Genomic DNA, 56358 nt, shown 5'->3' on the forward strand with positions numbered 1-56358 from the left:
GAACTTATATTAACCAAGCTTGAATATATCGATCGCTCCTGTGATTGGTTTGCGATCGATTATTCAGCAAACCCTAATTAAATTTTCGTTCCCAAACAGTTCACAAAAAAAGCGCCCCAGAAAAAAACTGTTGGCGCTTTTTTTGACTACTAGCTTTTGCCAGACAAAAATAGCAGCAATTGCTATTCTTTTCCACCTTGACGGCTAGCCGTTTGAATGTACAGAATGATGAGAAAAACGCTGGGAACCAATACAAACAGAATGGTTGCCACAAAACCTAAATCATTAACTTCCATGAAGACCCCCGCCTCTATCAAAAAATAGGAAAACACACACTACTAGGATACCACTCAAAGGCCAAAGGAAAACTCGAAGACAGAAGGAGCCTCGGAGCCTCGGAGCCTCGGAGAACCCGAGAACCCGAGAACCCCAGAAGTCTACAGCTTCTTCCCTCTTCCGCCTTCCCTCTTCCGTCTTCCTCCTTCCTTCTTCCTCTTCCCTAGAACTTGGCAAACCCTAGCTACGGCTTAGTCTTCACGCTCACCGGGCCGTTGACCGTAGTTTGACAAGCCAACCGATAGTTTTCGGGCTTTTTCTTGAGCTTGCGGTTCTCAAAATCAGTACGGGGCGAGAGGTTTTCACTTCCCTCGACAATTTCCACAATGCAGGTGCCGCATTGACCGTAGCCCCCGCAATTCATCATCTTTCCCGAAAACGTGTACAAGTCGATGCGGTTTTCTAGAGCTTTGAGCCTCAAATTGGCTCCATCTGCTGCGATGACTTCCTGATTTTCCTTCACAAACTTGATATTGGCCATTACCGATTCCTTAACGCAGTTGACATGGAGCTCTCTAACCAAATATTAACTAATGTGTCGAACGTTTCATACCCGATGTCTCATCCTTTGCGATTAAAGGTCGATCGCCCCAACCCAACCCAAGCCAACCCAACCCAATCTCATAGCATTTGAGATTTGAGATTTGAAAATTGGGAATGACCGATCGGATATGGGTTTGGAGTTGACCTACAGTGGCATTTTTTGGGGCAAACTCCTATCAAGGAGCATCCGAGAGGTTATTACTGGGAAGATTGCTCACAGCCCGCTGGAGAGACGAAAGCCCCAGGTTGTAGGTGACAATTGCCGACAATCGGTTTCTCTCAGCCCTAGTCAAATCAGTTTCCGCCTGAATCACATCCGTCTGAGTACCCACGCCAGCTTGAAACCGCAGTCTCGCCAGACGCAGAGCTTCCCTCGACTGCAAAACCCCCGCCTCAGAAGTTTCGATGTTCTCAAAACTCGACTCCAAGCCAAAATACGCTTGTTCCACTTCCCGGCGCACTTGGTTGCGGAGTTGGTCAAATCGACTTTCGGCGATCGCAATATCAGCATCCCGCTGTTTGATCCTCGACCTCACCGCACCCCCATCAAAGATATTCCAAGTCAGATTCGCTTGCAGCGCATAGCCGCTTCCCCAGCCGCGAGTAGAAAACGGGTCTGGATTGTCAGAAGTTACCCCCTGGAAGTTGTAGGAACCGCTGACACTGACTTGAGGCAGTCCCCCCGCCCGAATCGATCGCCTTTGCTGCTTGCTGATATCCCTCTGTACCAACTGCTGTTCCAACTCAGGGCGATTCTTAATAGCCTGCACGATACTCTCTTCCAAAGACAGCCGCCAAGAGCCAGCTTGCTCCACCGGGTCAGCCGCCGTCAAGTTTGCCGACTGGCTGATATTCAAAAGCTCAGCCAGCCGGCGCTGGGCCACTCGCTGGTCGCGGCGGGCCACCGAGAGTTGCTGCTGTTCGTTAGCCAAATTTGCCTGAGCTTGCAACACCGCAAACCTGGTTCCTACCCCGGCCCGTTCCAAAGCTTCAGCATCCCGCAAACTTTGCTGGGCATTTCTCACAGAAGCTTGGCGGATAGCAACTTGTCCGTCGGAGTTTTGCAAATTGTAGTAAGCCTCAGCAGTGTCGAAGCGGAGTTGCTCGGCTTGGCGCTCCAAATCGAGTTCCCGAAAGCGCAACTGTTCCCTAGCCGCGCGGATGTTAGCATTGCGGCGGCCGAAAATGTCGAGGTCGTAGCTCAACTGCAAACTGTTGTTGAGACTGGTGCTGCCGAAATTGTCGAACTCGGGAGAATTCGCCGGCAGTTGTTGGTTGGCCGGCAAAGTCTCATTGCGGCGTAGCCGGGACTGCACCCCAATCTGTCCGCTGGCGCTGACTTGGCGGCTCGCGTTCATTTGAAAAGTCAAGTCTGGAAATAAAGCAGCTTGTTGTTCGCGCACGGCCGATCGACTTTGTTCGAGTTGTTTCTCGGCGATTTGCAAAGTTTGACTGTTGCGGCGGGCGAGGTCTATAGCCTGCTGCAAGGTAATTGACTCTGTTTGCTCGATCCTGACATCCTCGGGCTTTGTCGGAAACAGCAGCGGATTCGGGTTGGGTTCTAGGGAAGCCGGAGGGTTGGTTTCTAAAATGCCCTTCGGGGTGACTGGGGGGAAACTTTCGATGGGAGTGCCGCGGGGAGTTAGTGCTGGCAAATTGGGTGCCGGAACACTGTTTGGGCCGCTCGGAATTGGCTGCTGAGAGACTGTATTTGCGGGCGTTCCAGACTGCGCCTTCTGTGCAGACTGAGTTGCAGGGGAAGCCGGAGCAGCCTGTTGGGGCTTTGATGCTTGCTCGGGCTTGGTTGGCTCAGTTGCTGCGATATTTGCTTCCCCTTGCCGATCCGCCTCGGAGGTTGGGGGGTTAAGGGCGATCGATTCTTCGGGCTCTGATGCTGGTTCTGACGCTGTGTTTGAGGTCGATCGAATATTCGGGCCTAATTCGAGCTGATTTAAGCTGGCAGAGCTGTCGAGAGATTGAGCCGGGGGCTGGGCCGAAGCAGTTTGTGCGGCGTTGCTGAAAGTAATTGCAGCGCCCACTCCGACCACGACGATTTGACGAAAAACACGCATAATTTTTTAATTACTGCAATTCTAGAGACAATTTTAGAGCAAGATTGAGTTCTCAATTTTCGAGTCTGTAGCCGGGACTAAACATTTACAAGTCACAATTACCTACTCATCTTAAACTTTTGAATGCTTGATTCAAAATTTAGAATTGAACTTCAGCAGTTGCCAGACCGATCGCCCCTGAGATTAGTTCCTCTACTCCGCTCACCGGCAAAATCCGGGTTTTCAGCGAGCTAGCTAGCTGTTCTACGGTCATGTCATCGAGAAAACGAGGTTCACCCTGTTTTAGCATAACCGAAGGCAGCAAGATGCCATCTCCCAAGTCTCGCCCCTGCAAAGCTTCCAGCAAATCTTGCCCGGTGAGCAAACCCGTGACGGTGATAGTTTGTCCCCAGTAGCGGCTGGAGAGTGCGGCCATGTTGACCGACAAGCCGGGAATTTGGTTTAGTTGTTGTACGATCGGCCCAAAAGCCTTTTCAACAGCATTCCCCACCACCCAAACCAACTGGCGCGGCCCAATAACCGGCAGCGGTTGCAGCTTAGCAAAAGCCGCTTCAAACTGCCCAATAAACTGGCGGATAGAACCCACACCATTACCAATTTGGGGATAATCTTCATAATCAGCCGCCGACGGCAAATCCAAACCCGCGATTAAAAACCATTCATCAGCCAGCCAAATACAGCCAGATTTTGAATTCTTTTTCTTGGCTTTTACGCGGCCTTTCCCCTGACTCAAAACCCCTTGAATTTGATGCACTTGCGCGATAACTTCCCGCGCTTTTTCGGCAGTTACAGCAATCAATTCATCTTCTGCAGGGCGAAACCGAGTTAAACCCACCGGCACTACAGCCACCGATGCCACAGCCGGGATATTTCCGGTATGAAACTTTGCCAAATCTAACAAAGTGCGTTCCAAATGTTCGCCATCATTAATCCCCGGACAAACCACAACTTGAGCGTGAATTTGCAAGCGGCGCTCTTGAAACCATTTAATTTGCTCTAAAATTTTCCCCGCCCTGAAATTTTTCAGCAACCGAATTCGCACGTCCGGTTCAGTAGCGTGCACAGAGACGTAGAGAGGAGAAAGCCGCATTTGTTCGATTCGTTTCCACTCTTTTTCAGTCAGATTGGTGAGAGTGAGATAGCTGCCGTAAAGAAAACTAAGTCGGTAGTCATCATCTTTGAGATAGAGAGTTTCCCGCTTTCCCGGAGGTTGCTGGTCGATAAAGCAAAAAGGGCAGCGATTGTTGCACTGAATTAGTCCGTCGAAGAGGGCAGTTTCAAATTCAACGCCCAAGTCTTCGTCATACTCTTTTTCTATTTCTAATTTGTGAGTTTTGCCCTTAGCATCTAAAACTTCTAGTTCCAGAAATTCGTCGGCGCACAGAAATTGATAGTCGATTAAATCGCGGGGTTTTTGGCCGTTGACAGCGACGATGGAATCTCCAGCATCAAATCCCATTTCTGCTGCGATGCTGTCGGGAATAACTTTGGTAATTCTGGCGGGTTTGGTTGAGGATTCGCTCATAAGTTCGCGCTTGCATTTTCAAGTTTGATAAATTGCTATTCAAAAATTAATTTTCTATTTTAATCAAGTCTCAACTCATATCATAATTTATACCATTTGTCAAGCAGGATGCCTAGTAAAAAATATGTGTTTGTGAAGTGCGATCGACCCACAATCCACAAGCTTTCAAATGATTTATTGTATTTATTAAGTCACATTAAATCTGTATCATTAATTGAATTATGACAATTTTATGGCAGTTAGCGTAAAGGTAAAAATCGCACTTGTCCTTCCCATTCTCCTTCCAGACTGCACTCAGAAATCAGCAAAATTTCCTCAATCGCCAAACCCACTGCAACACGGCGGCTGACTTCAAATAACCCTGGCATCGCCAAACCAGCTTCGATTCTATCGTAGGCAAAGTTTGTCATGGTTGCTACATCATGAGTTAGTACAACCCGCCCTTGCAGCGCAGCCCATTCTAAGACTGTTGGATCGTCTGCTTCTCTGAGTCCTATATCTTGAACGCGGACAATCTCAACATCGGGATTCCGCCGCAAAACACCCCGAACAATTTGATTGTTAAAGTTTTCATCAGCCAATAATCGCAGCATATAAAACTACCCTTTTTGGTTGCGTCTTGCTAATAAGCGATCGCGTATTCCAACTGGGTTAAAACGCTTTTCTGCTTCCTGCTGAACTTCTGCGGCAAGACGTTGACGTTCCATCAGATAAGCATCAACTTCGGATTGGTGTCGCAAGTAGTAGCCGATCGCAAAATAAATATCCGAAAGTTCAAGAGACGGGTACTGTTCCCGGATTTCTTCTGCTGTGGCTCCTTCTAGAAAAGCTGTAAGGACTGTATCTAAGGTGACTCTGGTTGTGCTAATGCGGATGACACCGTTTGCATCAGCCACAAGCGGAATTGGTTCAGCCGTAGGAACGAGTAGCATTTTGAGATTGAGGGCGGTGTGAATTTTCTATCTTCAGCATAGCCGATCGACACTCCCGGCTCTAATATATTTTTTCTGCACATCCTCCTGCAATCTGCACCTGAAAAGTTATTCCCGATCGCATTGGCTGCCATCCGAGTTGCACCGCTTGCCGTATCCATTGTGCTACATCAGAGGGTCTTACTGGCATAAATGTACAGTTAGTTGTTGGATTCCAACCTTGAGAATGAGCTCTATCGGTGATAATAACTAACACCGATCCCGATCTATCAGCGTGTTCGACAGCAACATGAAGATTTCCCGATTCTGCTTGCATATTAGCAGCTTGTCTTCGGATTAGCCAGACGAAAGGTTCCCCATCTACAATAATTTTTCTTGTTCCTTTTTTCGGTATTGACATAGTTTGCTTCCAGCCAGTTTACTCATGGGATTATAACGAAAAGACTAAAGCATCTGATTCTTCAGAAGTTGTGCTAAACCCTCCTAAAGTTGAGAAAGGGGTAATGTTTGTCCAGTCATGGCTTGCTGCCAAGATTGGCGAAAGCTGAGGCGTGAAAAATCTGTATCTTCCTCTGTTATTGCAGCTTGAGTTTCCAGAGAATGGGTGCGTTGGATAATACCGGATAGTGTTTTAAGTAGTTCAAGTTGTTCTGTCAATGACAGTGACTGAGCAAGATCGATCGCTTGTTGAAGTTGTGAATTCATAGTAAATCCTCCTGGTTTTATTTTACATTAGTTACCCACGATCGCATACCACAAACTCACCATCAGGCACAAACTCGCTAAATGCTGAGGAATCAAAGATTTAATCGATCGCTTAGCAATTTTTTGAGTCACAAATATCGTCACCAACAATGAGACAATCAAAGTAAAACCTTGCAAAAAGCTAATCACCGCTGGATCTCCTACAAAACTAGGCAAATCATCTCTAATTTGTCCGAAAGTGGCAAAAGTTACCGGAATCAATCGCCCGCCTTCCTGCAAACCCAATCGCCAATAGTGAGCTAAACTACCGCCCCAGACTAGGGGTAGATATCCATAGGCAAGAAAGACAAATGAGAGAGGTTTATAGGTTGTAAATGGGATAGTTTTTGCTTGTCCCAATCGGTAAATTGCCTGCATGACGGCATAAGCTACTAACGGAATCAGCGGCGGGATAATTAACACCGCAAGCGACATTCCTAAGTGAGGTAAAAATTGCTCTAAATTGATGCCCAACCCCAACAAACTATCGATTTCCGGTAAGCGATGGAGATAGATACCGCCTAATAATAGAAATAACAAGGCAACTTCATAACTGTGAGGAACATGGGTTGTCCATAATTCGATTCCCGGAGGGCGCACATTTAATTCTACCGATCGATGGGGACAAGCTTTTAAGCAAGTCATGCACAAGACGCAATCTTTATTATCAGTTAATTGGGCCGGATGGGAATAAATTGGACATCCATTAGTGGTTAATCCTTCCCCCAAGCCCGGGCCGCCTTTATAGCATTGGTAGGTGGTGCATTCCGCCGCGCAGGTTCCTTGTTGGGCGCGCAATTCGATGATTGAAAGTTTAGCAAATAATCCATTCATCCCTCCGATGGGGCATAAATATCGACACCAAAGCCGCCTTTCAAAAATCAGCGAAAAAATTACCGCGCCCGCCGTAATTAGCAATAACAAACAACTGGATAAATAGGCAGTGTTTTCTAAATTCCACAACTCTTCCCAGAGAAAGATTAGGGTAAATAGTCCGAATAGAAACCAACCACCCCATTTTTCAGCTAATTGGCGCGGCCATTTTTTGAGAGTTCGCGGGAAAAATTTTAGCGATAGTTTTTGGACGATTTCTCCATAAATCATAAATGGGCAAAAGGCACACCACAATCGCCCGACTAGGGGGAATAATAATAACATCAACGGCCACCACCAGGCCCAGAAAATGTTCAGAGCAAAATTATGCTCCCTATCTTGGGGGGCAACAAATAGAATAATTACTACTAATGCAAATACCCAACTTGTAAACCAATAATTTACGCGATCGGGATACCAATCACTCCGCAAAAATTGCCTAAATTTAGGATAGATATTTAATAAATTCAGGCGAAATCTTTGTTTTTTTGCCGCTTGGGCCCAAAATACTTCTTCGGTTAGTACCTGACTTCCCTGGGCTTGAACTAAAGCGCGATCGACCATTCCCTGCAATTCCTGCAAATTACCGGGGAAATCGTAGGCTTGCAAGCGGCGAATTGCTTCTGGTGTGACTTGGGGCTTGACTAATTTCTTTTTGCGACCAATGATATTGAGATAATAGTTGACTTGTGCTTCTAAATCTGTTTTTCGCACCCGCAAGGATGGGACTTTAATCTTGTGTTGTGTCAGCTTATCTAGCTTGGGCTGCACAATTTCTGAGATTAAAATAATGCGGGCATTAGTAGAACGCGGTGGCGGTGGTATTTGTCCTTCTTTGACTACTAATGTATAGGTTCCTTCGGTTAATAGTTGCTGAATTTGGGGGCATAATTGAGCTGGTAATTCTTGCACGTCATTGAAAATTAACGTCCCTTCGCCCAACCATTCCAACAATCCTGGTTTGCCGCCCAAACGCCCGAATAATTCTGCTCCATTAGCCTGCAGCAAGGCACTTTTGATCTGAATAACTGGCTCGTTGCGGCGGTGGGAACCGAAATGAATTAAAGCTGCTAAATTATCTTTTTCTAAACCCGGTTCGCCAGAGATTAATACCGATCGATTGTCACTCGATGCTGTGCGAATTTGTTGGCGCAATTTCACTGCATAACGGCTATTTCCAATTACTCCGCGTTTCGCCCTTGGTACTAGATAGCTGCGGAGGGCGTTTTGACGCTCTCTTTCGTAGGCGATTTCTGATTCTAGCTGCTCTAATTTCGCGGCCAAGCGTTGAGCGTAGGCTTCGGTGATGCGTGGATATCTTTCTAGCAAACTGCGCCAGCGCGAGGCACTAATTACCCAAAATTGACATTCTGTACGGGCAATAATTCGACTATCTGCCGGTTGCGATCGTTGGAGGGCGGATAAATTGACGATCGCCCCCGGTAACAAACTACTCCCCCACATTAAACCGGGTTGTTTGCGCCGGTAGCGATCGGCTTGTCCTCTTTCTAGGATGTAGAGATTGGTGACGGGCGTATCTTCGATTACCACTCGAAATCCCGGGGGAAAAGTTGCCATTTCCATTTCCAGCGCGATCGCCTGTAAAATCTCGCGGGATAATATGCCTAATTCGGTGTTGGATTCGAGCCAGTTAACTAATTTTTCGGTAGACATCGCTTAGCCTCGGCGAAAATAGAATCGTAGTATGGATAATAAATTTGATTCTGGTCAGAAACCTGGAAATAATTATATTGTTTTTTGATATTGTTTGTTAAATTCCTTGAATGTATCGGTGAGAGGGGAGGAGGACACTCTTCGCTTTTCGCTTTTAGACCTCGATCTAATGATTAGACTTGTTGGAATTTAACAGAGAAAATCGCTGAAAAGTTTGTCACCATTAAGTTTCAGGCACTTCGAGACAATAACCGCTAAAAGGCTTGCTAGGCTTTTGACTTCAGAGTTTTTTGAATTTATAACCCAACCAGTCTATTTGTTCTGGTAGACTGAAGGCATTGATTGGGCTAAGTTGACTTATGACCATTGCGATCGACCAACCAATACAACAGAAGCCACTCAGCTTTGACGAGTTTCTCGATCGTTATGGTGGCGATAACCGCTATGAACTGATCGATGGAGAGGTGTTTGATTTGGAACCCACAGGCCCGCATGAAGAAGTTGCAGCCTTCATTACCACAAAAATCTGTGTTCAGATCGACGGAATAGGTTTGCCTTGGTTTGTCCTTCAGCGGGGACTATTGCGCCCTTCTAATAGTAGTATGACAGCATTTCGACCTGACATTGCAGTTGTCAATCGAGAGGAACTTCCCAAAGAACTGCTTTGGTCTGAACAGTCGATCCTGACTTTAGGTAGTTCGATTAAATTTGTGGCTGAAGTTGTGAGTAGCAACTGGCAAAACGATTATGCCCGTAAGGTTGAAGACTATGCGGCTTTAGGCATCCCCGAATATTGGATTGCAGACTACGCAGGATTGGGGGGTACTCGACACATAGGGAAACCCAAACAGCCTACCCTCTCGATCTGTACTCTAGTGGATGGAGAGTATGAAATTCAGAAGCTTCGAGGCAATCAGGCGATCGTTTCTCCAACTTTTCCAGGGTTGAAACTGACGGCGGAAAAAGTATTGAGGGCTGGTGGGTGATCGCCTGTAAAATCTCGCGGGATAATATGCCTAATTCGGTGTTTGATTCGAGCCAGTTAACTAATTTTTCGGTAGACATCGCTTAGCCTCGGCGAAAATAGAATTGTGCAGCTTGGTGTAGGAGAAATTATTTAATTTTAATTGATTTTTGCCACCAGTAGGAGCATCTCAGTTTTGCATTTATAGTGCGATCGTCCCCGCTCGCATATTGTACCACTCGCGAGCGGGGACGCTCTCACTACAAAAAAAATCTTTTTGCCAAACTGAGATGCTCCCTTTACTTGTTAACTATCACTTTGCTTTTTCCCCCACAATCACAGCGATGGGAACCGCATAATGAATTGCATCGCCTCGCAAATGTGCGCCAATTCCCAGACTGTCAACACCAATATCATCTCTAAAAATTTGTCGCAGCTTATCGTCATCGCCGGGGTTTGGGAAAGAAGCAGCTAACTGCTGTTCTAGCTCTAATTCTACCTTATAAAATGCCAACTTAACATTTTGAATATTGGCATCCGCGACTAATTTAGGCAACTCTTCCAGAGTCAAGGCGCGAGTATGAGATGGATCGCGCAGCTTTTCAATATAGTTGTAAGCATCAACTTTTTCCGGTGGCATTGCCACGTCAGCAATCAAAATGCGATCGCCCGCCCGACACACCCGAACCATCTCCGACAGCACAACATCCGGCCGTAAAAAATGATGAAAAGCGTAACGACTCAGCACAATGGAAAAACTATCATCGGGAAACGGTAACGTCTCGATATCGCCTTGCAACCACGAGAGATTAGTCAAATTTTTTTGCTCGGTCAAAATCTGGGCTTGTTCTAGCATTGCTGGTGTTAAATCGATGCCAGTAACGTGATGGGAAACTGCCGCAAAAGCACAAGCAACAATACCGGGGCCGCAAGCAACATCTAGAACTGTATCCTTGTCAGATACGTTGGCCATTTTTATCAATAAATCCAGAGATTCTTGATTTGTATGGCCGTATAAGTTGGAGAATGGCACAGCCTGACGGGTGAATTGGTCGATGATGGATTTTTGATGTGCGCTCATAGTTTAATTCTGTCCTTGTTTGCTGCTATTTTGTAGGGCAGGAGCGGCTAAAATCGCTCCTGCTAAGCTTATTTCACCTATTAACTATTTCTCAATGCTCCACCTGCAAGCGCGGTCAAGATAGCCACGCCAAAGGCCAGCCGATACCACACAAATACCCACGTATTCTGAGTTTGCAGGAACTTCATCAGCCACGCGATAGACAAATAGGAAAACACAAAGGCCGAAATCGTTCCCACTATCAAAGCCACAAGTCCAGCACTGTCGATTCCTGAACTCAAAGCACCCTTCAATTCCACTAATCCAGCCAGAGTAATTGCCGGAATTCCTAATAGAAAAGAAAACCGCGCGGCGGCGGCCCTTTCCAGTCCCATAAACAATCCTGCTGTTAGGGTAGAACCCGATCGCGAACACCCCGGAATCAATGCCATTGCTTGACCTAACCCCATCAAAATCCCATCTTGGACGGTTAATTTTTCATAAGTGCGATCGCGCGTGCCAATTTTTTCGGCTATTGCTAACAGCAGCGACATGAAAATCGAAGCAATGGCGATGCTTGCCAAACTCCTCAGCGGCGATTTGTCAAAATTTGGAACAAATATCTTGATTAGCAGCCCAAAAAAGACTATAGGTATTGTTCCCAAAGCAATCCCCAATGCCATTTTAAACTCTTGCGATTTGTAGTCGCGCTGCACCACAGCGTTGACTGCACCCAGAGTTATATTTGTCAAGTCTTTCCAGAAATACCAAAGCACGGCGACAATGCTGCCTAACTGAATCACAGCAGTATAAACAACCCCCGGATCGCCCCATCCCAGGGCGATCGGCACTACCTTCAAATGAGCGCTGCTACTAATTGGTAAAAACTCCGTTAATCCCTGTACAATTCCTAAAACAATCGTCTGCACCAAATTGAGTGGAGCGGGCCCGCCAACATCAGCAGCGGGCGTTTGGGCGAGGAATGCGTCAAGCAAAGCTATCATTAGTTGTCTGTTTCTAGTTATCAGTTGAATTGGACATTTTGCACTATTTTCAGAAGCTAGAAGTCAAGCCCACAACAAATAATTTTTCTTGTGGTGCGGAAACTTCCAGCCCTCCGCTGAAAAGCCCAAATAGCGATATTTTGTCAGTTGAATCGCCTTGTCTGTAGGGTAGCATCTCAGTTTTGAATTTGTTGTTTTGTCGCCCCCTAGGGAGAATATACGATACTCGATCGGGGGGATGGTACTATAACAACATACTTTTTGCATTAATTGAGATCCGGGCGGTCGATCGCAACAACAAGCAAATTATCATAGTCTATTCCCAACTACTTTAACCTACTCAGGAACATTTGCATACATTTGCTGATAAACTTAAAAAAGTTTTTGTTTTTGATGAAGCCAGCTTACAGCAACTGCCAACAACCTATGATATTTTCTGCATCCAAAAAATTAACTGTTAATGCTGATTCTGGCATCCGCTTGCTGCGGCGAATCTTGTCAGCCAGTATTTTAACAGTGGCGATCGCCTTTAACTTGATACTGTTCGCCGGCACACCGCCAGCCTTCGCAAGTCTCACGGACGATCGCTTCGACGGCACTATCTATGCCCTCTACGCCGGCAACGGTTCCCTAGTTCCTCCTAAAGTCAAGCTTACAGATTCTTTCAAACGCAACAAACCGGCATTGTTAGTGTTTTACACAGACGACAGCAGCGACAGCAAGCAATACGCGATCGTCGTTTCTCAACTCCAGGAATTTTACGGCCGCGAGGCAGATTTTATGCCGATAAGCGTTGACTCTTTGTCTCCGCAACCGTCACCAGAACTCACCGAACCCGGTCATTATTACGAAGGTTTTGTACCTCAAACCGTCATTTTAGACCAATCTGGAAAAGTAGTTTTTAACGAGAAAGGACAAATACCGTTTGAACAAGTAGACGATGCCTTTCGGAAAGTATTCGACTTGCTGCCCCGAGAAAAATCCCTCCCGTTGAAACGCCGTGTAGTGAACGAACTCAACGTCGAATTGTCGAAGTAATATCTAATTGCCGACTGCTAATTGTTGCTGCAATTTTAAATGATTCCAGAAAGATATTTTTCGGTGTCATACTGGTGTAAGGTGCGCTGCATCGCAGCCAGAAAAACCGGGTTAATTTATTCTCCTTAAAGCTATAGCCAGGCCGGGTTTTACTGAACCAAAATCTTATAGTGAAAGTCGTCGGGAGCATCGGGTGTTTTGCGTGTAATTATAGTGCTGTCCCCGCTCGCGAGGATATACTTGCGATCGGGCTACTCGCACTATAATAAAAAAATGCTTTGTACAAAAATGAGATGCTCCCAAGTCGTCGGCGGCTGACTATAAATCAGTATTTTAGTCGGCGACTGACCACTTTCGCTTGCAGACAGGAAATTTATTCCCTGGCGGGTTTAGTAAGAATTAATTAGCCCTGCCTAGAGAAAGTTTGGCTGAGAGCATCTGGTGTTTTGCATTGATATATAATAGTGCGAGCGTCCTCGCTCGCTTATTGTACTCGCTTATTGCAATGCAGGAGATGCTCCCGTCTTCCCCGTCTCAAACGCTTGGTTTAAAGTTTCTTTTTCCGCTGGTAATTTTGCAGTAAAGTTACGCTTTTATTATAATAAAAAAGCTGGCTGGCGGTGATGGTGACTCTCGGCTGGGGTTTGGTAACTGTGGTGACAATATTATATTAATGAAAAGTTAGGAGCTGTTAAAAAACAAGTAGAAGTGAATTTAAAAAAAGAAGCGTAAGCTAAGAATCCAATGTGATTAAACGCTGTGCAATTCTGGTGGCTGTATCCTAAAGAATAAGTTGTGGAGATGGTGTTATGGCAAAGATTTTGACGATCGCGGATGCTGCGACTTTTGAAGTCGTGCAAGAGTTACTGGAGAGGGAGGGACATCAAGTGAGAGTCGCCCTCGACGGTAAGGATGGTTTAGATTTGGCGAGGGAATTCTCCCCGGATGCGATCGTTTGCGACGGGAATTCGCCTCAAATCAACTGGTTGGAGATGTGCCGGTTGGTGAAAGCCGAGCGAGAATTGGCGGCTACTTATTTTGTGCTGCTGACAACACCACAGCAATTTGCAGAAGTTCAAGAATTGGAGGGGCTGATTGACGATTTCCTGTTTAAACCGATAGTTAAGCAGGAATTGTTGGGGCGGGTACGCGCGGGGAAGCGAGCGCGGGATTTGAGGCTGGAGTTGGATTGCACTCAGCAAAAATTGCAACTGTCTGGCGAGCGAATGCTGCAAACTGAAAAAATGTCTAGTTTAGGGGAATTGGTATCTGGTATCGCCCACGATATTAACAACCCCATTACTTTTATTTACAGCAATCTCACTCACGTCCAAACTTACGCTACCGATTTAATAGAACTGCTGCGATTGTATCAAAAATACCTAGTCAATCCCGACTCGGAGATTCTGCAAAAACAGCAAGATATGGATGTAGAATTTGTACTCGACGATTTATTAAAAATTGTGAGTTCCATGCGAACCGGGAGCGATCGCATCCGGCAAATTATCTTATCGGTACAGGATTTTTCCCGCAGTGATCGCTCTGGCTGGCAGTTATTTGATATTTCCGACGGTTTAGAAAACACTCTGTTATTGTTGCAGCACCGCTTACCGGCCCGCGAGGGGAGGCGGGATATCAAGGTGATAAAGCAATACGGAAATCTGCCGCAAATTGAGTGTTACGCAGGTCAGCTCAATCACGCTTTTCTGAATATTATCAATTACACGATCGATACTTTAGAAGAGTCTAGTCAAGAGCTGGGGGAGTCGGAATCGGTCAAATTTAAGCCGATGATTGTGATTGGCACTAAGGTGATAGATACTCAGCGGATTGCTATTGAAATTGCTGATAACGACATGGCAACTAGCCCAAATATTGCCGCGCAAATTTCTGATTCATTTTTGATAACAAAACCTATAGAAGACAGCAGCATATTGGGACTTGCTGCCAGCTATCGGATAATTGTAGAGCAGCATAAAGGAGAGTTGAAGTATGTTTTTGAACCTGGGAAAGGTACTAAATTTACGATAGAGATTCCGCTCAGGCACACTTAATTAATAGTTGCTGTCTCAAATTGGGTAACTGGGGAATTATGCTCTCAAAGCTGTCTCGTTCGCGAGTATAATCATCTCCGGTTGGTCGATCGCAATTAATAAGGTTCGTAGTGCGGACTTTAGTCCGTACTAAGTCCCACAGGTTATGGGTTAGACTGGGAAATCCACAAAATACTTTAATCTTAAATACTTTCATAATGTAAAATTATGTATAGTAAATGAGCGAAGTTATAAAAAATAGACGATAGCTGATATTTAAGAGATTTAAAACCTTCGCAAAAATAAGTTTAAATCAGGTAATAAAATGGTAGTAGCAGCACCTTTTCAATCCGGCAATCAGTCGATTTTTCAAGCTCGTTACGACAACTTTATCGGCGGTAAGTGGGTAGCGGCGATGAAAGGAAAATACTCGGAAAACCTTTCTCCAATTACAGGAAAATCAATTTGTCAAATCCCCCGATCGAGCGCCGAGGATGTAGAATTGGCACTGGATGCCGCCCACAGCGCAAAAGACAAGTGGGGTAAGACTTCCCCAGCAGACAGGGCGCGGGTGTTGCACAAAATAGCCGATCGCATGGAAGAAAACCTCGATCGCCTCGCCATCGCCGAAACCTGGGACAACGGTAAACCAATTCGCGAAACCCGCCTAGCAGACATCCCGCTGGCGATCGACCATTTCCGCTACTTCGCAAGCTGCATCCGAACTCAAGAAGGGTCGATCGGCGAACTCGACGGAACCACCGTCGCCTACCACTTCCACGAACCCCTAGGCGTCATCGGACAAATCATCCCCTGAAACTTCCCCATCCTAATGGCCGCCTGGAAACTCGCCCCAGCCCTCGCCGCCGGCAACTGCGTAGTCCTCAAACCAGCCGGGCCCACCCCCGCCTCAATCTTGGTACTGATGGAAATCATCGCCGACTTAGTACCGGATGGCACAATCAACGTCGTCAACGGGCCCGGTGCCGAAATCGGCAAAACCCTCGCCACCAGCCCCCGGATTGCCAAAGTAGCCTTCACCGGCGAAACAACTACGGGCCGGCTGATTATGCAGTACGCTTCCCAAAACGTGATCCCCGTAACACTAGAATTAGGCGGCAAATCCCCCAACATTTTCTTTGAAGATGTCTGCGCCCAAGACGACGAATTCCTCGACAAAGCAGTCGAAGGATTTGTGATGTTTGCTTTCAACCAAGGCGAAGTTTGCACCTGTCCTTCGCGGGCGTTAATTCAGGAGTCAATATACGATCGATTCATGGAAAGGGCGATCGATCGCATCCGCCAAATCAAACAAGACAACCCCTTAGATCCGACAACCGCCCTAGGCGCGCAAGTCTCCACCAACCAGATGGAAAAAATCGCCGAATACGTCAAAATCGGACACGCCGAAGGCGCAGAATGTCTGATAGGTGGCGAAAGAAACATCCTATCCGGCGACTTGCAATAAGGCTATTACTTCCAGCCGACAGTCTTCAAAGGAAACAACAAAATGCGAATTTTCCAAGAAGAAATCTTCGGCCCAGTATTAGCAGTCACCACCTTCAAAGACGAAGCCGAAGCATTGGAAATTGCCAACGATACTCTCTACGGTTTAGGTGCAGGAGTTTGGACTCGCGACATCAACACCGCCTACCGCATGGGCCGCGCCGTTCAAGCAGGCCGCGTGTGGACAAACTGCTATCATTTGTATCCCGCCCACGCAGCCTTCGGCAGCTACAAATCATCTGGAATCGGCCGCGAAAATCACAAAATGATGTTGGATCATTACCAACAAACTAAGAATTTGTTAGTCAGCTACAGCCCGAAAGCTTTAGGTTTTTTCTAAAGTTTTAGTCATTGGGAAGGAAAAAGGAAGAAGAACAAACTTCAATGATTCGTCAACTCCTTCTTTCTCTCTTTCCTCTCCTTCTCTGCGCCCTCTGCGGTTAATAAAAAAAAATCTCATTCACAAACAAAATAAAACTGCCATAAAAACCGGATAAAATGGAAACCATCCCAAAAGTCACCGCAACAGAAGCCGCTTTAAAATTAATCAACTATCTCAAAACTCAACACGGAGAATTGATGTTTCACCAATCCGGCGGCTGCTGCGACGGTAGTTCGCCCATGTGCTTTCCCGATGGGGAATTGATAATCGGTGATGGTGACGTATTGCTGGGCGAAATAGGCGGTTGTCCTTTTTATATTGCAGCGCAGCAATACAAATATTGGAAACACACGCAGTTAATTATAGACGTAGCATCCGGGCCCGGAGGCAGCGATTTTTCCCTGGAAGGGCCGGATGGAGAGCGTTTTATTACTCGTTCTCGCTTGTTTGTTAATGCTGATTGACTTTGTTTAGTTTGATTTTTGCACTATAGCAATTTTATTTGCAATGAACCGCAGAGGGCGCAGAGAGCGCAGAGAAAGAGGAAAGAGAGAAATAATATTTCTATTGAGAAGTTGGGCGTTTTTTGCTGTGTTTAATTTGTTTAGGGCAAACGTATTTCTTCAATAAAGGAGATACCATCAAAAATGCCATTTTTAAAGGCTTGAGTGCTGCGAACTCGCTGATTTTCGCTGAGTAATGTCATTGTTTCAACGAAGGTTATCAGTTCGTTATCTTGGGTTTTAGTTGCCCGAAAGCAAACGGTTTCTTGGCCCGCATCCCACGCAATTGCTGCAAAATCAGAATAACTGCTAGAAGACAGTTTCAAAATCAGATTTTCAAACTCTCCTTGAAAATTAAGCTGGAGGCGAGAACCGTCTGAGTATTGGTAATTATTAATTTGTCGGTAGTGACTTCCTTCAATCGTTACGGTAAAATTTCCGAAGAAGCTGCGAGAAAAATGTCCGCGAGTATCGGTTTTAATGTACTCGCCTTGCCAAGTGCCAATGTGACGTGTGAAAATTTCCGGTACTTTTTCTAAATCAGGAGGGTAAGATATATTTTCTGACATCGGGATTGCTCCTATTTGCTATTTCTAGCGGCGACCTATTTTTAGACTCATTTCACGGCTAGTACGTTGATATTCGTGGACAATCGGTAATCTTTCGGTTTGGAATTTTTCGAGCGTTTCGGGAATATTCGCACTCTCTGCGAGATGTTTGGTTAAATACAAACCATCTTCCCAACCAGAAGTCATTCCTCTAGCGCGTGTGGAACTTTTGGCGTGGGCCGCATCTCCTATTAAGATAACACGACCATCATAGATTTTTGGTAGGGGGTCAATGTCATAGGAAAAACGACAGACAATATTTTCGACTGGGGTTGATTCAATCAGTTTTCGCGCGTCGTCTGGGAGTTTTGCTAGTTCTTCGGGAGGAATGGTAATATTATTAGGTTGCAGCTTCCCCATTTCGGATTCTGTGCGCTCTTTTTCAATAAAGAAACCCCAATGAGTGCGACCTCCACCAATGTGAAAGAAGTTGGCATAAATTCCCCTACCGCGTACATACACAAAAAAGTTTCCTTCGGGACAGAAGCTATTATCTTCGACTATTCCTCGCCAAACGATATCGCCTAAATAGAATAGTTCTACGTTGGGAACTATAAATTGACGAACTTTTGAGACGATTCCATCGGCACCAATTAACAGGTCGCCTTCCCATTTAGTGCCGTCTTTAAAGTGGGCGATCGCACTGTGCTCGGTTTGGGCGATCGATGCTAATTCCGCATTAAAATGAATAGTGTCAGGCGGTAACTCGTCGAGGAGTGCTTCTAGAATAGCTTTGCGGTGTACCAGCATTCCTGGGAGTTCATTTTCTTCGTAGGTGACGGGTTCGGAATTGATGACACCGCCCCGCAGGTTGCGAAACTCGAATACTTTGACTCGATCGCCTGAGTTAATAATTTTCTGGCTAATTTGAGGGTTTCCTTGATGCAGCGCTTCCATACCTGCTTGTACGATCAGGATACCGCAGCCATCGGTGCGCGGATGGGGTGCTTTTTCAAACAAATCAACCTGAAACCCTTGTTGAATCAGCAGAATTGCCAGATAAGCTCCTGATGTTCCTGCGCCGATAATACCTATCCTACTCTGGGACGAAACCATTTGTGCTTCTCCTGATTTAAGATTGCCGATCGCTTCTCCACCATTATTGTAGTTAAGGAAAATCCAATTTGGTCGATCGCCCCTTTGCCGATCGAGCTTTTGCTGATAGCGACAGGTTTCAAGCTGCCGCTAAATTGAGTATCTGGGCCGATGCAGGATTAATTATTAATTGCTGACTTCAAAATTTTCGCCTTCAAAACTTAAGCATACTTTAAGCTTCAGTATTTTTAATTAAAGCCAATTCAATTTTTTCATCAGGCTTTTGAGTGACTTTTGCATCCAAACCCGGGCCAAAGAATTTAGCTATTTTTTCTTGCTTTTCTTCCCAAACTTCGATCGGTATCAGCGGCGAATAAAACTCTAGAATTAACCCGTAAGCACCATCCACATCTACTTCCCGCAACCCTTGGAGGACAGGCCGTTCCTCGTCTGTCGGGGCCAGCCCCAAGCGCTCCAGAGCATCATCTAAGTGCGCGGGTTGGCCGTAGCGAAATCGGGTGATATCTTTGCGGACTTGGTTTTGAGTCTCCGTGGCTTGACTTTCTCGCAGAAGGAGAACTTCGCCAGAGGTGGGTTCGGTGAACTCGGCTGGTTCGAGTTCGGCTGCTTTCAGCGCCAATCCTCCCAACAACAGCGGAATTCCATAAAAAAAGCCGGCTAGATTTAGGGTAGGTTTGTCGGTGAAGTAGGCATAGAACCCGACTACTGCTAGGATACCGCCCACAACTAAGGCTAGGCTTGCTAAAGAAGTTTTACGTAACATATTCGTGAGGTAAGTAGTCCGACAGAAACAAGATACTTTAATTATTATCGGGCAAAAAGTATGGAAAAAATTTAGTTTTTTTGCCAAAACACCTGCGAAAACTGCTAGCGTCAATAAGGGCGGGAGGGCTGTGCACGCACAATCTTGTCTCTCGTCGCCAAAACTTATCCCGCTTTCCCCAGCGGCCTTGCGACTGGTAAATATCCGTGTAAATTGTGTGGCGCGGGTTCCAGAAGGCAATCGAGATCGGCAGTATCATTAAAGTATAGAGATTTGAACTCGCGATCGACCATCTTGCCCTTTCAACCAATTTTCGGACATGATCAAAGACGAAGACAGAAAAACTGCGGTAACAAACAAGTCGGTTCTAGAGCAGATTAACTCGCTCAAACGCGAAGATGAAAGGCTTTATAATATCTTAGCGATCGATGTCTGGGCCCTAGCCAAGACGATGGACGAATATCAACCGGGATTTTGGTCGGCTTTTATGAAAAATCGCGAGAAAGCTCTGAAGCGATTTTTAACTGAAGTGATGAAAAATAAACCCGCAGATTCTAAACGTCCGCCTTTTCTGCGTTGAAGTTTAGCTAATTTTTTGAGGTACAATCAAAATATAACACAGATTCAAAAACCCCGATCGCGTTCGTCACTTACAATATAAAAAACAGTGAAGGACGAACTCAGAAATCTATGTCGGCGAATTAAAAATTCTCGTCTGTTCGCAGGGGGAATGTCAAATATTTTTGTTAATAGTAGCAAAGGCGAAAAACAATGGATGCACAGACAATTAAAGAGCGCGTAGCAGAAATCGAAATCAAGCGGGAATCTCTCGTGCGGCTGTTAGACCGATCGGACTTGGGAGCTCTGAGAATCGATGTCAGTCAGGCGATCGAGGAAATTGACGATTTGTTAGAAGAATTTAAGCGTACTTTTAACAGTTAAGCAGTCAATAGTCATTAGTCATTAGTCATTAGTCATTAGTTGTTAGTTGTTGGTTGTTAGTTGTTAGTTGTTAGTCAACAGTCAACAGTCATCAGTCATTAGTCATTAGTTGTTAGCTAAGCGGCAGCGCATTTAATTTTTATAGTTATGTTAGTAAAAATTTTGTGGCCCCCAGAACCCGCCATGACATTGAAAATTAAATGCACAATAGCTTAGGTAACAAGAACAGACAACTGCTAACTGCAAATTTTACTAACAACTAACAACTAACAACTAACAACTAACAACTAACCACTAACCACTAACAACTAACCACTAACAACTAACCACTAACAACTAACCACTAACAACTAATTCATCGCCATATCCATCAAAATCTGTTGGGAACTAACCTCCGGGTTATTAGCAGGCGGCCGCCGCTGAGAATAGTGTCCCCCAGGCTGCAAATCCCAGGCTTGACGGTTATCCGCCAACATCACACCCAAAATTTCTTGTAACTCCATCACTATAGTCGGATCTTCCACTTGGACGATCGCCTCAACCCGTCTTGTAAGATTGCGCTGCATCCAGTCAGCAGAACCAATATACACCTCTTCGTCGCCACCGTTGAAAAAATAAAACATCCGCGAATGCTCTAAAAAGCGGCCGATAATACTGATAACCTTGATATTTTCGCTAACACCCTCAACGCCCGGACGCAAACAGCAAATCCCCCGCACAATCAAATCAATTTTAACTCCCGCTTGCGAAGCTTCGTACAAAGCAACAATGATTTGAGGGTCAACTAAAGCATTCATTTTAGCAACAATCCGGCCGCAGCTACCCATGCCGCTATCACCATTCGACCGACAGAATTCTGCCTCGCGGCGGATTAATGCTAAAAATCGATCGCGCATATTGACCGGCGCAACCAACAATTTTCGATAAGATATCTGCCGCGAATAACCGGTTAAATAATTAAACAAGTCCGTCAAATCCGCACCCAAATCTTCGCGACAACTCAACAAACCCACATCAGTATACAGTCCAGCCGTTTTCGGGTTGTAATTTCCCGTGCCGATGTGGACGTAGCGACGAATAAATCCGTCCTCGCGGCGCACTACCATCACAATCTTGGTGTGGGTTTTTAGTCCCACCAAACCGTAAACAACGTGCACTCCAGCTTGTTCTAACTTGCGAGCCCAATTAATATTATTTTCTTCGTCAAACCGGGCTTTAAGCTCGACTAAAACGGCTACCTGCTTGCCGTTTTCCGCTGCTTCAATTAAGGCACTGACGATCGGCGAATCACCAGAAGTGCGGTATAAAGTCATCTTAATGGCTAACACGGAGCGATCGTGCGCCGCCTCAGTAATAAACCGCTGCACCGTCGCCGCAAACGAGTGATAGGGATGGTGCAGCATCACATCTCCCTGGCGGATAGTCGTGAAAATATCCTCACCATCCTCAACATCCAACATCGATTTGCCTAAAACTGGCGATTGCGAATTCCGCAAGCGCGGCGGCACCACCGGAGTCCACGGGGGGTCTTTCAGTTCCGGCACCGGCAGCCCGACAAAAGACATCAAATCCTTGAGGCCTAGCAGCCCCTCTACGACGTAAACATCCTGCTCCCCGAGATCCAACTCATCCTTCAACATATCTCGCACAGCAGGCGGCATAACCGCTTGAATTTCCAGGCGCACCGCAGAACCTGTAAACCGACGCTTGCGGAGTTCCTGTTCTATAGCCAGCAGCAAATCCTCCGCCTCATCTTCCTCCACAGTCAAATCAGCATTGCGAGTAATGCGGAACGGGTGATATTCCTGAATGTCCATCCCCGGAAACAAAGCCTCTAAATTGTGCGCGATTACCTGTTCTAGAGGTACCCCCGTCCACACAGGAGACTTGCCTTTTTGCTGCCATTGCAAATCCCCCGGTAGCTGCAAAAATCGAGGCAAAACCTGCGGTACTTTGACGCGGGCAAACAATTCCTCCTGGGTGTTCGGGTCTCTGACAACAACTGCTAAATTGAGGCTGAGATTGGAAAGGAAAGGGAATGGGTGGCTGGGGTCAACTGCTAAGGGTGTGAGTACGGGAAATACTTGTTCTTGGAAGTAGCGGTGCAAGTAATTGCGCTGTTCTTGATTGAGGTCGATGTAGTCGAGAATGTGGATGCCGTTTGCTACTAATTTCGGCCGCAGGGTTTGGTCAAAATAGGCGTGTTGTTGTGTAACCATCGGCAACAAGCGCTTGTAGATGCCATCTAGCTGTTCTTGGGGCTTGCTGCCATCGGAGGTCAATTTGCTGACTTTTGCTTCTACTTGCTGCTTGAGTGCCGCCACGCGCACCATAAAATATTCGTCTAGGTTTGAGCTAAAAATAGCGAGAAATTTGAGTCTTTCTAGGAGGGGCGTGCGGGGGTCTAGGGCTTCGTGGAGCACGCGGTTGTTGAATTCCAGCCAGCTTTGTTCTCGGTTGAAGTAGTATTGCGGGTCACTGAGGTTGATTTCGGTGTAGGTTTTGGTGGTGGTCTTTTTGGGCTTGGACATGGTTTGGGAGTCTTGGGGGAGGCGAGCGTGATGGCTTTGGTGAATTAATATTGTAGGTTAAAGAATTTGTTCGTATCTGTTTTTGCTCGATCGCACTTAGGCATTGCACAACCCGAAAATCCGCCAGAGATTTCAACCCCTACCGGACTTTCGGAGTGCCGAAACCCCCAAAATCACGCACCAATCCCCCCAATCCCATCCTGCACCGCCTGCAACAAATCTTCTCCATCCACCGCCAAATTTGTTAGCCGCAATTCCAGCGGTATATCGGTAATTAAATCAATGTGCAGTTTTTGCAGCCGGTTTTTGAGCTGCAGAATTAATCCCTTGAATTCCGTGGCGTTGCGGATTGCGGGGATGTCTGGCTCTGCGGAGAAAATTGTTTGATATAGTTGGGTACAGAGTTCTATTAATTATTCTAGATACTCATAATTTACACCTACTAATCGCTGCATTTCTTGGTTGTTTTTTTTTAAGTTCATTTAATAGACCTCTCATCTCCTCGCGGTCAAAACAACTAAGGATCGAAAACTTAATAACTTCAGCAACTCCTACAGTCCTCTCTCCCGTAAATTGCAAGATCGAAGGAGGCTCTTCATCGCCCCATAACAATTACCAGGAAGGGTTTAGTAACGAGCAATCACTTAAATTATTAAATTCTCATTCCTAAATTTATAGTATTTGACTACAACAATTTTCTAGTTTTGAGAAATAAATCTAAGAATTAAACAACTATGGTGCGCTGCACCATACATGATTTTTACATTTTCCTCTTCCTTATTCCTGATATAACCTTTCTCAAAAAAGTGAGGTATGCCCTATGCCCGGTTTTGCCTATGCCCTATTGCCGACAGTACCTCATCTTTCGCTCGAAAGGCTATATCAACTTTTCCTATCAACCATCAACCATCAAATATCACCTCTTCCTTCAAAACATCGGCATCAACTCAAGCGGGCCAATTCCCAGGTCTTTAGCAGATACCCAGCGCACCTCAAATAAAGCGATCATATCCTTAAATTGAGGCTGACCGCGAGAAGCACCCATCAAGCCTTTAGCAATCACCAAACCGCACCAACCGTTCGTTAACTGACAGCGGTGCTCCCATTTTTTGCGAGCTTCCTGATGCACCGGGTCGTTTTCATTAAACTCCCCAAATAAATAGAGTTCTCCATTTTGAGCTTGCAAAATACCCAAATCGTACTGCTCGTCTTGAAAAGGATCTTCGCCCGGATTAAAACAAATTGCCTTGACCCCTCCAGCTTCTTTCAAATCCTGAATCATAGTTTTTGCCTTCGGATTGGAAGTTTGGATCATCACCACAGGCAAACCGTCTCCGTCGGCATTAATATCAACTTCTGCACTTTGGTGAAACTGGGCATTTCCTCGCAGAAACTCTACCGTTTGCCAAGGTACGACACCGAGACTCAAGAATGAATTTGGCGGCACCAAATCGTCCCGCAACAGTGGCATTTCAAATTCATCATCCTCATCATCATCATCGTCATCGTCGAGCATCTCTAATAATTCGACAGATACCTCGGGCATTGTCGAAACTTTAACGGATATCTGCTGAATTTCTCCATCAGGCTGCGGAACGGGGATGCGGTAGCGACTGCTGAGAGTGGGAAATGTATCTGCTCCCAATTTCCGGCGACTGTTGCGGAAAAAGCGATGAAATGCTTCGAGAGCAACTAACATCGTCAGAGCTTCTTCTTCGTAAAGAATCGATCGCAATCCTTCTAAAGGATGCAAATTACCAAAGTTCGGTTCAATTTCCGATGGAGGCAAATCGGCTAAATCAATTTCGTCGTCTTCATCATCTTCATCAAAATCGGCTGCACTTTCAAAGGTGAGAAACAAACAGTCCTGTCCTAAAAAAGCCTGTTCTAAATCTTCAAAAGATTCATCGTTGACGACTCGCTCTCGAAACCGCTTCAAGGATTCTAGAGAACGGTACAGCAAAACTCCGTAATCCATTCTGCCTTGTCCCAATACAGACACGTAGAGGCTGGCAACATCCCACTGATTGATTTCAATAGATATAATTTGGTGTTCTCTCAAAGTCCGCCACGGAGCATCATGCCAAATTTGAGCGGCTTTTTCCATGAGCACTTCGGCGTACTGAGGGGGTAATTCGGGAGGTCGATTCACAGCGACCTCTTCCATTCCCCGAAAGATTTCGTCAATTAGGGGCAATTCCGGTACGTAGTCAATGGAAATTGCCAAATCTTGAAGTACGCCGCGCAGGTAAAATTGAATTTCTCGGTTTTTGACTACTATTTTTTGGGGGCGGACTGCGGGAGCTGGACTTTGGGGATGTTCCATTGCTCGCAGCAGAGCCCGGACGATCGCCTCTGGGCCGGCATCTGGCCCTACCACGTCCATAGCCCTCACGACGCCTTCAGAGCCGTCCACCCAGAGAATGCACTCGCCACCAGCTTCGGGATCGTTGTCGTCCTCTAGCATCATGTGCGAGTCAGCATTAGATAAGGGTCGGCGGTCGCCCTCCCACACGCTGGGAATTTGAGGTAAGTTTTGTAACCGACGAAGAGTAGAGCGATTCAGCGCTGCCATAGAGTAAGCCCGTTGGGTGAAGCATTGTTGCGGTGCCGGTAGCCGGTCAACCGCTGCTTCTCAATCATAAACCCTATGGGGGGAGAGGACATCAAGCTGTTGGCAGTTGGCAGTGGTTAGTTGGCAGTGGTTACTGGTTAGTTGGCAGTGGTTAGTTGGCAGTGGTTAGTTGGCAGTTGGCAGTGGTTACTGGTTAGTTGGCAGTTGGCAGTGGTTAGTGGTTAGTGGTTAGTGGTTAGTTGGCAGTGGTTATTAGCTAACGCCAACAGCCAACAGCCACCAGCCACCAGCCAACTGCCAACCGCCAACTGCCAACCGCCAACTGCCAACCGCCAACTGCCAACCGCCAACTGCCAACTGCCAACTGCCAACCGACTACTGACTAATTCCCTGTACAATAGAGGGATAAGATTAAACTCTTAGCATTAGACAGTCTCAGGAGTTCGGCAAATTATGACTCAAGCCATTTCACAAAAGCGAGGGATTCAAATGACGGACTCTGCTGTCCGTCAAGTTTTAGCTCTTCGAGAAAAACAAGGTACAGACCTCTGCTTGCGGGTAGGGGTGCGCCAGGGCGGCTGTTCTGGTATGTCTTACGTGATGGACTTCGCAGACCCGAGCACTGTGAAATCCGACGATGAGGTGTTTGACTACGATGGTTTTCAGGTAGTGTGCGATCGCAAAAGCATTCTTTATCTCTACGGCTTGGTGCTAGACTTCAGCGATGCCATGATCGGGGGCGGGTTTAAGTTTACCAACCCTAACGCTACTCAGACTTGCGGCTGCGGTAGTTCTTTTTCTACCTAAACTTAAAATAGGGCGTGGCACCGAAAGTTATTAATTGTGCCATGCCCTGTTCGATCGATCCAACATTCCCAATCTCATATTCTCAATCTCAAATCGCATGACTCCAGAAGAATTGTTTAAAGAAGGTTTCGATCGCTACCAAGCTGGCGAAGCCCCTGCCAATCTGATCCCCGTGTTCAAAGAAGTGTGCGAAAAAGCTCCCAAAAATGGCAACGCCTGGGCTAGTCTCTCGTGGCTGTACCTCTTGGAAAATAAACCCACATCTGCTCAAAAAGCCGCCAAAACAGCCGTTAAACTGAACCCTCACGACCCCCAAGCTCGCATCAACCTGGCAGTCGCGATCCTCGATCTCAAAGAAAAAGGAGTGCGTCCCCACGTAGAAGTCGCTCAGCAACTTCTGATGGCTTCCGAAGAGTTGCTGGACGAAGTTAAAAAAAATTTTGAAGACGGATTAAGCAGAAAACCGGACTGGAAGAGTCTCGCCCGTGTCAAGCAGTGGCTTTTAGAGCCGTAACTGCGGATAAAAGCCGAGTTGTGAGCGGGGATCAAGGAAATAAGGTTGGGAATTTATTACGATTTCGTAATAAATCAATAAATAACTTTATGGAAAACTCAGAAAGTCAGTGCTAGTATTTGAAGACTTAGACGATCGACAAACCCGCTCAACGGTTTTTAGACTTGACTACCATAAATAACTAGGAGTTGTAACGATATGAGCAACGACAGCCACGTTAACATCAAACCAGCTACCCGCAACCACAAAGGTTTCTTTATTCAGCCAGCTTCTTACAAATTGATGAGCATCGATAAATCCGGCTGGGCCTTGATTTGCATGGACAAAGCAGTTTGTCACTATGTAGATCCTGATGACTTGCAATTGCCGAATAAGTCGGGAATGTCTGAAGGTTAATCTATAAGTTTTGAGAGACATTAAAATGCTTTATTTGAGTAGCTGCCCTCCCTGGAGAGGCAGCAACTTTTTTTTCAGAAGTTATTGGTTATTGGTTATTGGTTATTGGTTATTGGTTATTAGTTATTGGTTATTGGTTATTGGTTATTTGTTATTAGTTATTAGTTATTGGTTATTAGTCAGTAGGGGCGGTGGATGGTGCGTGCCCGCCCTCCTGCCGTCATCAGTCATCAGTCATTAGTCATCAGGAAGAAGGAAGAGGGAAGAAGTTGTGTACGGGATGTAACGGATCGAAATAAGTTGGGCAACGGATTTTGTAATGGATTTAATGGATAGAAAAATTATCAATTCCGATCGCCAATTACCAATTCCCGATTCCCAATTCCCAATTCCCGATCGCCTAATTGTGAGATTTTAAGGCAAACAGCATTTCAAGCTTAGCAGTTGTCGGTTCTGTCGAAGTTGTCGCTACGCTAACTCCTCGGAGAGAATTGAGCAAATCAGCCACTGGTGGCGAAACTAAATTGGGCTGTACTGCGAGTAAATAACGGTTGGCCCAAGACATGGTTTTTTCCATATCTATGTAAAAGTAACCTTGGTTGGCTTGCGGTAAAGAAGTGGCGATCGCCTGAAAACTCGGACTGCTGCTTAGCGGTTGCGGTGGCGTCGAAGTAATCACATCAATTAAAGGGCCGCCGAAAGCGACAAACACAGAATTTTCATTCAGCCAACCGTGCCCGAATAAAGTGCCTTGCTGGGGTATTTTCCATTCCGTAACTTCCTTTCCTTGAACTTGTCTGGGGGCGACGCTGACTGTAGGATTGCTTTTGGCGATCGCATCGAGTTTTTTCAGGGTTGCTTCTGCAGCAGGGCGATCGCTAGTTTCAAAAATCATCGCCGCCCCCATCCCCAACTGAGACAAAATACCTCGATCCGAACCGATCGCCCCGATCGCAAATTCCCCATTCATCCACCCAAAAACATCGCGATCCGCATCCAAATCCAACCGCTTAAAACTATCGCGAACCTGCTGAATACCCCGATCGACTTCCGGGCTATCTTTTGCCTCTGCCGTCGCCTGCGACCAAATTTTATCCAGTCCCTTACCGCCGACTAAAGCAATAGTTTCGCCGGGAAATCTCGACAACAATTTCGACGAGGTTGGCGAATTTTTCTCAGGTAATTTAGGGTCTAGCTGAGCGATGGTTTTTACCCTCAATCCCGAACTGTCCGCCCCTATTCCCGCAACCAAAGACTTGACTTGTTTGAACTGCTGCATCACGGTCAAAAGCGGTTGCCAATCATCGGAAAAATTAGCTTTCAACTGCTGCATGGAGGCTGAATAATCAGCAATGTAAATAGTTGCGATCGGATTCTTTACCCCAGCACTCTCGGAAAAAAACTTAGTTGTACTCTGCTGGGTAGCGAGGGAAGGTGCTCCTTTAAAAGTGTCGATCGCCAATTCCACAGGCTTTCTCAAAGGAGCCATCACTAATTGGTCGTTCAGCAAAGCCACACTGTAGCGCTTGCCGGTTGGCTCTGCTATTTCCGAAATTTTAACTCCTTTATACTCAGTTTCTTGAATTGTTGCACCTTGCTGAGATTTTAATTTATTCGCAAAATTCCAAGCGCTAATTTTATTTTTCACGCTGACTACAACCAGCAGTTCAGGAGCCTCGGTTTTGGCAGCAGCATCAGGCGGCAGCAAAGCCACCATCACCCCCCCCAACCACGGCTTTAAGTCCCTGTCAAAGTCGATTTGAGTGCCTGCCAAGCTTTGTTCTTGAAAGGCCTTCAAACCCTGACCGACCAACTTTTGAGCCCCTGGCGTGCCAAATTGCTGCAACTGAGCCAGCGCTTGGGGATTGGGGGAGATGAAGGCGGCCATCGTTGCTTCGTCGGGTACAACTTTGGCACTTTCTTGAGGGTTTGATATTTGTTGGCTCAAACCCTGGAAGTAAAAGTAGACCGCGACGCTACCTGCTGCGACGGCGGCGGCAGCAATTAGAAGCTTTGGTTTTTTTGCAGGCATTGTTTTTGATTCTCGCGTCCTTTATCAGTTTAATGAAAATCTAGTTGGCTGGTGTGGAGGCGATCGAGGCTGCTCTTGATTTTTGTATAATTCAAAACAAGTTTGGACGATCGTGTAAACTGCTGTTGATATCAAGTGCGGGAAGAAAGATGAAAGTAGCGATCGCGGGAGCAACGGGATTTGTAGGTAGCCGGCTGGTGGAGAAACTGCAAGCCGCCGGACATCAAGTGGTGGTTTTGAGCAGGGATGCGGCGAAGGCTGGGCGAGTTTTTCCGCCTTCAGCTTATCCGAATTTGGAAGTTGTCGCCTACACTCCGGCGTCGTCTGGTGATTGGCAAAACTCGATCGCAGGCTGCGACGCTGTTGTCAATTTAGCTGGGGTTCCGATTGCGGAGGAAAAGTGGACGGAGGCGCGCCAGCAAGCAATTCTGGACAGTCGCAGACTGACGACAGCAAAATTGGTCGAGGCGATCGTCAATGCTAATCCTAAACCATCGGTGTTTGTTAGCGCATCGGCGATCGGCTATTACGGAACCAGCGAAACCGCTGAGTTTGACGAAACGAGCCTCGCGGGAAACGATTTTTTAGCAGCAGTTTGCAAAGACTGGGAAGCAGCCGCCCAACCTGCAAAAAATGCCGGTACAAGGCTAGCAATTTTGCGGCTGGGGATAGTTTTGGGAATGGGAGGTGCGCTGGCAAAAATGCTGCCACCTTTTAAACTATTTGCTGGCGGCCCAATTGGCACAGGAAAACAGTGGTTTTCTTGGGTTCATCGCGAGGATGTGGTTGATTTAATTTTGTACGCTTTGCAAAATTCGCAAGTTGAAGGTGTTTTGAATGCGACAGCACCGAATCCGGTGCGGATGAATGAATTGTGTCAAACTTTAGGGGAAGTTTTAAAGCGGCCTTCTTGGTTGCCCGTGCCAAGTTTTGCTTTAGAATTGCTGTTGGGAGACGGTGCTAAAGTTGTTTTGGAAGGGCAGAAAGTTTTGCCAAAACAAACTTTAGCTAGCGGTTTTCAATATCAGTATCCGACGCTGAAGTTAGCACTCGAAGAGATTTTAGCTGGTAATTAAATCCTGGTTTTTTAGATATCCCTCGTTCCCAGGCTCTGCCTGGTAACGCAGATCCAGAGGCTCCGCCTCGCTCCCTCCCTCGTTCCCAGGCTCTGCCTGGTAACGCAGATCCAGAGGCTCTGCCTCGCCTTAACCCTTGCCTGGTTGCCTGGTAACGCAGATCCAGAGGCTCTCTCTGCCTCGCTCCTTCAACTAAATAAATCATCCGACTCAACAATCTATCACATCAACTACCAACAATCCATCGCGATCGATATAATTTCGATAACTAGAATATCTCCAACAAGCTGGATCGTCCACATAGCCGCGCCTGACAGGATTATTGTGAATGTACTCCAATTTTTGCAACAGGATTTCCTCGTTCAAAATAGCTTGTGGGTGAAACCCTTCTTGCCATAGCTGGTATTTTTGGTCTTTTTTGTGTAGCTTTTTATAGAATTCGAGTTGCTCCAGGATGTTGGTAGTTTTGTTTTTTTCAAGCAAGTCAATTATAGAGCGAGCAGTAAATGATTTAAAATTCCTCATTTGCGTTGACAGTTCTGAAGAAGTTACGATTAAATGCAAGTGATTTTCCATCAGCACGTAACCGTGTAAAGCCAAGCGCTTCTCCCGTTGCAGAAAACTTAAGGAATTTAAGACTATTTGTGCTATTTCTGGCTGAATGAATATAGGAATCCAGTTGATAATTGTACAGGTGACAAAGTGCGGTTGGTTCTCGGAATATATTACTTTGTATCTGCTTCTGCCCATTGTGGCGATCGAGGGTTTTTTAGATGGTTAAGACGAGGCGGAGCCTCTGGATCTGCGTTACCAGGCAGAGCCTGGGAACTAGGTAAAACTAGGTAAAACTAGGTAAAACTAGGTAAAACTAGGTAAAGGGTTAAGACGAGGCGGAGCCTCTGGATCTGCGTTACCAGGCAGAGCCTGGGAACGAGGTAAACGAGGTAATCAAGACGAGGCGGAGCCTCTGGATCTGCGTTACCAGGCAGAGCCTGGGAACGAGGTAATTCTCGTATACTGTAAACTGTAAGCTGTAAACTTTAAACTGCTATTATACCATGACTAGCGCTACTGCAACCCTTTTAATTTCCTGTCCCGATCGCAAAGGACTTGTCGCCTTACTTGCTAATTTTATCGCTTCCCATAATGGCAATATTATTCATGCGGATCACCATACTGATTTTACCGCCGGATTGTTTTTAAGTCGTCTGGAATGGCAATTAGACGATTTCGACTTAAAAACCGAAGAAATTACACCAGCTTTTAGTGAAATTGCTCAGGATTTACAAGCAAATTGGCAATTACATTTCTCCTCAAAGGTTAGACGGATTGCGATCTGGGTAAGTCGTCAAGATCATTGTTTGTTAGACTTGATTTGGCGGCAGCGCTCTCAAGAAATCTGGGGTGAAATTCCGCTGATCATCAGTAATCATGAAAAATTAAAACCTATTGCTGCACAATACGGTATAGATTTTGAGTATATTCCCATCACTAAAGATAATAAAGCTATTCAAGAAGTACGACAGTTGGAAGTTCTTAAAACTTATAACATAGATTTAGTAGTTTTGGCGAAGTATATGCAAATTCTAAGTCAAAATTTTATGATAAAATTTCCCAACGTGATTAATATTCACCATTCATTTTTGCCAGCATTTATAGGGGCAAATCCCTATGAAAGGGCTTATGAAAGAGGGGTAAAAATCATTGGTGCAACAGCTCATTATGTTACGCCGGATCTAGATGCTGGCCCAATTATTGAGCAAGATGTTGTGCGCGTGAGTCATCGCGATGCAGTGTCGGATTTAGTTCGCAAAGGTAAAGATTTAGAAAGAGTTGTTTTGGCAAGGGCGGTGCGATATCATTTACAAAATCGTGTTTTGGTTTATGGCAATCGCACTGTTGTTTTTGCTTAATTTTTGAACTTTACTCGCGTTTTTTAGGTGACTTCACAGGTAAGGTATTTTTTGCGACAAAGTAAGTCGCTTTGAGGCAAAAAAACCGGGTTTTTTATGTTATTTTGCGACTATAAGCTGTGAATTTTTGTAAAAAAACCGGTTTTTGACTGTGCTTGTGTCTAGCAGTTTCATCTAGAAAGATGCGCGTCGGCTTGAGACTAAGCAGAAGAAAATCAGCAATCTTGGGAATGCGAGGTGCATGAAAGAGCTCCTCGCATTGTATTTATTGCAGGAGGTTACATTCTGGCGAATAATGTTTCAGCGTAGGCTCGATCGATCAATTGGCGAGCAACCGTCTGAATTCCCGTATGTTCGTAATAATTGGTAGTCATATCCAAAAATGTGGCGACATACAGCACTTCTGGATGTTATGAGGTACAGTAGCAGCAATTAGTAAACCAGTTTTTGAGATGTTTCGGATTAATTAAATCAAGAGCCACAGCAATTATGGTGTCAACCATTTTAGTTGGTTGTTTAGGAGGTAAAGCACTTGCAACTCGGAGAGGGATGCGATCGCCTCTGGCAGTTCCCTCAGTTGGTTGTAGGAGAGGTCAAGCCATTGCAACTGGGTGAGGGATGCGATCGCCTCTGACAGTTCCCTCAGTTCCAGACCGCTAAGATCGAGTGTTATTGCTCCCTCTTGTCACGCCTGTTCAATGCGTTGCTGTGCTCTCCGATCGCCCTCAGTTTCTAACATTGCCAATTCCTTGTTTTGATTTTTGTATATAAGTTCGATCACCTTTTGAGATAAAAGGGCGATCGCCAGACATGATTTGATTTTGAATATTGATTAAGCTCACTTCAAAATAACATCAATATTTTGTCGATCGTGAGGTTTGAGTAAAGGAGAGAATGGAGGGTTTGTTAGAGGGTTAAGGCGAGGCAGAGCCTCTGGATATGCGTTACCAGGCAGAGCCTGGGAACGAGATCGACCCAGTTTTTGAGTTTCTGCCCAAGCATCCTAGAAACCGGGTTTCTGCGATTATTCTGGCATCTTCACGCCCGATTTTGTTAAGAAACCCGGTTTCTGAGCCCGGCGCGATCGTGAGCTTTGAGCAAAATCCCCACATCGGGCCCAGCGGGGATAATGCAGCCGGGATTCAGCGGGAACAAATTGCCGTAATAATCGCGCTTCACAGCCTCCAAATCGCAAGTGCCCGCAACTCCCGGTAACTGGTACAAATCGCGCAGATAAGCTCCCAAATGCTCGTAATCTTGAATGCGGCGCACATTGCATTTGAACAAGCTGTAGTAAACTGCATCAAAACGGAATAGAGTAGTAAAAAGCCGCACGTCTGCTAATGTCACCCGATCGCCACAAAGATAACGACTCCTCAAGAGCGATCGATCGATCTCGTCTAAAACAGCAAACAATTCACTGCAAGCCGAGTCATAAGCAGCCTGAGATTGCGCGAAACCGCAGCGATAAACGCCGTTATTCACCGATTGGTAAATCTTCTCATTCCACTCGTCAATTTGTTCTCGCAAATCCAGAGGATAAAGATCCATTTGAGGATTGCCAGCAAACTCGTTAAACTCCGAGTTTAGCATCACAATAATTTCCGAACTCTCGTTATTGACGATCGCCTTTTTCGAGTCATCCCACAGCACCGGCACCGTACACCGCCCCTGATAGCCCGGTAAAGCCAACTGGTAAATTTCCGGCATCGTGTTGCAGCCAAAAGTCTCCGACTCCATCACCCACATTCCCCCTTCCGAGGGATAGACAACAGATACGGATATCGTATCTTCCAGCCCTTTGAGCGCTCTCGTCACCAGAGTGCGGTGCGCCCAAGGGCATCCCGTACCCACGAAGAGGCGATACCGTCCCGCAGCGGGCCCGTGAGGGTTGTCTGGTGCAGTGCTGACAAAGTTGCGGAAACTGCTGCTGGGGCGAATGTATGCTCCGGTGCGATCGGGCGGCGCTAGTTTTGACATCATTAATTGCCACATTGATGTCCAGACAAATTTGCCGAGCTTGACTGTTACGGATGAAGGGAGCGATTTGTTTTTCACAATGCGATTAAAAGAGGTTTGCTAAACATAATCTGCTTATTTTAACTCACATTGCGATATTTATTCCCTCGCTCCCAGACTCTGCCTGGGAACGCATATCCCGAGGCTCTGCCTCGATGTTGGTTTTGAGTTATAATAATCTACTAAGTCCTTGGCGCTTAACTTAAATTTATGGATTTCAAAGGCACTTTAAATCAGATCGTCGCCCTCAGTGTTCAAGATCGGATTCGTCTTGTACAAGCAATCTTAGAGAGTATAGCGGCAGAACAGGTTCACCCAGACCTGACAGACTTTCAAAAGCAGGAACTCGATCGCCGAATTGATGATTCTGAAGCAAATCCTGATAATGTGCTGACTTGGGAAGAAGTTAAAGCTTCAGTCAAAGCACGAAAATAAACTATGAATTATGCGTTAGTATTCCGTCCAGAAGTTCGTGAAGAAGTTGATGAAGCATACACTTGGTATGAAAGTCAGCAACTAGGACTTGGTGACGAGTTTTTAGACTGTATTGACGAAATGCTCGATCGAATTTGCCAGATGCCGGAGTCCTATCCAGTTGTCTATCGCGATGTTCGGCGATCGGTGGTGCGTCGCTTTCCCTATGCTGTGTATTATCGCATTGTATCAAGCCGAGTGATAGTGACCGCCATTTTTCATGGTCGCAGAGACTCAACAGCATGGCAAAAGCGAACCTAACAAGTTCCCTCGTTACCATGCTCTGCCTTCCTCTGTTCCCTCACCTGAGAACGAATTTTCTAGGATCTGCCAGAGGCTATTTCAGCATAAGCTCGATCGATCAATCGGCGAGCAACCGTCTGAATTCCCGTATGTTCGTAATAATTGGTAGTCATGTCTAAAAACGCGGCGACATAATCCAATTTGTCATCGGCAACATCAATATATTGCTTGAGATGGCCTAAAACTATGGCCGGAGTTAAGCCGCGAGACTGTACTAAATTGTTCATCCAACCTTGGGCTGAAGCGAAAGTTGTTGTCACGAATCCGAACTTTTGTGAATTATTTGCGCCGGGAATTAGGTTGCTGATATTTTGGAATGTTGAGTTTTGCTGCAAGGTTGAAGGATTCAATCCGCCTATGGTATTTTGTGCTACTCTAATGAAGTCCGGGCCAAGGGGAATTAAACCGTCAGCACAAACTAAAGCAGCCATCCGCATCAGAGATTCGCCTTTGTAATGGGATAAATAATTACCAAAGCTTCCCACATTGTCAAGGGAAATATTGTTAAGTTTGCAGTAGGCAATTAGCTCGATCGCCACTTTGACGCACAAGTCGATCGTTTGAGTTGTGTCAGCTTTGGGAGTGAGGCGGTTGAGAAAGGAAAGAAAGCCGATGTTTTCGCCGATTTTATTCGCCATAGCCGTTGCACCTAACGCACTGTCGGCGCTGTCTGCTAACTGGTAAAGCCTGACTACGCCTTGATATGGCTCGTTGGGGTTGGCGTAAAGCTCGATCGCGCGATCGCGAATTTTCCCCACTAATTTGCGCTTTGTTTCCCCTGTCACCGCTTCAATAGTATTATCAAAACCCGTCAGATTGTTCCACTCTCCCGGAACCACAAAATCGAGAGATTTTAACATCTTCACAGTGACGCCACCAGACGGCAAATTGTCAACCAATTCCACAATAGATTTGCTCATCACAAACTCCTTAATAGCCAGATTTAAAGTGTTCTTCCAAATACTCCAACTTCGGCAAATCCGATTCCAGATTCCAGATGAATTCCCCAGAACTAAGTAGGCAAGCACAAATAAATATTATACCAGCCGAGCCACTTTTGCCCTACTCTTATCTTTTCTCTCTTTTCTTCCTCTGCGTTCTCTGCGCCCTCTGCGGTTCATTAAAAAAAGTCTTTCCCCCAAAACATTTGCATTTCACTCGCCCTCACCAAGTTAAGTTTCATTATATCGAACAACTCAAAATCCTCGCACTGTGTTAAAATAGATGGCGCAAAATAGAAACACATAAAATATGACGGTTGCAATTAACAAAACTCCAGGATTAGCTTCGCGTTTAGTAAATGGCGTCCTTTCCATCAAACCTTTGGCTAATCTAGCCAAGCACCAAGCGCGGGAAATGATGATAACAAGAGCAGAAAAAATCGGAGTGCATTGGCGACAAGAAGCCCAAGCACTTTTAGCTCGAAATTGGGATGCAGAATTGCTCAGCGTCCAAAATCCAGATCTGGTTTACCCGAAATATTATCTAACTTCATTTCACGCTTACGAAAAAGGTAATATGAGTTGGGAAGCTGCTACAGAAGTTGAAGTTGCCGCCCGTACTGTTCACGCAGGAATTTGGCCGGAAGCGGGTGCAGAAGGCGATGCAAAACTCCGCGCCAGCTATCACGAAGTCATCAAATCTCAGATTGCTTCTTCACCACAGGATATTGTTGATTTGGGATGCAGTGTGGGAATGAGTACCTTTGCACTTGGCGAGGTTTACCCGGAAGCGAAGATGACTGGGGTGGAATTGTCGCCTTATTTTTTAGCAGTTGCTAAATACCGTTCCCAACAGCGAGAATCCCAATCTTTAAATCAAAAATCTCCGACTTGGGTTCACGCTGCTGCTGAATCTACTGGTTTGCCTGCGGCTGCTTTTGATTTAGTTTCTATTTGTTTAGTTTGTCACGAATTGCCGCAGAAAGCTACTAGAGAAGTGTTCCGGGAAGCGAGGCGTTTGCTACGTGTTGGCGGACATTTGACAATTATGGATATGAATCCTCAGTCGGAAGTTTATGCCAAAATGCCTCCTTATATTTTGACTTTGCTCAAGAGTACGGAGCCTTATTTGGATCAGTATTTTGGGTTGGATATTGAGCAAGCTTTGGTAGATTCCGGTTTTGCTGCACCGACGATTACTTGCAATACAGTCCGACACCGGACTATTGTTGCTGAAGCAGTAAATAGTCCGGTTTGATGTTTTAAAAATGTTGGCGGTATAATAAAACTTTTAAGTCTATTATACCGCAACTGCGGTACAATTAATAGTTAGACCGCTAGGTTATCTGTGTGACATAGCCGTAAGGTTATCTGTCAGTACTCAATTTATTTCCGGAATCAAGCTATCGAGAATGTACTGATATGTAGCAGCACATTCTCAGCTAGAAGCAGTCTGGGGTGTTTGTTGTTTAAATCTGGCGATTCGGTAACGCTCTAGTCTTGAAATGTTTTATCTATGGAGGAAAAATTTTGAATTCTGAAAAGAGGTTCATAGACTGGCTGCTCATGCTTCGCAAAACATTTTTTGGCCTGATTGCTTGCGTATTGATTTTTTGTACAGCAATTTCTTCTCTAGAAAAAGCTGCTATGGCTGTGCCGCTCACAGTACATTCACCCGTACTAGCAGAAACCCAAACTTTAGACCGTGTGGTTGATACGGCTATAGATCTAGCCGTAGACACAATAGGTGGTGCAGTCAAAGATATAGCTGATTTTGCAGGGGCTTTGTTTGAGTCTGATGTTGCGAATCCAGAAGGTTCTCAACCTTTACCGGGTGAAACCGCAGAAAATTTTCGGGAGAGAACTCAGAGGAGTCAAAGTCATTCCAGTCCAAGCACAAGCACTAGCTGTGGACGTGATGCCTGTTGAACCAGAATCTTTCGCTAGAAATTTCGGGTGAGCATTGCTCACTCAATTTCTCAAAGTGGAAGAAGTCGTAAGCTTACCACTAGGGCGCGGTCTAACAACACGATGGAGCGGACAGTTGAAAACCCTTTTTGCACATCCCTAGGGTTATCTGCTGCCGCTCATCTTTACCGTTAGACAGCAGTCTGAGCTAGAAGATTTTGATAGCACTTTAAAAGAAGGACATCATCATGAACTCGACAGCCCCCTCTCAAAATGTCATCGATTGTTTACAGGTTATTTTGGATGCCACTGCATCGAAAAATTACGAGCTTTTTACCACAGTGGGCGATGCAGGCTACAAAACGAGCATTACACAAAAAATGTTCGACGATGTTAGCGAGCTGCTTGCTTCCCGCCTGCAAAAGGGATACTCAATTAATTATTTTGGTGAGATAAAACAAGGTAATTCTCCGATTTATTTGTGGAAGCTGAGTTTTGAAGATGGTGGAGATGAATTTGTGGCACACATGACTATGAATGGAGACAAAGTTGCTGGGATTTTCATCGAATAACATATCTTGCTTCACACGGCGTTTTACTGCAATGAATCTAACGCCGATCGCCCACAACCGTTAATCGAAACCGATCGGGTGGCACAAAGGTGATTCCCCGGCGCACTGGACGAATTGGCCGATCGAGATTCGATACAAACTCACGGGAAGACAGCACCGTTGCTAAAACGAGCTTCATTTCCAACATCGATAACGCCATCCCGATGCAGCTTCGACTCCCGCCTCCAAACGGTAAAAATTCAGAGGCGGAAAACTTGTGCTCTAAAAAGCGATCGGGGTTGAACCGGGCGGGATTTTCGTAGGTTTCAGGGCGACGGTGCGCCAAATAGACAGAGGGGATTAAAATCGTTCCCGGTTGATATGTATAGCCTTCGAGTTCGATCGTCCGTTTCACCTTGCGCGGCTGCGAAATTAAGGCAATTGGATAAACCCGCAGCGCTTCCTTGCAGACTGCTGTTAAGTAGGGCGACTGCGAAAGCGCGATCGGATCGGGATTCTCGCCCAATTCATCCAATTCCTGCCGCAACCTAGCAAGGCATTCGGGAAACTGATGCAGCCAGTAAAACGCCCAAGTCAACGCCGATCCAGTCGTTTCATGTCCCAATAACAACAGCGTCATCAACTGATCGCGCAATTCTCGATCGCCGAGGGATTCGCCGCTGTCGTCGCGGGCCATCATCAACACCGACAGAATATCCGTGCGAGACGAATCGAGAGAATGCGATCGCCTCTCGGCAATTTCCGCATAAATCAGCGAGTCAATCTGCGCCATCTGCTGCAAAAACTGCCCCCACGGACTCCAAGATCCCAAATTTTGCTGCAACGGTTCAAAGAAAAATTGTATCGAGTACAGTTCAGAGGTAATCGCCTCTAAAAGGTTGCTGAGCAATTGTTTCAGGCGTTCGTAGCGCTCTCCCGGCACTAATCCAAACACGACTTGCAAGATTACTTCCAGCGAAATTTCTAACATTTCTTCGCGGACTGCGATCGCATCTGGGGCTTTCCAGTCGATCGTGTGCTTTTTCGTCAAATCAACAATCAAATGCCCTTGACTGTGCAACTGTTCCCGATGCAGCGCAGGCATTAATAGCTGTCGCTGTCGCAGATGTCGCGCCCCTTCATTCATAATTAGGGATTCATTTCCCACCAGGGGGCGAAATATGTTGGTCACTTTGCCAAACTCAAAGGCATCGGCTAACGTCGTAAACACCGCCTGAATCGCTTCTGGACGGCCCAGAAACACCACGGGGGGCGAAGAGGGCCCCAACACGCGGGCGGTAAATGTATCGCCGTATTTGGCCCAGGAGCGATCGAAAAATGCGATCGGGTCAGCTACCAGCGAAAGGGTTTGGAACAGAGCAGGAGAACGAGATCCGGTAGGCAGCGTCATTGAAAAACAGGCGATACACAATCTTTCTAGTGTATATCGATCGACCTTGCACCCTGAAATTTATCTGCGATCTATTGCGAAGGCAAGTAGCAAAAATAGTAATGCTATCCCGATAGATCGCAGATTGTATGGCTAGCTTCCCAGCCTAAACTGCTAAAAATTGTAGTTTTAGATGAAATGGATGCTAGCGATCGTTTGGTTTGGCATTCTGCTCACGAAAATCAAATGACTTTGGGATACAATTGTTGTAAAAGCTGGTAGCCCGTTGGCTAAATTTGTTATGACATTAACATCCCGTGTTATTCATAGCGACCCCGATATTCTGGGGGGAACTCCTGTTTTTGTTGGGACTCGTGTGCCAATGAAAACCCTACTTGATTATCTTGAGGCTGGTGATTCATTAGATGTATTTCTAGATCATTTCCCTAGTGTCAGTCGGGAACAGACAATCGCAGCCCTTGAATTAGCAAAGGAAATGCTGAGTGCCTATGCGAATCCTGCTTGATGAACGTGCCCCGCGCCCTTTAAAGCGTGAATTTGCTGATTATGAGATACCCACAGTTGTTGAGATGGGATGGTCAGGAAAAAAGAACGGTGAATTGCTGCGGCTTATGAGTCAAGAGGGCTTCACCATTCTGCTCACCACCGATCAAAATTTGCGCTATCAGCAAAACTTGCAGCAAGCTGGAGTCGCCGTTATTGTTCTTGTAGCATCGAGCAACAGACTTCCTGATTTACTTCCTCTAATACCAGATGCTCGTAACGTGTTGAATATCATTACTCCGGGGGAAGTGATTGAAGTCGGAGGTTCTTAAAAGTTTTTAGGCGACGCAGCACGACAACTCCCGCGCGCGATCGCACAGATGTTATGTGTTAGGAGCGGAGGTAGTCTGCTGCGGGTGATTGACACCGTTAGAGCGCTCTATTCCTGCGAGGGTGGTTGCGGAGATTGTCTGGCTAGCCTCCCAACCTAACATGACTGTTTTACGCTCTACTCCCCAGCCATAGCCACCGACTTCTCCAGATTCTCGAATGACTCGGTGACACGGAATTAGATAGCCGATCGGATTTTTACCGATCGCATTTCCGACAGCTCTAGCAGCAGTTGGGCGTGCTACCATTTGAGCTATAGTTTGATAGGTGGCGATCGCACCAAAGGGCAATTGCAAAAGTGCTCGCCAAACTTGAATCTGAAAGTTAGTGCCTTTTACCAACAGCGTTAGGGGTTTTTGCTCGCTGAAAGTTTCTGAATTGAAAATCAGGTCGCGCAATGATTGAGTGGCTTGCTCATCGCGAATGATTTCAGCGTTTTTCCATGTTAATCGCAGTGTTTTTTCGGCAGTTTGTTCGTCGGCTGTATCCAAGAAATAAAGATTACAAATACCACGGGCAGTTGTAGCAATTAGAGATGTGCCAAAGGGGGTATCATGAATACCATAGCGAATTTGCAAACCTGCTCCGCCTGCTTTGAACTCCCCTGGTGACATTGCTTCCAAGTTCACAAATAAATCGTGCAATCGTCCGGGACTCGATAGTCTCACGTCCAATGTTAGGTCTAGAAGGCTTTTAGTCTGAGTGATTTTTGACTTGGCATATTCAACTGTCAGATATTGCAAAAACCGCTTGGGGCTAATGCCGGCCCATTGAGTAAATAGCCGTTGAAAATGATATTCACTAAGTCCTATGTGCTGGGCCACAGTTGCCAGATTGGGCTGGTTTAGGTGGTGTTGTCGCATAAAGGCGATCGCCCGAGCAATCCGGTGATAATCTTCGCTAGCATAGACACTCGCATTCTGCATCGAAATCATCTATCTAAGTCAAGGGAATTTTGATGTTTCCTTACTTTAGCCATAGAGTCGGCTCAAAGCCACCCGTTTCTTGCGGTGAATGCAATCAGTCGATTTTAGATTTTAGATTTTAGATTGAAGAGTTTGAAGAGATTGAAGAGATTGAAGAAAGCGACCTCATATCGTTTCCGGTTGCATGGAAATGATCAAGTCAAGGTCGCGCAATTCCACATTCCCCCACGGATCACCTCCCACTCGCCATCATTCCGGTGTTACCAGAATTGATATCACCCTCCGCGCAACTGCGTCACCAAGTGAACTAATTCTGGTAAAATTAGCTTTTCCACAGCTAGTTTCACACCATTGCTAGAGCCGGGAAGAGAAAAGACTAACTTGCCTTGATACACGCCTGCAACTGCGCGAGAGGCGATCGCCCTCGAACCAATTTCTTGATAGCTCAAAAACCGAAATATCTCCCCAAATCCCGGTAAAATCCTGTCGAGCAAACTCTCCATCACATCATAAGTCGTATCTCGGGGAGCGATGCCCGTCCCGCCATTAAAAATGATTGCATCCACATCTTCACGCTGGGAAAAAGCCTGCATTTGCAATACAATTTTGGCCGCATCATCTTTAACAACAGTGTAAGCTACCACAGAGTGACCCGCATCTTTTAGCAACTTCTTAGTTAACAAGCCGCTATTATCTGTGTCAGCAGAGCGCGTATCGCTAATAGTAGTGATCGCACAATTTACCACTATTTTTGATAAATCTGGGTGAGGAATTTGCGTCATGGTTTAGTATCTTAAGTAATCGGCAACTGGCAACTGGCGCTCTGCCAATTACCAATCACCAACTACCCATTATGCCTTGCTAAATGCTAAGCCGTTTGCTGCGGAGTAGCGTTCCATGAAACGCATAAAACGCTCCCATTCTTCAGCACTTCTCATCAGATAAAGAGCTTCTAAACCCGCAGGCTGACCATTTACGAACTTAGCATTAACCTCGCGAGTCATGATTTCGCCTTCTTCGTCGATCATGTACATTCCAGTAATCTCTTGGGTACTGGTGCTGCTGAGAGCCTTGGGATTTGCAAAGATAAATGTGGCCGTACCTTGAGCTCCGCTTTTAGAACGGGTTAGGCGAACTTCTGGCAGCACATCTTCGTCAATACCACGGGAAAATTGAATTTTAGCCATAATTTCACAGTCGAACCTTAAGGATTACTTAATTTCTTAACTTTTCACTTTAGTACATTGCGAGCCTTTAAAAAAGGGTTCGCAATGTTGAGTTCGACAATCATCAGAGGATTCGGGTAATCCCAATGGCCTTAGACGATGTAAGGAGAGTTAATTGCCTCAGCCCGGTTTGTGGCTACCAGGGTTTGGTAAACCAGCGCGGATATCTCGCCGCGGGTGATGTCGCGGGCGGGGGAAAGCTTGTCGCGGGCGGGATAGTTGACCACGATTTTGCGCTCTGTGGCGGTGGCGGTGGCGTCGGTGGCAAAACTGGGAATCAATGCTCGATCGGCATAAACGCTCAAAGAATTGGGATTGCCGCCAGTCAACTGCAAGCCGTTTACTAAAGAGACGATCGCCTGAGCTCTGGTCAAATTTTGCTCTGGGCGAAAGGTGAGATCGGGATATCCAGCCAAAAACCCACCTCGATTCGCTTTGACGATCGCCCCATACGCCCAAAAATCCGCCGCTACATCCTTAAAAGCCGTCGCTTCACGGCGCGGTGCCAACTCAAACGCCTTCGCCAGCAAAGCCGCATACTGAGCTCTAGTTAAATTCTCGTCAGGTTTAAAAGTGCCGTTGGGAAACCCGCTGACAATATTTATCTTAGCGAGGCGATCGATAAAATCCTTAGCCCAGTGGGTGCTGGTGTCGCTAAATTTTACGCCGCCAGGAGTCGGAGTGGGAGTCGGAGATGGTGTCGGAGTCGGCGTTACATTACCCAAATCAAATAAACCTTTCACCCGCGCCGGATTGAGCTGATTTCCCAAGGCAGAAATCTTTACCCCAGTCGCGTTTTGCAAGTCAAATTCGCCGTTATCCCGAAAAATATTGCCCCCCAAATCTTGAGCCGTACCGATATCTGGCAGCGATTTCCCCACAGCAGTCAAACCGTCTTCGGTATTTTTTTCAATGCGATTCTTCCGCACAACCGGCTTAGATTCCCCCGATAAAACAATACCGGAGCGATTTTCTAAAATTTGGTTATCAACAATCAAAGGAGCAGATTTATCTTGCAGAGAAATGCCGAAACCTGTATTTTGAAAAACATTGCGCCGCAGTACGCCTTTAGCAGTTTCTGCCGCAATTACGCCAGCCGCCGAGTTTTGTACAAATCTGTTGTCTAGAATCGCAGGATTTGCCGAACCTGTGATAAAAACACCTTCGCGCTTGCAAAGCGTGAAAGTGCAGTTAGCCACTGTGGGAGAAGTTGACTCAATCCAGACTCCGGTGCCGCGACTCTCCAAATTAGTGACAGTTAGACCGCGCAATTCGGCATCGGTTGCTAGCAATATTGTGATATTTTGACTGGCTGCGGTGGGACTGACAAATTTGCCGCTTCCTTGAATCAGAGTGCCGCTTCCTTTGTTAGTTTCGCTACCGATAACTTTGACTCCAGAGGGAATTTCCAAGGGGAATTTTTCGCCGCTGGCTGCGCTGTAAGTTCCCGGTGCTAGCTGAATAATTGTTCCCGATGCAGCGCGGGCGATCGCGCGGGCGATCGTTTTCAAGGGCGCCGATTGGCTGCCGGCGGCTCCATCGCTACCTGTTTGCGGGTTGACGTAAACTGTTGCCATGTTTTTGTGGAAGAAATAAATGTGCGATCGGGTCTTTGTATACTTTTCATTCTCTACTAAGCTGACCCCGGATCTATATTCACCTTTAATTTCGCAGCTTATTTATTTGCAGGATATCCGTAATATCACCCATCAGGAGCAACAACCGCAGGGGGGATTGCCCCTACACAGCAGTAATTCGATTTGAGATTGTAAAATTGAATAATTTGTAGTGCACTGCGCACCGGTGTCTAAGTCAACTGGTGCGCATTGCGCACCCTACAAACTCAATTTTTAGTCATTTTCACAATACAAGATGCCTCCAAAACTACTACAGTTTCATTCTGAAAAACAGCACAACTTGTCATTGCTGGAGCTAGTGCGGGAATTTTCCCTTGTTTGAGAGCAAGCATCGCCTCCGCTGTCCCATCAAAGTCATCCATCCAGCCGTAATCTTCTACATACTTCAGAGTCAAAGCATTCCGAGTGAGCATCCAAAAATCAATTCCATAGCTGTTAATAAAGTTTTGCAAAACAGCCAGATCGTCCGTATATTGAGCGCGAATTAAATCGCTAACTCGCTGCTGAAATCTGCTGTAGTAGCCTTTTTGATACGGCACTGAATATTCCTTTGCCACCAAAACAGAACGCTGGCTAAACGTCGGTATGTTGTCGGCTTCGGAGGCGATCGAAGCAATCAGGATATTTTTAGGTTGTTGCTGAAAAAAATTGTACAAACTGGGCATTTTACCTTCTATATACCCGACTATCGGAAACTTTTGAACAAAGCAGGGATAAAAAACAACGGCAGCAAGGATTATGGCTGTGGTAATTAGTACAACTAAATTTTTGAATTGAAATGTTGTTTCGGTTCTTGATGCCCAATGGCAGATTCCATCGATAATTAACGTTAGGACGATCGCAGTTAGCGACACGATAATAAATCGCAAGCTGTAGGCAGTATATCGTCCAGGTTGATAAAGCTTAAAAATGGTAGCGTGAGCCGCTAAAAACATCGCCGATGATGCTAAAAATAGCTGAAGTAACAGCCAGATTTTGCTACTAATGCGACTCGCTAAGGGAAAGGCCGATCGCCAAAACAGCAGCAGCGGAAATAACAGCGCCACACAGTGAGTTACAGGCGTAAACAGCGACTTGGGAAACATCCCGCTGCCCCTACCAGTCAGCCAATAATCTACCGGATTGGGACGAAAAAAAGCATTTCTGCCGTCTGGTGCAAATACTCCCATTTTCTTGGCTTCGGCTGCGGTATAAGTCGGACCAAATTCAGATTTATCTAAGACATAGGGCAGCATTACTAAAAAAATTATTCCCAAGCCTGTAGTGCAAAATAGGTAATTTGTGCGATCGCCCGACAAGCGCAAACGGCCGTTTTCCCAGCCTAGCAGCCGCAAAACTAAAATTCCGGCAGCAACCAAGGCGTAAGGAGGGTAAAATAGTCCGATTAGGGCGATAGCCCCCAAACATGGCAGCAACAAATTCCGGGATAAATAATATAAAAAACCGAGAAATATCGGGTAGATAAAAGCTCTGGGCGTTGCGGAAGCTAAATCGTCAGTCATCCACATATGCTGATTTAGCAGCAAAGATGCTATAAATCCAGTCAGCGGCACCGGCAGCATTTCTAGGCAAAGTCCAAAACAGTAATAAGTGGAGATTAAGCCGAGAAATAGCGGCAATATTTTGTGCAATAATAGGGGGTGAATGCCGATGGTTGCTGCTAATTTGTAGAGCGTGCTGTATCCGGCGGGGGCGACTGATTGAAAGTAGTTAGCAATGAAATCGTTGGGGAACAATTGTCGATCGACAAACCGCATCATCCAGAAAACGTGCTGCCTCGCATCGTCTTGCACCACATACTCGGCGCTGAAGGCTTGCTGCATACCCAAAAAACCATAAACTGCGGCAAATGTCAAGCTCAGAGTCAACCAAAATATTGTGTGCGATCGGGATTTTTCATCCACAGTCGCCGTCAGAAACTTGTGCAAGCGGGCTATTAATACCATTTAAGATTTGAGATTTGAGATTTGAGATTTGAGATTCGGAATAGCTGATATCGTTTCCGGTTGCATCGCAATAATAAAATCGAGTCAACAGTCAGTAGGGGCGATGCCCCCGTGCCCGCCCTCTTAACAGTCAACAGTCAACAGTCAACAGTCAACAGTCATGTATGAGTGCAACCGGAATTGATATGATTCTTAAAAGTAGGACTATATCATATCTGGTCAATTAAGCTGTTGTCCATTTAAATTATATATTTCGACGATCGATCAAAAATACCCCTCAAAAAAACAGAAAATCGCCCGCTAACAATCATTTTTCCGGCCGTTATGTCGTTTCCGCTTGCATCGGAATGATTTAACCTTATTAGTACACAGAGTACACAGAGGGAGAGGATATATATCTGAATCATTCCGATGCTACCGGATTTGATATTAGATGGGTTCCCAGACTCTTCGACAGTAACCAGTTACAACCTTTCAAAGAAAACAATAGTAAGGTGCGCGTTGCACACCCTACAGATCGAGTTTTTGTGTCTGGGAGTATCCTTTATATTTTTAAGCTGGAAATGACACAAATAGAGAAGCAATACCGATCGCGATCGCACCAATCCCCATCACAAAAGACCAGAAACGGTGATAACTGCTAACCGTCGTACCGCTATCGCTTTCAAGCCGAATCAAATCCATCCAAGGCGCGACACCCCGGCGGAACCAACCCAAAGCGCTAACATCCATACCAATCAAACTTTTAACCCGTTTCATCCCAAACAAAAAATTACCAATCGGCCCAAAACGAGAAGCATAGCGCAGATAAATCATTCCCGTTTTGTCTTGCAGTTTGAGATCGGAACCAAAGGCATAACCCGCATCGCCGCGACCAATTAATTCGCCTTCCAGTTTCGCAGGTTGACCGCGCAAAGGACTCGCATAAGGGTCAGACATTAAGGTTAAAACATCCAATTGTTCTGCTTGTGCGTAATTGGGGAACATTACCAAAGCTTTGAGCAAAATTCCCGCGCCCAAACCGATGAAAGGACAAGCAATCATCATCATCGGATTCGCAGCAGACAGCGAAATGCCGATCGCAAAACCCACCGCCAAGCCCAGAGTTTCCGCACTGTACAGCAGCAAATCGAACACAAAATTGCCGTACAATTTCCGCTTGCTCAAATTGCGGCCTTCCCCAACAATTCTGCCCATATCAAACTCAATATTCAAACCCAATTGTTCTGCGTAATTGCTCAAAGCGCGAACTCGCTTACCAGTTAGCGGGTGAGTTGAATTCAACTCCATCCACCAAGCCCAAGGATTAAACATATCCCACAAAAACACTCGCCCAATCTTTTGGGGTTCCGACGCAATACGGTAAGCGGTACCAGTAGAAGTTGCAGCTTTGGCATCATAAATGCCCAAGGCGCGAGTTCCTTCTAATAAGCGGCTGGGTTCCGTTCCTCTTTGTTTTTCTTCCAAAATACCGTAAGCAATTTTTACCAAAGCGCGGGATAAAGCGTTGGGATTTCCGGTAGTTTCGGCGGCAAAATGGTCGGCAAAATATTCTCGCGTCCGCGACAAATACAGCAATAAATAAGTGCCTGCAATGTAAAATAAATAAGCAACAGCAGCTACAGTACCCGCCGCATCTTTAGCTTTGTCGCCGCCCTTACGACCGAGCCTTTGAGCTGTTGTGTAAATTAAGTAAGTAAGTTGTACCAAAGTCGAAGCTAAAGTCATTACTGCAAAGTCCCAGTGGACGATGTGACCGAGTTCGTGGGCGTAAACAGTGGCAATTTCATCGTCGTCTAAATAGGTGAAAAGACCTTGACTAACGACTAAGCGAGCGCTGTTAGGAAAGGAACCGTAGGTAAAAGCAGTAGGGTTTTGGTCGTCAATAATTCCTAACCGTGGCTGAGTCAGTTTTTTCTGTTTGCAAACCTTCTTAATAACTTTCGCGGTTTCGGGACTGAGGTTTTCAATTTCTGCTAGGGAAACCCAGCGAGTATTGTAAAGCCAATTTTGGGTTAAGTCCATTAAGTAAGGCGATAGAAAAAAAGCTGCTATGTTAAAAATTAGAGTTATGGGAAGTGCGATCGCCAATCCGGTAACTGGATCGGGACTGTTGATAATCAAAACTGAGGCTAGGGATAGCGCCAACACCATACCAAACAGCAGGGTGATGGTGACGCCGGAAGCTAAAACGAGATTTCCGCCAGTTTTCTGTATAAGTTTAACGCCGGCTTTGGGCGATCGCCCTGCCTTGCGTAAAGGAGCTTGAGATGACATAATAATCTCCAAAGGTTATTGACAAATGGTAATCGCCGTGGGATTTTATCAATACTTCACTGTTTTAACCTGTCAGTACGGATCGCGGTAAGGAGTCTCAACAAAAATATATAATTTCGTCTGTTTTTTTAAGATTGAAAACCGCCCGCTAAATTTATTTGTGGGGATTCAATTCTCAACTCAAAACCGAAAACTATTTAAAACTTACTGCTATGTCGATTATTGAAATTGCCCAAAAAACGCGCGCATCTGCTAGAAAATTGGCAGTTTTGTCCGCCGATGCTAAAAATCAAGCGATTGAGGCTGTTGCTAAAGCTTTAGAAGCTGCTGCTGCAGATATTCTAGCGGCGAATGCTGCTGACTGCAAGGCGGCCCAGGCGGATGGGATTGCCAAACCGCTGTACGATCGCCTGAAGTTGGATGAGAGCAAGTTGAAAAGTGCGATCGCCGGCGTGCGAGATGTTGCCAAACTCCCAGACCCGATCGGTGCCGTGCAAATTCACCGCGAATTGGACACAGGATTAATTCTGAAGCGCGTAACCTGTCCTTTGGGCGTTTTAGGCATTATTTTTGAAGCGCGTCCAGAAGCCTTAATTCAGATAGTATCCTTGGCAATTAAATCGGGCAACGGCGTTATTCTCAAAGGTGGCAAAGAAGCAGTCCGTTCCTGCGAAATCTTGACAAAAGTCATCCATCAAGCATTAGCAGAAACAGCCATTAATCCCGCAGCAGTGCAGTTGCTCACCACGCGAGAAGAAACAATCGAACTGCTGAAAATGGATGAATACGTAGATTTAATTATTCCCAGAGGTTCTAATTCCTTCGTGCGGTTCGTGCAGGAAAATACCCGGATTCCCGTGTTAGGACACGCCGATGGAATTTGTCATTTGTACGCAGACAAAGCAGCCGATATTCAGAAAGCTGTAGAGATTGCGGTGGATGCTAAAACTCAGTATCCCGCCGCCTGCAATGCCATTGAAACTTTGTTGGTTCACAGGGATATCGCCCCCAAATTCCTGCCCGCTGTCGCCCAAGCTTTGCAGCACAAAAAAGTCGAATTGCGGGGAGACGAACCAACTCGCCGCATCTTAGAAAATATTGCCGAAGCGACAGAAACAGATTGGTCTACAGAATACAGCGATTTGATTTTATCAATCAAAATAGTAGATTCTGTGGAAGAGGCAATTAATCACATCAATACTTACGGATCGAGACATACAGATGTGATTGTTACGGAAGACAGCGAAGCGGCCGAAACTTTTTTAAATGCAGTCGATGCAGCCGGAGTTTATCACAATTGTTCGACTCGATTTGCTGACGGTTTCCGCTACGGTTTCGGTGCAGAAGTGGGGATTAGCACGCAGCAAATGCCGCCTCGCGGGCCTGTTGGTTTAGAGGGTTTGATTACCTATAAGTATCGAGTTGTTGGAGACGGTCATATTGCTGCGAGTTATGTCGGGAAAGATGCTCGGGAATTTACTCATCGGGACTTGTAAGATACAATAGTGCGATCGCCCCGATCGCGATTTGCCGATTCACAAATTATCGATCGCACTCGCGATTTCAGAAACCCGGTTTCTTTCTATATTTCTCGTTACCAAACGCAAAACTCGTAGAAACCGGGTTTCTAGCCCCATGTGTAAGCCCTGAAACTGTCCCAAGTGATGTTTTAACGCATAAAATTTATATCGACTATAATTTAAACAGTCAAACTCCTCTCCCCATCTAGCTTTATGACCATTACTCAAGATGCAGGTGTCAAGAGCAAAGCCTTTGATGATTTAATTAATTCATTTAATCTGATCAGAACCCTCTACACCATCCCCGATTCACGGGAAACTTTTAAATTCATCATCGATCAACAAACAATTACATCCTTAATTATTGAAGCTCACGATCAAATTACCACCCTATTTCCTGGCGAAAGATTAGAATTAGAAGTCAAAACAGACCCGGAAATAGCCGGAAGTCAAACTCTTTGGATTAATATCTATACTAAACTCGAAGTCGATGAAGCTTTTGATAAATTAATGATTCTGGATGAGACTTGGTGGATAGAAGCTGTAAGCTCTGTGACTAACAATAAGCTGCATATTAATCTAGAATGGGAATCAAATGAAATTTGATTTGTCTGAGTATTTGAATTTAGCAACCGAGTTAGCGGCTTTGTCGAGCGATTCAGACGATGTTGAAGCTAAATTACGTTCTGCTATAAGTAGAGCTTACTATGCAGTTTTCTGCTTGTCGCGAAACTACTTGCGCGATATTGAAAAAGACCCCCGACTATCTCGCAAAAACAGTTCAAACATCAATGAGCATCAATATGTAGCTGAGGAATTCATTTTTCACAAATCTAAAAACAAAGAAATGATAAAAACGGGGGAAAATTTAAGTAGATTAAGAGAGCTTAGAAATAAAGCTGATTATGCAGATACTATATTTAATTTACAAAAAGATGTCAACTATGCTTTAAAATTAGCTCAAAATATTATCTCAGCATTAAATAGTTTAAAACAAGATACTCGCTCTTAAGCAAAATGTCTCTTCTCCTTCATCTATCCTGAAAACAAACGATCGATCGCCCTCCCATTCAACCAAACTTAGCTGAAATAAGCTATACTGTGCTCCGGGACTCCTCAACTCGAACAATCCACCGTTGTTTATGTCAAACTCATCCCTCCTCGCCCCTGGTTCCACCCTCGAAAAACGCTACCGCATCATCCGCGAATTGGGCCGCGGCGGCTTCGGGCGCACTTACCTCGCAGAAGATATCAACCGCTACGGCGAAAACTGCGTGCTCAAAGAATTTTCTCCCGTGGTTCAAAGCCCGAAAGCGGCCGAATTGTTCGATCGCGAAGCGAATATGCTTTACAATCTCCAACACCCGCAAATCCCCCGCTTTCGAGAACTGCTTCGCACCGATTTGGGCGGTAATCCATCATTATTTTTAGTCCAAGACTACATCCCCGGCGAAACCTACGAACAAATACTTATATCTCGCCAACAGCAAGGTAACAATTTTACCGAAGCTGAAGTTACTCAACTGCTATTTCAAATTTTACCCGTTTTAGAATACATTCATTCCAAAAATTTAATTCACCGCGATGTTTCCCCCGACAACATCATCCAGCACACTGCTGATAAACTGCCATTTTTAATTGACTTCGGTTCAGTCAAGCAAATCGCAGCAACTGCCCTATTTCAGTTTAGGGGACAATCGGATACTGCGATCGGCAAACAAGGTTATTCGCCCGCCGAACAAATGCGACTGGGAAAAGTTACTCCCGCTAGCGATTTGTACGCTTTAGCAGTCACGGCTTTGGTGTTGCTAAGCGGCAAAAAACCTCAGAAATTGTACGATATCCATAACAAAACTTGGGATTGGCGATCGCACGTCACCGTCAGTCCAAACCTGGGAACCGTGTTGGATAAGATGCTAGCAGAACAACCGGGCGATCGCTACCAGTCTGCAAAAGAAGTCCGCGAAGCACTCAAAGACCCAAAATTATCCCAAATTGGCAGCATGATCTCCCAAATGGTGACAATGAACTTTGTCGGTCGCCCCTTCAAATACAGCACTCAAACAGCTACCAACAACAATACCCCTGTTGTCCAAAACAATCAAATTATCAACAACAACACCAGCAAATTCAAGTTAATTCCTTGGAAAATTCTAGGGAGTTTAAGTGTTGTTTTATTACCGGGTATTCTAGCTTTTAGTGCGATAAAATCGGGTTTGACTCTCCCCAAATTACCGGAAATTCCAAAATTTCCAGACCGATCGCATTCTTCAGATCCCTCCTTAGATGCAGACATCGCTCGTCAAGAAAATATTGGCAAGCGCCGCAAAAATCTTAACATCGAGCCGGATATTTTTTATAATAAAGTAGATGAATTGTTTTACAATAAATATCCAGAATTACAAGGTCGTACATTGACAGAAAAGCCCGAAGATGCACCGATCAGGCGGAAATGGTATGAAGTTGCTGAGAAATTTCTGGATAGATTGGAGAAGGGAGAACAGTTTTGATATTTAAGATAGAATTAAGAGTGATTGAACCGCAGAGGGCGCAAAGAGCGCAGAGGGAGAAGGAAAAGGGCAAAAAAAGAGAGGGAAGAGAAAGAGAACTTTATCTGGTTTAATACAAATTGGTTAGGCAACGCACTTTTAGTTTTTTTCACAATGGATTGTATTCAACTTACAGGAATTCGCTGCTACGGCTACACGGGATATTTACCTGAAGAGCAAGTATTGGGTCAGTGGTTTGAAGTGGATGTTACTCTCTGGCTAGATTTATCGCCCGCCGGCAAAAGCGATAATATTGAACAGACTCTCGATTACCGAAGTGCAATTACTCTGATTCAACAGCTTGTCAAAAACTCGAAGTTTTTATTGATAGAAAAACTCGCAGATACGATTGTTCAAGAGCTTTTAGAACTGCATTTAGTCCAAAAAGTTAAGCTCCAACTCTCCAAACCGGCCGCTCCGATTCCTGACTTTGGCGGCAGAATTACTCTGGAAATTACTAGAAGTCATTAGTTATTAGTCCTTAGTCCTTAGTCCCTAGTCATCAGTCTTTAATCTGCATTAGTTTGTCACGAATGACTGATGAGTCATGACTATTGATTAATTCACTGCTTCCCAGGTTCTAGCGCCATCTAGATCAAGAGGCTCTACCTCGTTTGGGGAAAGGGAGGCAGAGCCTCCGGGTATGCGTTACCAGGCTAGAGCCTGGTAACGAGTATAATCTGCATCAGTTTGTCACTAATGACTAATGACTAATGACTAATGACTAATGACTAATTACCACTTCAGCAAATTAAACTCTTCCATGTCTACAGTGTTGCGGTTGCGGTAAATCGCCAAGACGATCGCCAAACCGACTGCAGCCTCAGCAGCCGCTACCGTCACTACAAACACCGTAAATACTTGACCTTTAATCTGTACGGGGTCAAGATAGTTGGAAAAACCCATCAGGTTGAGATTGACTGCGTTTAGCATCAATTCGATCGACATCAACACCCGCACTGCATTTCGGCTGGTAATTAAACCGTAAATCCCAATGCAGAAAAGTGCAGCAGCTAATAACAGGAAATACTGGAGTTGCAGTTGCATAAATTTTTTGAGTTGCTTTCAGTTAAAATTACTACAAAACAGACAGTTCGGACTTCTTGCATAAATCCATGAGGTGCTTGTGGCGAAACCTACGCAAAATTAGGTGCGCCACAAACACCCTAGAATTACTTTGTTTCGGGTGAGGAAACATCACCTGCTGAAACTAATTCGCGCGGCCGTTCTGGCAAGCTGAAAGCTGGTGTTTCTGATTGTTTGCTTGACAGTTCATCCGCAAAGAAATCGCGGCGGGCTAAGACAATTGCTCCTACCATTGCCATCAACAAAAACAGTGAGGCTAATTCAAAAGGTAGCAAGTAGTCTGTGAAGAAGTGTTTGGCGATCGTTACAATCGAACTTTCAGCCGGTGCTCCTGTTATCGGCACGATCGCCCAAGGAGTAGACACTACCATCGTACCCAAAAGCGCAAACAAACCAGCACAAACCACTGCGGTTGCTACTTGACGCACCCAAGCGTTGGAAATTACGCGGAAGTCTTCTCGTTTGTTTACCAACATGATGGCGAACAAAATTAAGACGTTAACTGCGCCAACATAAATCAATACTTGCGCTGCTGCTACAAAATCAGCATTTAGCAACAAGTACAAACCCGCAATGCTGGTAAATACTCCACACAGCAAGAATGCTGAGTAAACGATGTTGGAGAATAAAACTACTCCTAATGCTCCGGCAATCATCATTACAGAGAGTATGCCAAATGAAACAAGTTGAACCCCTTCGGCTAGATTCACAATTTTTAATCCTCTGTTAGTTGCTAATTGGTAATTGGTAATTGGGCATTGGACATTGGGCATTTGTTATTTGTTATTTGTTATTTGAAAAACTACTAACAAGTAACCACTAACCGCTAACTACTAACTATTCCCGCGAGGCCCCATGCCCCATGCCCCATGCCCCATTACCTACTTTTCGACAATTTCCTCTGGACGGAGACCTGCGCGGCGATCTGTGTAGGAAACTTCGTGGGGGTCGATCGCACCTTTAGGCAAATAAGCAAATTCCCGCATGGGTGTCACCATCGGATCATCTGTAACCTTGTAGGGCAAACGTCCGAGAGCCACGTTATCATAATTCAACTCGTGACGCTCGTAAGCAGCTAACTCGTATTCTTCTGTCATTGACAAACAATTAGTCGGACAATATTCTACGCAGTTTCCGCAGAAGATACACACCCCGAAATCGATACTGTAGTGCTTGAGCTGTTTCTTCTTAGTTTCTTTGTTAAATTCCCAATCCACCACAGGTAAATTGATCGGACACACCCTAACGCAGACTTCGCAGGAGATGCACTTGTCAAATTCAAAATGAATTCTGCCTCGGAAACGTTCCGAAGGAATTAGTTTTTCGTAAGGATACTGCACCGTAATCGGCCGGCGTCTCATGTGGTCAAAAGTAACAGATAGCCCTTGACCGATATACTTGGCAGCTTGAAGAGTTTCTTTGGCGTATTCGCCTACTTGATTGAGGAATTTTAGCATTGTGTTCTCTCTCTGTACTTGAGTTTTTGGTAATTACTAATTGATAACAGGTAATTGGTTAACAGCTAATTTGTGTTAGCTACTGCCTTTTACCTATTATCAATTAACCGCCAAAAGCAAAGGGAAAGGCAAGCTTCAAAGCTGCGGTTAATAGCAAATTAACTAAAGCAACGGGAAGCAAAAACTTCCATCCCAAATTGAGCAATTGGTCGATCCGAACTCGTGGCAGAGTCCAGCGCAGCAGAATTGCCAGAAACAGGAAAAAGTAGGCTTTCAGCATGGTCATTGTAATGCCCAGCAAGCCAGTAAGTACCTGTAACCAAGGGGTCGTTTCGCTCAATCCCAGAGCATTGGTGAGGACTCCGACAGGAATCGGGGATTCCCAACCGCCGAGATACAAAACTGCTACTAGCAGGCAAGAAAGGACGAGGTTAACGTAGGAAGCGATGTAGTACAGAGCAAATTTCATGCCTGTGTACTCAGTCTGATATCCTGCTACCAATTCTTCTTCTGCTTCGGGAAGGTCGAAGGGCAACCGTTCGCATTCTGCGAGGGCTGCGATCCAGAAAATTAGGAAACCGGCGGGTTGTCGCCAGACGTTCCAGCCGAGGATGCCGTAGCCGGCTTGTTGCTGTACGATGTCGATCGTACTGAGGCTGTTCGACATCATCACCACTGCCAATACTGCCAAAGCTAGAGGAATTTCGTAGCTGAGGGATTGAGCGGCTGCTCTGAGTCCGCCGAGGAGGGCGTATTTGTTGTTAGAAGCGTAGCCCGACATCAGTAAGCCGATCGGCTGAATGCTAGAAAGAGCAATCCAGAGAAATATTGCTGTCCCCATGTCGGCGATCA

At 45.7% G+C, this 56358-nt stretch carries 58 protein-coding genes and 1 pseudogene (1 of these 59 only partly in view); 25 read left to right on the top strand and 34 right to left on the bottom strand.

Annotation, left to right across the window (positions count from 1 at the left end):
- Window positions 1-182 precede the first annotated feature (182 nt).
- The 9 genes from psbM to QUA01_RS22925 form a co-directional block, all read right to left on the bottom strand.
- Window positions 183-296 carry a photosystem II reaction center protein PsbM gene (gene psbM / locus QUA01_RS22885; RefSeq protein ID WP_193970859.1) on the bottom strand — a complete coding sequence of 38 codons (114 nt, stop codon included), beginning with the start codon at window positions 294-296 and terminating at the stop codon, window positions 183-185.
- A 224-nt stretch (window positions 297-520) separates the two neighbouring features.
- Window positions 521-817 carry a 2Fe-2S iron-sulfur cluster-binding protein gene (locus QUA01_RS22890; RefSeq protein WP_194065444.1) on the bottom strand — a complete coding sequence of 99 codons (297 nt, stop codon included), beginning with the start codon at window positions 815-817 and terminating at the stop codon, window positions 521-523.
- 238 nt (window positions 818-1055) lie between these two features.
- A complete protein-coding gene (locus tag QUA01_RS22895; protein WP_333092891.1) occupies window positions 1056-2951 on the bottom strand; it encodes a TolC family protein in 1896 nt (631 codons plus the stop codon).
- Between the two features lie 139 nt (window positions 2952-3090).
- Window positions 3091-4476, bottom strand: coding sequence for a TIGR03279 family radical SAM protein (locus QUA01_RS22900; RefSeq protein ID WP_333092890.1), 1386 nt, complete (start codon window positions 4474-4476; stop codon window positions 3091-3093).
- A 239-nt stretch (window positions 4477-4715) separates the two neighbouring features.
- Window positions 4716-5069, bottom strand: coding sequence for a DUF5615 family PIN-like protein (locus QUA01_RS22905; protein WP_194066250.1), 354 nt, complete (start codon window positions 5067-5069; stop codon window positions 4716-4718).
- A gap of 6 nt (window positions 5070-5075) precedes the next feature.
- On the bottom strand, window positions 5076-5408 hold the full coding sequence (locus QUA01_RS22910; RefSeq protein WP_194066251.1) for a DUF433 domain-containing protein: 333 nt from the start codon (window positions 5406-5408) through the stop codon (window positions 5076-5078).
- 61 nt (window positions 5409-5469) lie between these two features.
- Complete coding sequence (locus QUA01_RS22915) at window positions 5470-5808, bottom strand: hypothetical protein (protein ID WP_333092889.1); 339 nt, start codon at window positions 5806-5808, stop codon at window positions 5470-5472.
- Between the two features lie 83 nt (window positions 5809-5891).
- Window positions 5892-6113 carry a hypothetical protein gene (locus QUA01_RS22920; protein WP_333092888.1) on the bottom strand — a complete coding sequence of 74 codons (222 nt, stop codon included), beginning with the start codon at window positions 6111-6113 and terminating at the stop codon, window positions 5892-5894.
- A gap of 27 nt (window positions 6114-6140) precedes the next feature.
- Window positions 6141-8699: a sigma 54-interacting transcriptional regulator gene (locus QUA01_RS22925; RefSeq protein WP_333092887.1), complete on the bottom strand. Its 2559-nt coding sequence runs from the start codon at window positions 8697-8699 to the stop codon at window positions 6141-6143.
- Window positions 8700-9058: 359 nt separating this feature from the next.
- Here QUA01_RS22925 and QUA01_RS22930 point away from each other — a divergent pair, with 359 nt between their 5' ends.
- Window positions 9059-9685, top strand: coding sequence for a Uma2 family endonuclease (locus QUA01_RS22930; protein WP_333092886.1), 627 nt, complete (start codon window positions 9059-9061; stop codon window positions 9683-9685).
- A 291-nt stretch (window positions 9686-9976) separates the two neighbouring features.
- On the opposite strand, the gene QUA01_RS22935 is transcribed toward QUA01_RS22930, so the two are convergent.
- Both QUA01_RS22935 and QUA01_RS22940 read right to left on the bottom strand, forming a co-directional pair.
- Window positions 9977-10744 (bottom strand): class I SAM-dependent methyltransferase, encoded by a 768-nt coding sequence (locus tag QUA01_RS22935; RefSeq protein ID WP_333092885.1) that lies wholly within the window; start codon window positions 10742-10744, stop codon window positions 9977-9979.
- A gap of 80 nt (window positions 10745-10824) precedes the next feature.
- A complete protein-coding gene (locus QUA01_RS22940; RefSeq protein WP_333092884.1) occupies window positions 10825-11727 on the bottom strand; it encodes an undecaprenyl-diphosphate phosphatase in 903 nt (300 codons plus the stop codon).
- Window positions 11728-12153: 426 nt separating this feature from the next.
- Between QUA01_RS22940 and QUA01_RS22945 the strand changes: the two genes are divergently transcribed.
- The 4 genes and pseudogenes from QUA01_RS22945 (at window position 12154) to QUA01_RS22960 (ending at window position 17150) form a co-directional block, all read left to right on the top strand.
- Entirely contained in the window at window positions 12154-12765 is a 612-nt protein-coding gene (locus QUA01_RS22945) for a thylakoid membrane photosystem I accumulation factor (protein ID WP_333092883.1), read from the top strand.
- Window positions 12766-13574: 809 nt separating this feature from the next.
- Entirely contained in the window at window positions 13575-14819 is a 1245-nt protein-coding gene (locus QUA01_RS22950; protein WP_333092882.1) for a sensor histidine kinase, read from the top strand.
- Between the two features lie 394 nt (window positions 14820-15213).
- Window positions 15214-16644, top strand: a pseudogene (locus QUA01_RS22955) (aldehyde dehydrogenase family protein).
- A gap of 158 nt (window positions 16645-16802) precedes the next feature.
- Entirely contained in the window at window positions 16803-17150 is a 348-nt protein-coding gene (locus tag QUA01_RS22960) for a DUF779 domain-containing protein (RefSeq protein ID WP_333092881.1), read from the top strand.
- A gap of 140 nt (window positions 17151-17290) precedes the next feature.
- Here QUA01_RS22960 and QUA01_RS22965 read toward each other — a convergent pair whose 3' ends face one another.
- From QUA01_RS22965 to QUA01_RS22980, 4 genes are all read right to left on the bottom strand, one after another.
- Window positions 17291-17758 carry a hypothetical protein gene (locus QUA01_RS22965; RefSeq protein ID WP_333092880.1) on the bottom strand — a complete coding sequence of 156 codons (468 nt, stop codon included), beginning with the start codon at window positions 17756-17758 and terminating at the stop codon, window positions 17291-17293.
- 24 nt (window positions 17759-17782) lie between these two features.
- Entirely contained in the window at window positions 17783-18853 is a 1071-nt protein-coding gene (locus QUA01_RS22970; RefSeq protein WP_333092879.1) for an FAD-dependent monooxygenase, read from the bottom strand.
- Complete coding sequence (locus QUA01_RS22975) at window positions 18829-18975, bottom strand: hypothetical protein (protein WP_333092878.1); 147 nt, start codon at window positions 18973-18975, stop codon at window positions 18829-18831. The genes QUA01_RS22970 and QUA01_RS22975 overlap by 25 nt, the downstream gene beginning before the upstream one ends.
- An 89-nt stretch (window positions 18976-19064) precedes the next feature.
- Window positions 19065-19616, bottom strand: a complete 552-nt coding sequence (locus QUA01_RS22980) for a DUF2854 domain-containing protein (protein ID WP_333092877.1) — start codon at window positions 19614-19616, stop codon at window positions 19065-19067.
- Window positions 19617-19935: 319 nt separating this feature from the next.
- On the opposite strand from QUA01_RS22980, the gene QUA01_RS22985 reads away from it, so the two are divergent.
- Together QUA01_RS22985 and QUA01_RS22990 are read left to right on the top strand one after the other, a co-directional pair.
- Window positions 19936-20196 carry a hypothetical protein gene (locus QUA01_RS22985; protein ID WP_194011035.1) on the top strand — a complete coding sequence of 87 codons (261 nt, stop codon included), beginning with the start codon at window positions 19936-19938 and terminating at the stop codon, window positions 20194-20196.
- A 191-nt stretch (window positions 20197-20387) separates the two neighbouring features.
- Window positions 20388-20558, top strand: a complete 171-nt coding sequence (locus QUA01_RS22990) for a hypothetical protein (RefSeq protein WP_194061315.1) — start codon at window positions 20388-20390, stop codon at window positions 20556-20558.
- Between the two features lie 350 nt (window positions 20559-20908).
- On the opposite strand, the gene ppk1 is transcribed toward QUA01_RS22990, so the two are convergent.
- The 3 genes from ppk1 to QUA01_RS23005 all read right to left on the bottom strand — a co-directional run bounded on the left by ppk1 (window position 20909) and on the right by QUA01_RS23005 (window position 26035).
- Window positions 20909-23089 carry a polyphosphate kinase 1 gene (gene ppk1, locus QUA01_RS22995; protein WP_333092876.1) on the bottom strand — a complete coding sequence of 727 codons (2181 nt, stop codon included), beginning with the start codon at window positions 23087-23089 and terminating at the stop codon, window positions 20909-20911.
- A 928-nt stretch (window positions 23090-24017) separates the two neighbouring features.
- On the bottom strand, window positions 24018-25664 hold the full coding sequence (locus QUA01_RS23000) for a DUF6930 domain-containing protein (protein WP_333092875.1): 1647 nt from the start codon (window positions 25662-25664) through the stop codon (window positions 24018-24020).
- 221 nt (window positions 25665-25885) lie between these two features.
- The gene (locus QUA01_RS23005; RefSeq protein WP_333092874.1) at window positions 25886-26035 is read right to left on the bottom strand and encodes a hypothetical protein; all 150 of its coding nucleotides are present in this window, start codon (window positions 26033-26035) and stop codon (window positions 25886-25888) included.
- A gap of 82 nt (window positions 26036-26117) precedes the next feature.
- On the opposite strand from QUA01_RS23005, the gene QUA01_RS23010 reads away from it, so the two are divergent.
- The 4 genes from QUA01_RS23010 to QUA01_RS27520 all read left to right on the top strand — a co-directional run bounded on the left by QUA01_RS23010 (window position 26118) and on the right by QUA01_RS27520 (window position 27622).
- Window positions 26118-26471 carry a HesB/IscA family protein gene (locus tag QUA01_RS23010; protein WP_194011029.1) on the top strand — a complete coding sequence of 118 codons (354 nt, stop codon included), beginning with the start codon at window positions 26118-26120 and terminating at the stop codon, window positions 26469-26471.
- A 97-nt stretch (window positions 26472-26568) separates the two neighbouring features.
- Window positions 26569-26985, top strand: a complete 417-nt coding sequence (locus QUA01_RS23015) for a tetratricopeptide repeat protein (RefSeq protein WP_194066269.1) — start codon at window positions 26569-26571, stop codon at window positions 26983-26985.
- A gap of 198 nt (window positions 26986-27183) precedes the next feature.
- Window positions 27184-27381 carry a hypothetical protein gene (locus tag QUA01_RS23020; RefSeq protein ID WP_172187588.1) on the top strand — a complete coding sequence of 66 codons (198 nt, stop codon included), beginning with the start codon at window positions 27184-27186 and terminating at the stop codon, window positions 27379-27381.
- 25 nt (window positions 27382-27406) lie between these two features.
- The gene (locus QUA01_RS27520; protein ID WP_442921583.1) at window positions 27407-27622 is read left to right on the top strand and encodes a hypothetical protein; all 216 of its coding nucleotides are present in this window, start codon (window positions 27407-27409) and stop codon (window positions 27620-27622) included.
- Between the two features lie 159 nt (window positions 27623-27781).
- On the opposite strand, the gene QUA01_RS23025 is transcribed toward QUA01_RS27520, so the two are convergent.
- Window positions 27782-29413 (bottom strand): DUF3352 domain-containing protein, encoded by a 1632-nt coding sequence (locus tag QUA01_RS23025; RefSeq protein ID WP_333092873.1) that lies wholly within the window; start codon window positions 29411-29413, stop codon window positions 27782-27784.
- A gap of 149 nt (window positions 29414-29562) precedes the next feature.
- Here QUA01_RS23025 and thyD point away from each other — a divergent pair, with 149 nt between their 5' ends.
- A complete protein-coding gene (thyD, locus tag QUA01_RS23030; RefSeq protein ID WP_333092893.1) occupies window positions 29563-30489 on the top strand; it encodes a thylakoid membrane protein ThyD in 927 nt (308 codons plus the stop codon).
- A gap of 210 nt (window positions 30490-30699) precedes the next feature.
- Here the strand turns inward: thyD and QUA01_RS23035 are convergent, their stop codons facing one another.
- The gene (locus tag QUA01_RS23035; RefSeq protein WP_333092872.1) at window positions 30700-31239 is read right to left on the bottom strand and encodes an REP-associated tyrosine transposase; all 540 of its coding nucleotides are present in this window, start codon (window positions 31237-31239) and stop codon (window positions 30700-30702) included.
- Window positions 31240-31547: 308 nt separating this feature from the next.
- Between QUA01_RS23035 and purU the strand changes: the two genes are divergently transcribed.
- Window positions 31548-32402 carry a formyltetrahydrofolate deformylase gene (purU, locus tag QUA01_RS23040; RefSeq protein ID WP_333092871.1) on the top strand — a complete coding sequence of 285 codons (855 nt, stop codon included), beginning with the start codon at window positions 31548-31550 and terminating at the stop codon, window positions 32400-32402.
- A 487-nt stretch (window positions 32403-32889) separates the two neighbouring features.
- Here purU and QUA01_RS27525 read toward each other — a convergent pair whose 3' ends face one another.
- The gene (locus QUA01_RS27525) at window positions 32890-33075 is read right to left on the bottom strand and encodes a leucine-rich repeat domain-containing protein (RefSeq protein ID WP_442921610.1); all 186 of its coding nucleotides are present in this window, start codon (window positions 33073-33075) and stop codon (window positions 32890-32892) included.
- Window positions 33076-33455: 380 nt separating this feature from the next.
- The gene (locus QUA01_RS23045; protein ID WP_333092870.1) at window positions 33456-34397 is read right to left on the bottom strand and encodes a glutathione S-transferase family protein; all 942 of its coding nucleotides are present in this window, start codon (window positions 34395-34397) and stop codon (window positions 33456-33458) included.
- A 234-nt stretch (window positions 34398-34631) separates the two neighbouring features.
- On the opposite strand from QUA01_RS23045, the gene QUA01_RS23050 reads away from it, so the two are divergent.
- Both QUA01_RS23050 and QUA01_RS23055 read left to right on the top strand, forming a co-directional pair.
- Window positions 34632-34856 (top strand): addiction module protein, encoded by a 225-nt coding sequence (locus QUA01_RS23050; RefSeq protein ID WP_333092869.1) that lies wholly within the window; start codon window positions 34632-34634, stop codon window positions 34854-34856.
- 3 nt (window positions 34857-34859) lie between these two features.
- Window positions 34860-35156, top strand: a complete 297-nt coding sequence (locus QUA01_RS23055; protein WP_333092868.1) for a type II toxin-antitoxin system RelE/ParE family toxin — start codon at window positions 34860-34862, stop codon at window positions 35154-35156.
- Window positions 35157-35215: 59 nt separating this feature from the next.
- On the opposite strand, the gene QUA01_RS23060 is transcribed toward QUA01_RS23055, so the two are convergent.
- Window positions 35216-36118: a hypothetical protein gene (locus QUA01_RS23060; RefSeq protein ID WP_333092867.1), complete on the bottom strand. Its 903-nt coding sequence runs from the start codon at window positions 36116-36118 to the stop codon at window positions 35216-35218.
- Between the two features lie 331 nt (window positions 36119-36449).
- On the opposite strand from QUA01_RS23060, the gene QUA01_RS23065 reads away from it, so the two are divergent.
- The 3 genes from QUA01_RS23065 to QUA01_RS23075 all read left to right on the top strand — a co-directional run bounded on the left by QUA01_RS23065 (window position 36450) and on the right by QUA01_RS23075 (window position 38619).
- On the top strand, window positions 36450-37397 hold the full coding sequence (locus QUA01_RS23065) for a class I SAM-dependent methyltransferase (protein WP_333092866.1): 948 nt from the start codon (window positions 36450-36452) through the stop codon (window positions 37395-37397).
- A gap of 272 nt (window positions 37398-37669) precedes the next feature.
- Window positions 37670-38068, top strand: coding sequence for a hypothetical protein (locus QUA01_RS23070; protein ID WP_333092865.1), 399 nt, complete (start codon window positions 37670-37672; stop codon window positions 38066-38068).
- A 227-nt stretch (window positions 38069-38295) separates the two neighbouring features.
- Window positions 38296-38619, top strand: coding sequence for a hypothetical protein (locus tag QUA01_RS23075; RefSeq protein WP_333092864.1), 324 nt, complete (start codon window positions 38296-38298; stop codon window positions 38617-38619).
- A gap of 37 nt (window positions 38620-38656) precedes the next feature.
- Here the strand turns inward: QUA01_RS23075 and QUA01_RS23080 are convergent, their stop codons facing one another.
- Entirely contained in the window at window positions 38657-40009 is a 1353-nt protein-coding gene (locus QUA01_RS23080; RefSeq protein WP_333092863.1) for a cytochrome P450, read from the bottom strand.
- Between the two features lie 280 nt (window positions 40010-40289).
- Here QUA01_RS23080 and QUA01_RS23085 point away from each other — a divergent pair, with 280 nt between their 5' ends.
- Both QUA01_RS23085 and QUA01_RS23090 read left to right on the top strand, forming a co-directional pair.
- Complete coding sequence (locus QUA01_RS23085; protein WP_333092862.1) at window positions 40290-40514, top strand: DUF433 domain-containing protein; 225 nt, start codon at window positions 40290-40292, stop codon at window positions 40512-40514.
- The gene (locus QUA01_RS23090) at window positions 40498-40824 is read left to right on the top strand and encodes a hypothetical protein (protein ID WP_333092892.1); all 327 of its coding nucleotides are present in this window, start codon (window positions 40498-40500) and stop codon (window positions 40822-40824) included. The genes QUA01_RS23085 and QUA01_RS23090 overlap by 17 nt, the downstream gene beginning before the upstream one ends.
- Window positions 40825-40875: 51 nt before the next feature.
- Here QUA01_RS23090 and QUA01_RS23095 read toward each other — a convergent pair whose 3' ends face one another.
- The 6 genes from QUA01_RS23095 to QUA01_RS23120 all read right to left on the bottom strand — a co-directional run bounded on the left by QUA01_RS23095 (window position 40876) and on the right by QUA01_RS23120 (window position 48894).
- Window positions 40876-41808, bottom strand: a complete 933-nt coding sequence (locus tag QUA01_RS23095) for a bifunctional helix-turn-helix domain-containing protein/methylated-DNA--[protein]-cysteine S-methyltransferase (protein WP_333092861.1) — start codon at window positions 41806-41808, stop codon at window positions 40876-40878.
- A 275-nt stretch (window positions 41809-42083) separates the two neighbouring features.
- A complete protein-coding gene (locus tag QUA01_RS23100; RefSeq protein ID WP_194066283.1) occupies window positions 42084-42590 on the bottom strand; it encodes a MogA/MoaB family molybdenum cofactor biosynthesis protein in 507 nt (168 codons plus the stop codon).
- A gap of 69 nt (window positions 42591-42659) precedes the next feature.
- Window positions 42660-42995, bottom strand: coding sequence for a photosystem II reaction center protein Psb28 (gene psb28 / locus QUA01_RS23105; protein ID WP_333092860.1), 336 nt, complete (start codon window positions 42993-42995; stop codon window positions 42660-42662).
- 131 nt (window positions 42996-43126) lie between these two features.
- Entirely contained in the window at window positions 43127-44611 is a 1485-nt protein-coding gene (locus QUA01_RS23110; RefSeq protein ID WP_333092859.1) for a DUF1565 domain-containing protein, read from the bottom strand.
- A 266-nt stretch (window positions 44612-44877) separates the two neighbouring features.
- Entirely contained in the window at window positions 44878-46617 is a 1740-nt protein-coding gene (locus tag QUA01_RS23115) for a hypothetical protein (protein WP_333092858.1), read from the bottom strand.
- A gap of 552 nt (window positions 46618-47169) precedes the next feature.
- Window positions 47170-48894, bottom strand: a complete 1725-nt coding sequence (locus tag QUA01_RS23120) for a zinc metalloprotease HtpX (protein ID WP_333092857.1) — start codon at window positions 48892-48894, stop codon at window positions 47170-47172.
- A gap of 212 nt (window positions 48895-49106) precedes the next feature.
- On the opposite strand from QUA01_RS23120, the gene QUA01_RS23125 reads away from it, so the two are divergent.
- The 5 genes from QUA01_RS23125 to folB all read left to right on the top strand — a co-directional run bounded on the left by QUA01_RS23125 (window position 49107) and on the right by folB (window position 53434).
- Entirely contained in the window at window positions 49107-50390 is a 1284-nt protein-coding gene (locus tag QUA01_RS23125; RefSeq protein WP_333092856.1) for a glutamate-5-semialdehyde dehydrogenase, read from the top strand.
- Between the two features lie 237 nt (window positions 50391-50627).
- On the top strand, window positions 50628-51020 hold the full coding sequence (locus tag QUA01_RS23130) for a peptidase (RefSeq protein ID WP_194070715.1): 393 nt from the start codon (window positions 50628-50630) through the stop codon (window positions 51018-51020).
- Window positions 51010-51426 (top strand): HEPN domain-containing protein, encoded by a 417-nt coding sequence (locus QUA01_RS23135; RefSeq protein ID WP_333092855.1) that lies wholly within the window; start codon window positions 51010-51012, stop codon window positions 51424-51426. Before QUA01_RS23130 ends, QUA01_RS23135 begins: the two co-directional genes overlap by 11 nt.
- A 130-nt stretch (window positions 51427-51556) precedes the next feature.
- The gene (locus QUA01_RS23140; protein WP_333092854.1) at window positions 51557-52924 is read left to right on the top strand and encodes a serine/threonine-protein kinase; all 1368 of its coding nucleotides are present in this window, start codon (window positions 51557-51559) and stop codon (window positions 52922-52924) included.
- A 153-nt stretch (window positions 52925-53077) separates the two neighbouring features.
- Window positions 53078-53434, top strand: coding sequence for a dihydroneopterin aldolase (gene folB / locus QUA01_RS23145; protein WP_333092853.1), 357 nt, complete (start codon window positions 53078-53080; stop codon window positions 53432-53434).
- A gap of 264 nt (window positions 53435-53698) precedes the next feature.
- Here folB and nuoK read toward each other — a convergent pair whose 3' ends face one another.
- From nuoK to nuoH, 4 genes are all read right to left on the bottom strand, one after another.
- On the bottom strand, window positions 53699-54004 hold the full coding sequence (nuoK, locus tag QUA01_RS23150; protein WP_228042566.1) for an NADH-quinone oxidoreductase subunit NuoK: 306 nt from the start codon (window positions 54002-54004) through the stop codon (window positions 53699-53701).
- A 131-nt stretch (window positions 54005-54135) separates the two neighbouring features.
- A complete protein-coding gene (locus tag QUA01_RS23155) occupies window positions 54136-54759 on the bottom strand; it encodes an NADH-quinone oxidoreductase subunit J (RefSeq protein WP_194070719.1) in 624 nt (207 codons plus the stop codon).
- A 171-nt stretch (window positions 54760-54930) separates the two neighbouring features.
- Window positions 54931-55506 (bottom strand): NAD(P)H-quinone oxidoreductase subunit I, encoded by a 576-nt coding sequence (ndhI, locus tag QUA01_RS23160; protein ID WP_265239374.1) that lies wholly within the window; start codon window positions 55504-55506, stop codon window positions 54931-54933.
- Between the two features lie 103 nt (window positions 55507-55609).
- On the bottom strand, window positions 55610-56358 hold the 3' portion of the coding sequence (gene nuoH / locus QUA01_RS23165; protein ID WP_333092852.1) for an NADH-quinone oxidoreductase subunit NuoH. The gene runs 370 nt beyond the window's last position; the window shows 749 of its 1119 coding nt (coding positions 371-1119); its start codon lies off the right edge, out of view; the stop codon is at window positions 55610-55612.

Origin of the sequence: Microcoleus sp. S36a_B3 (genome assembly GCF_036700745.1) — a bacterium.
GTDB lineage: Bacteria > Cyanobacteriota > Cyanobacteriia > Cyanobacteriales > Microcoleaceae > Microcoleus.

What these genes read in the sequence shown, in the direction of transcription:
- psbM (WP_193970859.1), bottom strand. Translation starts at nt 296, where the DNA reads ATGGAAGTTAATGATTTAGGTTTTGTGGCAACCATTCTGTTTGTATTG.
- QUA01_RS22890 (WP_194065444.1), bottom strand. Translation starts at nt 817, where the DNA reads ATGGCCAATATCAAGTTTGTGAAGGAAAATCAGGAAGTCATCGCAGCA.
- QUA01_RS22895 (WP_333092891.1), bottom strand. Translation starts at nt 2,951, where the DNA reads ATGCGTGTTTTTCGTCAAATCGTCGTGGTCGGAGTGGGCGCTGCAATT.
- QUA01_RS22900 (WP_333092890.1), bottom strand. Translation starts at nt 4,476, where the DNA reads ATGAGCGAATCCTCAACCAAACCCGCCAGAATTACCAAAGTTATTCCC.
- QUA01_RS22905 (WP_194066250.1), bottom strand. Translation starts at nt 5,069, where the DNA reads ATGCTGCGATTATTGGCTGATGAAAACTTTAACAATCAAATTGTTCGG.
- QUA01_RS22910 (WP_194066251.1), bottom strand. Translation starts at nt 5,408, where the DNA reads ATGCTACTCGTTCCTACGGCTGAACCAATTCCGCTTGTGGCTGATGCA.
- QUA01_RS22915 (WP_333092889.1), bottom strand. Translation starts at nt 5,808, where the DNA reads ATGTCAATACCGAAAAAAGGAACAAGAAAAATTATTGTAGATGGGGAA.
- QUA01_RS22920 (WP_333092888.1), bottom strand. Translation starts at nt 6,113, where the DNA reads ATGAATTCACAACTTCAACAAGCGATCGATCTTGCTCAGTCACTGTCA.
- QUA01_RS22925 (WP_333092887.1), bottom strand. Translation starts at nt 8,699, where the DNA reads ATGTCTACCGAAAAATTAGTTAACTGGCTCGAATCCAACACCGAATTA.
- QUA01_RS22930 (WP_333092886.1), top strand. Translation starts at nt 9,059, where the DNA reads ATGACCATTGCGATCGACCAACCAATACAACAGAAGCCACTCAGCTTT.
- QUA01_RS22935 (WP_333092885.1), bottom strand. Translation starts at nt 10,744, where the DNA reads ATGAGCGCACATCAAAAATCCATCATCGACCAATTCACCCGTCAGGCT.
- QUA01_RS22940 (WP_333092884.1), bottom strand. Translation starts at nt 11,727, where the DNA reads ATGATAGCTTTGCTTGACGCATTCCTCGCCCAAACGCCCGCTGCTGAT.
- QUA01_RS22945 (WP_333092883.1), top strand. Translation starts at nt 12,154, where the DNA reads ATGATATTTTCTGCATCCAAAAAATTAACTGTTAATGCTGATTCTGGC.
- QUA01_RS22950 (WP_333092882.1), top strand. Translation starts at nt 13,575, where the DNA reads ATGGCAAAGATTTTGACGATCGCGGATGCTGCGACTTTTGAAGTCGTG.
- QUA01_RS22960 (WP_333092881.1), top strand. Translation starts at nt 16,803, where the DNA reads ATGGAAACCATCCCAAAAGTCACCGCAACAGAAGCCGCTTTAAAATTA.
- QUA01_RS22965 (WP_333092880.1), bottom strand. Translation starts at nt 17,758, where the DNA reads ATGTCAGAAAATATATCTTACCCTCCTGATTTAGAAAAAGTACCGGAA.
- QUA01_RS22970 (WP_333092879.1), bottom strand. Translation starts at nt 18,853, where the DNA reads ATGGTTTCGTCCCAGAGTAGGATAGGTATTATCGGCGCAGGAACATCA.
- QUA01_RS22980 (WP_333092877.1), bottom strand. Translation starts at nt 19,616, where the DNA reads ATGTTACGTAAAACTTCTTTAGCAAGCCTAGCCTTAGTTGTGGGCGGT.
- QUA01_RS22985 (WP_194011035.1), top strand. Translation starts at nt 19,936, where the DNA reads ATGATCAAAGACGAAGACAGAAAAACTGCGGTAACAAACAAGTCGGTT.
- QUA01_RS22990 (WP_194061315.1), top strand. Translation starts at nt 20,388, where the DNA reads ATGGATGCACAGACAATTAAAGAGCGCGTAGCAGAAATCGAAATCAAG.
- ppk1 (WP_333092876.1), bottom strand. Translation starts at nt 23,089, where the DNA reads ATGTCCAAGCCCAAAAAGACCACCACCAAAACCTACACCGAAATCAAC.
- QUA01_RS23000 (WP_333092875.1), bottom strand. Translation starts at nt 25,664, where the DNA reads ATGGCAGCGCTGAATCGCTCTACTCTTCGTCGGTTACAAAACTTACCT.
- QUA01_RS23010 (WP_194011029.1), top strand. Translation starts at nt 26,118, where the DNA reads ATGACTCAAGCCATTTCACAAAAGCGAGGGATTCAAATGACGGACTCT.
- QUA01_RS23015 (WP_194066269.1), top strand. Translation starts at nt 26,569, where the DNA reads ATGACTCCAGAAGAATTGTTTAAAGAAGGTTTCGATCGCTACCAAGCT.
- QUA01_RS23020 (WP_172187588.1), top strand. Translation starts at nt 27,184, where the DNA reads ATGAGCAACGACAGCCACGTTAACATCAAACCAGCTACCCGCAACCAC.
- QUA01_RS27520 (WP_442921583.1), top strand. Translation starts at nt 27,407, where the DNA reads ATGCTTTATTTGAGTAGCTGCCCTCCCTGGAGAGGCAGCAACTTTTTT.
- QUA01_RS23025 (WP_333092873.1), bottom strand. Translation starts at nt 29,413, where the DNA reads ATGCCTGCAAAAAAACCAAAGCTTCTAATTGCTGCCGCCGCCGTCGCA.
- thyD (WP_333092893.1), top strand. Translation starts at nt 29,563, where the DNA reads ATGAAAGTAGCGATCGCGGGAGCAACGGGATTTGTAGGTAGCCGGCTG.
- QUA01_RS23035 (WP_333092872.1), bottom strand. Translation starts at nt 31,239, where the DNA reads ATGGGCAGAAGCAGATACAAAGTAATATATTCCGAGAACCAACCGCAC.
- purU (WP_333092871.1), top strand. Translation starts at nt 31,548, where the DNA reads ATGACTAGCGCTACTGCAACCCTTTTAATTTCCTGTCCCGATCGCAAA.
- QUA01_RS23045 (WP_333092870.1), bottom strand. Translation starts at nt 34,397, where the DNA reads ATGTGGCAATTAATGATGTCAAAACTAGCGCCGCCCGATCGCACCGGA.
- QUA01_RS23050 (WP_333092869.1), top strand. Translation starts at nt 34,632, where the DNA reads ATGGATTTCAAAGGCACTTTAAATCAGATCGTCGCCCTCAGTGTTCAA.
- QUA01_RS23055 (WP_333092868.1), top strand. Translation starts at nt 34,860, where the DNA reads ATGAATTATGCGTTAGTATTCCGTCCAGAAGTTCGTGAAGAAGTTGAT.
- QUA01_RS23060 (WP_333092867.1), bottom strand. Translation starts at nt 36,118, where the DNA reads ATGAGCAAATCTATTGTGGAATTGGTTGACAATTTGCCGTCTGGTGGC.
- QUA01_RS23065 (WP_333092866.1), top strand. Translation starts at nt 36,450, where the DNA reads ATGACGGTTGCAATTAACAAAACTCCAGGATTAGCTTCGCGTTTAGTA.
- QUA01_RS23075 (WP_333092864.1), top strand. Translation starts at nt 38,296, where the DNA reads ATGAACTCGACAGCCCCCTCTCAAAATGTCATCGATTGTTTACAGGTT.
- QUA01_RS23080 (WP_333092863.1), bottom strand. Translation starts at nt 40,009, where the DNA reads ATGACGCTGCCTACCGGATCTCGTTCTCCTGCTCTGTTCCAAACCCTT.
- QUA01_RS23085 (WP_333092862.1), top strand. Translation starts at nt 40,290, where the DNA reads ATGACATTAACATCCCGTGTTATTCATAGCGACCCCGATATTCTGGGG.
- QUA01_RS23090 (WP_333092892.1), top strand. Translation starts at nt 40,498, where the DNA reads ATGCGAATCCTGCTTGATGAACGTGCCCCGCGCCCTTTAAAGCGTGAA.
- QUA01_RS23095 (WP_333092861.1), bottom strand. Translation starts at nt 41,808, where the DNA reads ATGCAGAATGCGAGTGTCTATGCTAGCGAAGATTATCACCGGATTGCT.
- QUA01_RS23100 (WP_194066283.1), bottom strand. Translation starts at nt 42,590, where the DNA reads ATGACGCAAATTCCTCACCCAGATTTATCAAAAATAGTGGTAAATTGT.
- psb28 (WP_333092860.1), bottom strand. Translation starts at nt 42,995, where the DNA reads ATGGCTAAAATTCAATTTTCCCGTGGTATTGACGAAGATGTGCTGCCA.
- QUA01_RS23110 (WP_333092859.1), bottom strand. Translation starts at nt 44,611, where the DNA reads ATGGCAACAGTTTACGTCAACCCGCAAACAGGTAGCGATGGAGCCGCC.
- QUA01_RS23115 (WP_333092858.1), bottom strand. Translation starts at nt 46,617, where the DNA reads ATGGTATTAATAGCCCGCTTGCACAAGTTTCTGACGGCGACTGTGGAT.
- QUA01_RS23120 (WP_333092857.1), bottom strand. Translation starts at nt 48,894, where the DNA reads ATGTCATCTCAAGCTCCTTTACGCAAGGCAGGGCGATCGCCCAAAGCC.
- QUA01_RS23125 (WP_333092856.1), top strand. Translation starts at nt 49,107, where the DNA reads ATGTCGATTATTGAAATTGCCCAAAAAACGCGCGCATCTGCTAGAAAA.
- QUA01_RS23130 (WP_194070715.1), top strand. Translation starts at nt 50,628, where the DNA reads ATGACCATTACTCAAGATGCAGGTGTCAAGAGCAAAGCCTTTGATGAT.
- QUA01_RS23135 (WP_333092855.1), top strand. Translation starts at nt 51,010, where the DNA reads ATGAAATTTGATTTGTCTGAGTATTTGAATTTAGCAACCGAGTTAGCG.
- QUA01_RS23140 (WP_333092854.1), top strand. Translation starts at nt 51,557, where the DNA reads ATGTCAAACTCATCCCTCCTCGCCCCTGGTTCCACCCTCGAAAAACGC.
- folB (WP_333092853.1), top strand. Translation starts at nt 53,078, where the DNA reads ATGGATTGTATTCAACTTACAGGAATTCGCTGCTACGGCTACACGGGA.
- ndhI (WP_265239374.1), bottom strand. Translation starts at nt 55,506, where the DNA reads ATGCTAAAATTCCTCAATCAAGTAGGCGAATACGCCAAAGAAACTCTT.